The organism is Kitasatospora hibisci (genome assembly GCF_043950205.1).
GTDB lineage: Bacteria > Actinomycetota > Actinomycetes > Streptomycetales > Streptomycetaceae > Kitasatospora > Kitasatospora hibisci.
On sequence record NZ_CP171642.1, the window covers coordinates 6,262,374 to 6,317,978 of the forward strand.

Annotated in this window: 53 protein-coding genes and 2 pseudogenes (1 of these 55 cut by a window edge); 31 read left to right on the forward strand and 24 right to left on the reverse strand. The window is 73.3% G+C overall.

The genetic code is table 11. The features are described 5' to 3' along the window. A protein-coding gene (locus tag ACF9IK_RS27440) for a cation diffusion facilitator family transporter (protein ID WP_395296767.1) crosses the window boundary here: on the forward strand, positions 1-305 show its end. The gene continues 634 nt to the left of window position 1, outside the view; the window shows 305 of its 939 coding nt (coding positions 635-939); its start codon lies beyond the left edge, outside the window; the stop codon is at positions 303-305. Positions 306-415: 110 nt separating this feature from the next. Here ACF9IK_RS27440 and ACF9IK_RS27445 read toward each other — a convergent pair whose 3' ends face one another. Further along, entirely contained in the window at positions 416-1,102 is a 687-nt protein-coding gene (locus ACF9IK_RS27445) for a TetR/AcrR family transcriptional regulator (protein WP_395296768.1), read from the reverse strand. Positions 1,103-1,144: 42 nt separating this feature from the next. On the opposite strand from ACF9IK_RS27445, the gene ACF9IK_RS27450 reads away from it, so the two are divergent. After that, positions 1,145-1,471, forward strand: a complete 327-nt coding sequence (locus ACF9IK_RS27450; protein WP_395296769.1) for a rhodanese-like domain-containing protein — start codon at positions 1,145-1,147, stop codon at positions 1,469-1,471. 222 nt (positions 1,472-1,693) lie between these two features. On the opposite strand, the gene ACF9IK_RS27455 is transcribed toward ACF9IK_RS27450, so the two are convergent. The 3 genes and pseudogenes from ACF9IK_RS27455 to ACF9IK_RS27465 all read right to left on the reverse strand — a co-directional run bounded on the left by ACF9IK_RS27455 (position 1,694) and on the right by ACF9IK_RS27465 (position 4,846). Next, complete coding sequence (locus tag ACF9IK_RS27455; RefSeq protein WP_395296770.1) at positions 1,694-2,713, reverse strand: LacI family DNA-binding transcriptional regulator; 1,020 nt, start codon at positions 2,711-2,713, stop codon at positions 1,694-1,696. A gap of 240 nt (positions 2,714-2,953) precedes the next feature. Next, positions 2,954-3,364 (reverse strand): annotated as a pseudogene (locus tag ACF9IK_RS27460) (WD40/YVTN/BNR-like repeat-containing protein); the annotation flags it as partial. Between the two features lie 144 nt (positions 3,365-3,508). Beyond that, positions 3,509-4,846, reverse strand: a complete 1,338-nt coding sequence (locus ACF9IK_RS27465; RefSeq protein WP_395296771.1) for an XRE family transcriptional regulator — start codon at positions 4,844-4,846, stop codon at positions 3,509-3,511. 155 nt (positions 4,847-5,001) lie between these two features. On the opposite strand from ACF9IK_RS27465, the gene ACF9IK_RS27470 reads away from it, so the two are divergent. Genes ACF9IK_RS27470 through ACF9IK_RS27480 form a run of 3 tightly spaced genes read left to right on the forward strand, consistent with a single transcriptional unit; the run spans position 5,002 to position 7,675 of the window. Beyond that, positions 5,002-5,994 carry a Gfo/Idh/MocA family protein gene (locus tag ACF9IK_RS27470; RefSeq protein ID WP_395296772.1) on the forward strand — a complete coding sequence of 331 codons (993 nt, stop codon included), beginning with the start codon at positions 5,002-5,004 and terminating at the stop codon, positions 5,992-5,994. Continuing rightward, on the forward strand, positions 5,991-7,244 hold the full coding sequence (locus ACF9IK_RS27475) for a DegT/DnrJ/EryC1/StrS family aminotransferase (RefSeq protein ID WP_395296773.1): 1,254 nt from the start codon (positions 5,991-5,993) through the stop codon (positions 7,242-7,244). The genes ACF9IK_RS27470 and ACF9IK_RS27475 overlap by 4 nt, the downstream gene beginning before the upstream one ends. Further along, positions 7,241-7,675, forward strand: coding sequence for an NUDIX hydrolase (locus ACF9IK_RS27480; RefSeq protein WP_395296774.1), 435 nt, complete (start codon positions 7,241-7,243; stop codon positions 7,673-7,675). The genes ACF9IK_RS27475 and ACF9IK_RS27480 overlap by 4 nt, the downstream gene beginning before the upstream one ends. A 140-nt stretch (positions 7,676-7,815) precedes the next feature. Here the strand turns inward: ACF9IK_RS27480 and ACF9IK_RS27485 are convergent, their stop codons facing one another. From ACF9IK_RS27485 to ACF9IK_RS27520, 8 genes and pseudogenes are all read right to left on the reverse strand, one after another. Then, positions 7,816-8,232, reverse strand: a complete 417-nt coding sequence (locus ACF9IK_RS27485; protein ID WP_395296775.1) for a hypothetical protein — start codon at positions 8,230-8,232, stop codon at positions 7,816-7,818. Next, on the reverse strand, positions 8,222-10,387 hold the full coding sequence (locus tag ACF9IK_RS27490; RefSeq protein ID WP_395296776.1) for an integrase: 2,166 nt from the start codon (positions 10,385-10,387) through the stop codon (positions 8,222-8,224). The genes ACF9IK_RS27485 and ACF9IK_RS27490 overlap by 11 nt, the downstream gene beginning before the upstream one ends. Then, the gene (locus tag ACF9IK_RS27495; RefSeq protein ID WP_395296777.1) at positions 10,384-11,832 is read right to left on the reverse strand and encodes a hypothetical protein; all 1,449 of its coding nucleotides are present in this window, start codon (positions 11,830-11,832) and stop codon (positions 10,384-10,386) included. Before ACF9IK_RS27495 ends, ACF9IK_RS27490 begins: the two co-directional genes overlap by 4 nt. A 200-nt stretch (positions 11,833-12,032) precedes the next feature. Beyond that, on the reverse strand, positions 12,033-13,463 hold the full coding sequence (locus ACF9IK_RS27500) for a tyrosine-type recombinase/integrase (RefSeq protein WP_395296778.1): 1,431 nt from the start codon (positions 13,461-13,463) through the stop codon (positions 12,033-12,035). Between the two features lie 98 nt (positions 13,464-13,561). Further along, a pseudogene (locus tag ACF9IK_RS27505) lies at positions 13,562-14,251 on the reverse strand (WD40/YVTN/BNR-like repeat-containing protein); the annotation flags it as partial. A 173-nt stretch (positions 14,252-14,424) separates the two neighbouring features. Beyond that, positions 14,425-15,864, reverse strand: a complete 1,440-nt coding sequence (locus tag ACF9IK_RS27510) for a dihydrolipoyl dehydrogenase family protein (protein ID WP_395296779.1) — start codon at positions 15,862-15,864, stop codon at positions 14,425-14,427. Further along, on the reverse strand, positions 15,861-16,472 hold the full coding sequence (locus tag ACF9IK_RS27515; RefSeq protein WP_395296780.1) for an OsmC family protein: 612 nt from the start codon (positions 16,470-16,472) through the stop codon (positions 15,861-15,863). The genes ACF9IK_RS27510 and ACF9IK_RS27515 overlap by 4 nt, the downstream gene beginning before the upstream one ends. Positions 16,473-16,497: 25 nt before the next feature. Then, complete coding sequence (locus ACF9IK_RS27520) at positions 16,498-17,247, reverse strand: alpha/beta fold hydrolase (RefSeq protein ID WP_395296781.1); 750 nt, start codon at positions 17,245-17,247, stop codon at positions 16,498-16,500. A 122-nt stretch (positions 17,248-17,369) separates the two neighbouring features. Between ACF9IK_RS27520 and ACF9IK_RS27525 the strand changes: the two genes are divergently transcribed. Further along, positions 17,370-18,332, forward strand: a complete 963-nt coding sequence (locus tag ACF9IK_RS27525; protein ID WP_395296782.1) for a helix-turn-helix transcriptional regulator — start codon at positions 17,370-17,372, stop codon at positions 18,330-18,332. Between the two features lie 109 nt (positions 18,333-18,441). Here ACF9IK_RS27525 and ACF9IK_RS27530 read toward each other — a convergent pair whose 3' ends face one another. Continuing rightward, positions 18,442-18,882 (reverse strand): tautomerase family protein, encoded by a 441-nt coding sequence (locus ACF9IK_RS27530; protein ID WP_395296783.1) that lies wholly within the window; start codon positions 18,880-18,882, stop codon positions 18,442-18,444. Between the two features lie 110 nt (positions 18,883-18,992). Here ACF9IK_RS27530 and ACF9IK_RS27535 point away from each other — a divergent pair, with 110 nt between their 5' ends. Next, on the forward strand, positions 18,993-19,553 hold the full coding sequence (locus tag ACF9IK_RS27535) for a TetR/AcrR family transcriptional regulator (protein ID WP_395296784.1): 561 nt from the start codon (positions 18,993-18,995) through the stop codon (positions 19,551-19,553). Between the two features lie 300 nt (positions 19,554-19,853). Here ACF9IK_RS27535 and ACF9IK_RS27540 read toward each other — a convergent pair whose 3' ends face one another. Then, positions 19,854-21,431: an APC family permease gene (locus tag ACF9IK_RS27540; RefSeq protein WP_395296785.1), complete on the reverse strand. Its 1,578-nt coding sequence runs from the start codon at positions 21,429-21,431 to the stop codon at positions 19,854-19,856. A gap of 166 nt (positions 21,432-21,597) precedes the next feature. Here ACF9IK_RS27540 and ACF9IK_RS27545 point away from each other — a divergent pair, with 166 nt between their 5' ends. After that, positions 21,598-22,275, forward strand: coding sequence for a TetR/AcrR family transcriptional regulator (locus ACF9IK_RS27545; RefSeq protein ID WP_395296786.1), 678 nt, complete (start codon positions 21,598-21,600; stop codon positions 22,273-22,275). A 163-nt stretch (positions 22,276-22,438) separates the two neighbouring features. Here ACF9IK_RS27545 and trxA read toward each other — a convergent pair whose 3' ends face one another. Then, positions 22,439-22,828, reverse strand: a complete 390-nt coding sequence (gene trxA / locus ACF9IK_RS27550; protein ID WP_395296787.1) for a thioredoxin — start codon at positions 22,826-22,828, stop codon at positions 22,439-22,441. A gap of 213 nt (positions 22,829-23,041) precedes the next feature. On the opposite strand from trxA, the gene ACF9IK_RS27555 reads away from it, so the two are divergent. The 4 genes from ACF9IK_RS27555 to ACF9IK_RS27570 all read left to right on the forward strand — a co-directional run bounded on the left by ACF9IK_RS27555 (position 23,042) and on the right by ACF9IK_RS27570 (position 25,636). Next, positions 23,042-23,695 carry a hypothetical protein gene (locus ACF9IK_RS27555; RefSeq protein WP_395296788.1) on the forward strand — a complete coding sequence of 218 codons (654 nt, stop codon included), beginning with the start codon at positions 23,042-23,044 and terminating at the stop codon, positions 23,693-23,695. Positions 23,696-23,766: 71 nt separating this feature from the next. Continuing rightward, positions 23,767-24,321, forward strand: a complete 555-nt coding sequence (locus ACF9IK_RS27560) for a sigma-70 family RNA polymerase sigma factor (RefSeq protein WP_395296789.1) — start codon at positions 23,767-23,769, stop codon at positions 24,319-24,321. After that, positions 24,318-25,124 carry a zf-HC2 domain-containing protein gene (locus ACF9IK_RS27565; protein WP_395296790.1) on the forward strand — a complete coding sequence of 269 codons (807 nt, stop codon included), beginning with the start codon at positions 24,318-24,320 and terminating at the stop codon, positions 25,122-25,124. Before ACF9IK_RS27560 ends, ACF9IK_RS27565 begins: the two co-directional genes overlap by 4 nt. A gap of 242 nt (positions 25,125-25,366) precedes the next feature. Beyond that, a complete protein-coding gene (locus ACF9IK_RS27570) occupies positions 25,367-25,636 on the forward strand; it encodes a DUF1876 domain-containing protein (RefSeq protein ID WP_313763083.1) in 270 nt (89 codons plus the stop codon). Between the two features lie 326 nt (positions 25,637-25,962). On the opposite strand, the gene ACF9IK_RS27575 is transcribed toward ACF9IK_RS27570, so the two are convergent. The 4 genes from ACF9IK_RS27575 to ACF9IK_RS27590 all read right to left on the reverse strand — a co-directional run bounded on the left by ACF9IK_RS27575 (position 25,963) and on the right by ACF9IK_RS27590 (position 29,795). Beyond that, on the reverse strand, positions 25,963-26,403 hold the full coding sequence (locus ACF9IK_RS27575) for a PPOX class F420-dependent oxidoreductase (RefSeq protein WP_395296791.1): 441 nt from the start codon (positions 26,401-26,403) through the stop codon (positions 25,963-25,965). A gap of 273 nt (positions 26,404-26,676) precedes the next feature. Beyond that, complete coding sequence (locus tag ACF9IK_RS27580; RefSeq protein ID WP_395296792.1) at positions 26,677-28,203, reverse strand: MFS transporter; 1,527 nt, start codon at positions 28,201-28,203, stop codon at positions 26,677-26,679. Positions 28,204-28,324: 121 nt separating this feature from the next. Beyond that, positions 28,325-28,993: a TetR/AcrR family transcriptional regulator gene (locus ACF9IK_RS27585; protein ID WP_395296793.1), complete on the reverse strand. Its 669-nt coding sequence runs from the start codon at positions 28,991-28,993 to the stop codon at positions 28,325-28,327. A 136-nt stretch (positions 28,994-29,129) separates the two neighbouring features. Continuing rightward, positions 29,130-29,795, reverse strand: coding sequence for a GNAT family N-acetyltransferase (locus ACF9IK_RS27590; RefSeq protein WP_395296794.1), 666 nt, complete (start codon positions 29,793-29,795; stop codon positions 29,130-29,132). A 175-nt stretch (positions 29,796-29,970) separates the two neighbouring features. Between ACF9IK_RS27590 and ACF9IK_RS27595 the strand changes: the two genes are divergently transcribed. The 7 genes from ACF9IK_RS27595 (at position 29,971) to ACF9IK_RS27625 (ending at position 37,720) form a co-directional block, all read left to right on the forward strand. Further along, positions 29,971-31,329: an ATP-grasp domain-containing protein gene (locus ACF9IK_RS27595; protein WP_395296795.1), complete on the forward strand. Its 1,359-nt coding sequence runs from the start codon at positions 29,971-29,973 to the stop codon at positions 31,327-31,329. Continuing rightward, a complete protein-coding gene (locus tag ACF9IK_RS27600; protein ID WP_395296796.1) occupies positions 31,326-32,276 on the forward strand; it encodes a Rossmann-like domain-containing protein in 951 nt (316 codons plus the stop codon). The genes ACF9IK_RS27595 and ACF9IK_RS27600 overlap by 4 nt, the downstream gene beginning before the upstream one ends. Then, complete coding sequence (locus tag ACF9IK_RS27605; protein ID WP_395296797.1) at positions 32,273-33,442, forward strand: PLP-dependent cysteine synthase family protein; 1,170 nt, start codon at positions 32,273-32,275, stop codon at positions 33,440-33,442. Before ACF9IK_RS27600 ends, ACF9IK_RS27605 begins: the two co-directional genes overlap by 4 nt. Next, entirely contained in the window at positions 33,439-34,527 is a 1,089-nt protein-coding gene (locus ACF9IK_RS27610; protein WP_395296798.1) for a dipeptide epimerase, read from the forward strand. The genes ACF9IK_RS27605 and ACF9IK_RS27610 overlap by 4 nt, the downstream gene beginning before the upstream one ends. Continuing rightward, complete coding sequence (locus ACF9IK_RS27615; protein ID WP_395296799.1) at positions 34,524-35,729, forward strand: MFS transporter; 1,206 nt, start codon at positions 34,524-34,526, stop codon at positions 35,727-35,729. The genes ACF9IK_RS27610 and ACF9IK_RS27615 overlap by 4 nt, the downstream gene beginning before the upstream one ends. Next, positions 35,726-36,592: a class I SAM-dependent methyltransferase gene (locus tag ACF9IK_RS27620; RefSeq protein ID WP_395296800.1), complete on the forward strand. Its 867-nt coding sequence runs from the start codon at positions 35,726-35,728 to the stop codon at positions 36,590-36,592. The genes ACF9IK_RS27615 and ACF9IK_RS27620 overlap by 4 nt, the downstream gene beginning before the upstream one ends. 339 nt (positions 36,593-36,931) lie before the next feature. Further along, positions 36,932-37,720, forward strand: coding sequence for a VOC family protein (locus ACF9IK_RS27625; RefSeq protein ID WP_395296801.1), 789 nt, complete (start codon positions 36,932-36,934; stop codon positions 37,718-37,720). 20 nt (positions 37,721-37,740) lie between these two features. Here the strand turns inward: ACF9IK_RS27625 and ACF9IK_RS27630 are convergent, their stop codons facing one another. After that, positions 37,741-38,238: a hemerythrin domain-containing protein gene (locus ACF9IK_RS27630; protein ID WP_395296802.1), complete on the reverse strand. Its 498-nt coding sequence runs from the start codon at positions 38,236-38,238 to the stop codon at positions 37,741-37,743. 180 nt (positions 38,239-38,418) lie between these two features. After that, complete coding sequence (locus tag ACF9IK_RS27635; protein ID WP_395296803.1) at positions 38,419-39,015, reverse strand: TIGR03086 family metal-binding protein; 597 nt, start codon at positions 39,013-39,015, stop codon at positions 38,419-38,421. A 216-nt stretch (positions 39,016-39,231) separates the two neighbouring features. On the opposite strand from ACF9IK_RS27635, the gene ACF9IK_RS27640 reads away from it, so the two are divergent. Then, positions 39,232-39,804 (forward strand): DoxX family membrane protein, encoded by a 573-nt coding sequence (locus ACF9IK_RS27640; RefSeq protein WP_395296804.1) that lies wholly within the window; start codon positions 39,232-39,234, stop codon positions 39,802-39,804. Between the two features lie 15 nt (positions 39,805-39,819). Here ACF9IK_RS27640 and ACF9IK_RS27645 read toward each other — a convergent pair whose 3' ends face one another. After that, positions 39,820-41,034, reverse strand: coding sequence for an RNA-guided endonuclease InsQ/TnpB family protein (locus tag ACF9IK_RS27645; RefSeq protein ID WP_395298430.1), 1,215 nt, complete (start codon positions 41,032-41,034; stop codon positions 39,820-39,822). A gap of 25 nt (positions 41,035-41,059) precedes the next feature. Here ACF9IK_RS27645 and tnpA point away from each other — a divergent pair, with 25 nt between their 5' ends. Both tnpA and ACF9IK_RS27655 read left to right on the forward strand, forming a co-directional pair. Next, positions 41,060-41,476: an IS200/IS605 family transposase gene (tnpA, locus tag ACF9IK_RS27650; RefSeq protein ID WP_395292292.1), complete on the forward strand. Its 417-nt coding sequence runs from the start codon at positions 41,060-41,062 to the stop codon at positions 41,474-41,476. 539 nt (positions 41,477-42,015) lie between these two features. After that, positions 42,016-44,505 carry a collagenase gene (locus ACF9IK_RS27655; RefSeq protein ID WP_395298700.1) on the forward strand — a complete coding sequence of 830 codons (2,490 nt, stop codon included), beginning with the start codon at positions 42,016-42,018 and terminating at the stop codon, positions 44,503-44,505. Positions 44,506-44,599: 94 nt separating this feature from the next. Here ACF9IK_RS27655 and ACF9IK_RS27660 read toward each other — a convergent pair whose 3' ends face one another. Continuing rightward, on the reverse strand, positions 44,600-45,361 hold the full coding sequence (locus ACF9IK_RS27660) for a PP2C family protein-serine/threonine phosphatase (protein ID WP_395296805.1): 762 nt from the start codon (positions 45,359-45,361) through the stop codon (positions 44,600-44,602). 304 nt (positions 45,362-45,665) lie between these two features. On the opposite strand from ACF9IK_RS27660, the gene ACF9IK_RS27665 reads away from it, so the two are divergent. From ACF9IK_RS27665 to ACF9IK_RS27695, 7 genes are all read left to right on the forward strand, one after another. After that, entirely contained in the window at positions 45,666-46,787 is a 1,122-nt protein-coding gene (locus tag ACF9IK_RS27665; RefSeq protein ID WP_395296806.1) for a VanZ family protein, read from the forward strand. Positions 46,788-46,941: 154 nt separating this feature from the next. After that, positions 46,942-48,042, forward strand: a complete 1,101-nt coding sequence (locus ACF9IK_RS27670) for an LLM class flavin-dependent oxidoreductase (protein ID WP_395296807.1) — start codon at positions 46,942-46,944, stop codon at positions 48,040-48,042. Continuing rightward, on the forward strand, positions 48,039-48,653 hold the full coding sequence (locus tag ACF9IK_RS27675; RefSeq protein ID WP_395296808.1) for an FMN reductase: 615 nt from the start codon (positions 48,039-48,041) through the stop codon (positions 48,651-48,653). Before ACF9IK_RS27670 ends, ACF9IK_RS27675 begins: the two co-directional genes overlap by 4 nt. A 255-nt stretch (positions 48,654-48,908) precedes the next feature. Beyond that, a complete protein-coding gene (locus tag ACF9IK_RS27680; RefSeq protein WP_395298701.1) occupies positions 48,909-49,997 on the forward strand; it encodes a Dyp-type peroxidase in 1,089 nt (362 codons plus the stop codon). Beyond that, positions 49,994-50,794: a family 1 encapsulin nanocompartment shell protein gene (locus ACF9IK_RS27685; protein WP_395296809.1), complete on the forward strand. Its 801-nt coding sequence runs from the start codon at positions 49,994-49,996 to the stop codon at positions 50,792-50,794. The genes ACF9IK_RS27680 and ACF9IK_RS27685 overlap by 4 nt, the downstream gene beginning before the upstream one ends. 218 nt (positions 50,795-51,012) lie before the next feature. Next, complete coding sequence (locus ACF9IK_RS27690) at positions 51,013-51,798, forward strand: electron transfer flavoprotein subunit beta/FixA family protein (protein ID WP_395293296.1); 786 nt, start codon at positions 51,013-51,015, stop codon at positions 51,796-51,798. A gap of 75 nt (positions 51,799-51,873) precedes the next feature. Beyond that, positions 51,874-52,818 carry an electron transfer flavoprotein subunit alpha/FixB family protein gene (locus ACF9IK_RS27695; protein ID WP_395298702.1) on the forward strand — a complete coding sequence of 315 codons (945 nt, stop codon included), beginning with the start codon at positions 51,874-51,876 and terminating at the stop codon, positions 52,816-52,818. A gap of 96 nt (positions 52,819-52,914) precedes the next feature. Here ACF9IK_RS27695 and ACF9IK_RS27700 read toward each other — a convergent pair whose 3' ends face one another. Beyond that, positions 52,915-53,349 (reverse strand): hypothetical protein, encoded by a 435-nt coding sequence (locus ACF9IK_RS27700; RefSeq protein WP_395296810.1) that lies wholly within the window; start codon positions 53,347-53,349, stop codon positions 52,915-52,917. A gap of 147 nt (positions 53,350-53,496) precedes the next feature. On the opposite strand from ACF9IK_RS27700, the gene ACF9IK_RS27705 reads away from it, so the two are divergent. Both ACF9IK_RS27705 and ACF9IK_RS27710 read left to right on the forward strand, forming a co-directional pair. Next, positions 53,497-54,648 (forward strand): acyl-CoA dehydrogenase family protein, encoded by a 1,152-nt coding sequence (locus ACF9IK_RS27705; protein ID WP_395296811.1) that lies wholly within the window; start codon positions 53,497-53,499, stop codon positions 54,646-54,648. A gap of 52 nt (positions 54,649-54,700) precedes the next feature. Continuing rightward, on the forward strand, positions 54,701-55,480 hold the full coding sequence (locus ACF9IK_RS27710; RefSeq protein ID WP_395296812.1) for a TetR family transcriptional regulator: 780 nt from the start codon (positions 54,701-54,703) through the stop codon (positions 55,478-55,480). Positions 55,481-55,605: the final 125 nt, after the last annotated feature.

Here is a 55,605-nt window from a genome sequence, read left to right on the forward strand (position 1 = left end):
TGGAGGCCGCTCCCGAGGGCGTCGACCTCGCCGAACTGCGGAGTCACCTCGTCGCCGAGGGCGGCGTCCGCGACGTCCACGACCTGCACGCCTGGACGATCACTTCCGGTATGCCCGTCCTCACCGCCCATGTGGTCGCGGACGGAGATCCGGCCGGCCTGCTCGCCCGCCTCCGCGGCTGCGCCGCCGACCACTTCGGCATCGCGCACGCGACGTTCCAGCTGGAGCCGGCTGTGGAACCGGCCGCGGCGTCCGGCCTGGAGCCGCCCGGCGGGGTCCGGTGCGTGCGGCCGGTGCACGCCTGACGGGCCGGCACCGTCCCTGCTGCGGCCCCGGGAGCGCGACTCCCGGGGCCGGCGTGCTACGCGGGCCGGGCCGCTCCCCGGCCTGTGCAGTACGCGCGGCCCGACGGGCCCTACCGTGCGAGCCGGCCGGCGAGCGCGATCGCCCCCGCCCGGATCCGCTCCTCGCCCAGCTCCGGCAGCAGGGCCGCCACGTGCTCGGCCGCGAGCGCCGCCAGCAGTGCGTGGGCGTCGTGATCGGGGTCGGCCGCGCCGGCCGCGGCGAGCAGGATCGCCGTGTGTCGGTGCCAGAACCGGTACGCGCCCACCCGGTAGCGCGCACCCCGGCTGGCCGTCTCGGACATCCGCACCAGGTCCAGGTGCTCCAGCAGGTAGTCCAGGTAGGCGTTCACGAACGCGGCCAGCCGCTCGGGCGGCGTGGCCCGGTCCGCCGGCCGGCCCGCCGCACCGCTCGCGTCCCCACCCGGCCCGAGAGGGGCGGGCCCGCGCAGGACCGCCTCCTGGAGCGTGCGCTCGCGGGCGTCGAGCAGCGCCACGCCCAGGCCCGCCTTGTCGCCGAAGCGGCGGAAGAGCGTGCCCTTGCCGACTCCGGCCGCGGCCGCCACCTGGTCCATCGAGACCGCCTCCACCCCGTGCTCGGCGAACAGTCGGGCGGCGGCCTCCAGCACGGCCGCCCGGTTGCGCGCGGCATCCGCCCGTTCGCTGGGCGGCGGGGTGCGCAGCAGTTCCAGCGGCACCGCCTCGCCGCCCGCCGGGGGGATTGCATAAGCGGACCGCGGTCCGTTATTGTCCTGAGCCATAACCGGACTATAGTCCGAATCAATGCCTCAGGAGGCAGCGTCATGACCACGCTCATCACCCGGGACGAACTGGCGGCGGCGATCGAGGCGGGTTCCGTGACCGTCGTCGACGCGCTCGGGGGCGAGTACTACGCCCAGCAGCACCTGCCCGGCGCCGTCGCGCTGGTGCGGGCCGACGTCGACCGGCTGGCACCCGCCCTGCTCCCGGACCGCGACGCCGCGATCGTCACCTACTGCTCCAACCCGGCCTGCCCCAACAGCGGCCAGGTCGCCGACCGGCTCGTCGCGCTCGGCTACACCGATGTCCGCAAGTACCGCGAGGGCATCGAGGACTGGACCGGCGCCGGACTGCCCGTCGAGACCGCCTGACCCGCACCCCGCCGGGCGGGCGGGGGCTCGCCCGCCGGTGGCCCCCGGCCGCTCGGGGCACGACAACCTCCTGATGGATCTCCTCGCCGACGAACTCCGCTGACCGGGCGGCCGGTAGGGGGGCGTCGAGGCCGCCCCCCGGGCGGCGGCCGGGGGCCGAGGGCGGCGTCCAGGCCGTCGGACGGTGCCGAGGTGCGTCGTCGGCCGCAGCCGCAGGAGTCGTCAGCCGCAGCCGCAGGAACGGCGGACCACGAGGTGGGCGGGGAAGGTGCGGGCGCCCACCGGTACGGGGCCCTCCTCGTCCCTGGCCTTGAGGACCAGGTCGACGGCGGCCCGGGCCATCTCGACCTGCGCAGTGGCGACGGTGGTCAGCGGCGGCCCGGCGATGACGGCCTCCGCGATGTCGTCGAACGCGGCCACCGCGAGGTCCTGCGGGACGCGGATCCCGAGGTCGTCGGCGGCCCGGAGCAGGCCGATCGCCTGGTCGTCCGTCGCGCAGAACACGGCCGACGGCCGGTCCGGGCGGGCCAGCAGCCTGAGCGCCTCGGCGTGGGCGTGGACACGGTCGAAGGGCGCGTGCGTCAGCCGGCCCTCGGTGGGGATGCCGGCGTCGGCGAGGGCGGCGGCCCACCCCGCCGTGCGGCCGGTGACCGGGTCGTTGGGGCTGAGCGCGGCGGTGCCGCCGAAGCAGTGCACCTCGGCGTGCCCGTGCTCCAGCAGGTGGCGCACGGCCTCGCGCGCCCCGCCCTCGTCGTCCGCGACGACGGCCACCCCCGACTCGGTCTCCGCCCGGTGGTGCAGCAGGACGACGGGCGTGCCGTCCGCGGCCTCGACGCCGGCCACCCCGGGGACGGACGGGTCCTGGGTGACCAGGATCAGGCCGTCCACCTGCATGCCGAGGAACGCCCGGATGTAGTGCGCCTCCCGTTCGTCGGCGTAGTCGGAGTTGCCGATCAGGAGCAGCCGCCCGCGTTCGGCGGCCGCCTGCTCGACCATGTGCGCCAGGCCGGCGAAGAACGGCTGTCGCGCGTCCGGCACGACCATGCCGATCAGGTTGGTGCGGCGGCGCGCCATCGCCTGGGCGACCCGGTTCGGGCGGTAGCCGAGCTCCTCGACCGCGGCCAGGACGCGTGCCCGCGTGGCGGCCGCGACCGGGCGCGGCCCGTTGTTGATCACATAGCTCACCACGGCGGTCGACGTCCCCGCCGCCCGTGCCACGTCGTCCCGCGTCACCCTCACCATGTCAGCGAGCCTACACACCGGCTCTGACCAGCCGGTCCGCTTTCCCGGGAAGGGGTCGCGGCGCGGGACCGGAGCGCCGGCGCCGACCGCCCCGCTCCCGGGCCCGCGCCGCCTCCGCGCCCCGGTCGCCGGCAGCGTGGCCGGCGGTGGTCTCCCGGGCCGAGGACGAGGCCCTGCCCGCCGGCGACGAGGGCCGGCCCGACCGGCAGCCGCCCGGTCAGGAGGAGGTGCAGCGTACCGTCAGGCGATCACCGCGGCCCGGACGCAGAGGACGTCCGGCAGGTGGGAGGCCAGCAGCGACCAGCTCTCGCCCTCGTCCGGACTGCCGTAGACCTCGCCGTTGCGGTTGCCGAAGTAGATGCCGGCCGGGGCGGCGTCGTCGGTGCGCAGGGCGTCGCGCAGCACCACGCCGTAGTGGTCCCCGCCGGGGAGCCCCTTGGCGAGCGGGGTCCAGCTCCCGCCGCCGTCCTCGGTGCGGTAGATCCGGCAGCGGCGGTCCGGCGGGATCCTGTCGCCGGCGCCGCCGAGCGGGAAGAGGTAGGCGGTGTCGGCCTGCCGCGGGTGGGTGGCCACGGCGAAACCGAAGTCGGCGGGCAGGCCGTCGGCGACGAACTGCCAGCTCGCGCCGGCGTCGTCGCTGCGGTAGACGCCGCAAAGGCTTGCGTGAGACATGTCTGTGATGTCGGATCGGGTGATCACCACAACCCCCATGCCAACCCGGAACCGGTATCTCGGCACGTTCGTGTCTCATTCGTCCTTCAGCCTGATCCGCTGAAGGACGAGCGGATCGAAGGGCTACGGGGGGAGTGGAGTGGTCCTGAGGCGGTCCATGAGGTCGGCGACGCCGTCGATCTGCCGGTAGGGCTTGAACGCTGGGGCGAGTTCGCGGACCAGGGTGATGCACCGTTCGGCGCCGATCCGGGTGGCGAGGTCGAGGGACTGGTTCGTGACAGCGAGGGCCTGTTCGACCTCACGGGCCTGCAGAAGGCTGCGGGCCTCGTAGGTCAGGAAGATCCCGCGGGTCTTGTCGCGGGAGCGCGGCAGCAGGCTCATGCCCTCGTCGATCCGGGCGTGGGCTTCGTCGGTGCGGCCGAGATCGAGCATGCACTGGCCGGAGTCGACGGCCAGGTCCGCCGTACTCATCCACCGGCACCAGGCCGGTGCCGGACCGGGGGTGTCGGTCAGTAGGGCGGTCTCGGCGGCGGCGAGGTCCCGGTGACAGTCAGCCGCGGCGCCGAGGGCGGCGTGTGCGCGGGCCCGGCGGAGGTGGAGCAGGGACCTGGCGGTGGGGTGCCGGGTGTGGATAAGGGCCTGGCTAAGTGGTTCGACGGCGGCGTCGGGGTGGGTAAGCCAGATCGACTGGTAGGCGAAGTCGGAGAGAATGCCAGCGCCGAGGTCGCGGTCGCGGGCGGCGTGCGCGTTGGCAAGGGCCGCGCTCCAGAGCTTGCCCGCCGCGAAGTGGTGGCCCTGGTCGAAGCGGCGCCAGCCGCAGGCGCTGGCCAGGGAGGCGGCCAGCAGGTGGAGCCGCCGGCCGACGGCTTCGGTGTAGCGGCCGTGCTCCAGCAGGTCGGTCACCGTGTCCAGCTGGGTGTCCATCAGCTTCGCGGTGTGCTGGAGCTGGTCTGTGGGCAGAGCGCTCAGCCTGGCGCTGGTGTCCTCCAGCCAGTCGACCAGGTCGGCGTCGACGCGCTTGCCGTTCAGGGCGGTGGTGAGCCGGTCGGGTTCGAGGGTGGCCCACTGGACGGAGAGCCCGGCCAGCGCGAGCGCGCTGAAGGTCATGAAGGTGCGGCGGCGCTGGTCCATGGCGGCTCTCTGTGCATCTCGAAGTGCTTGAACGGTGAATGTCGATCCAAGTTGCACCGGCTGTTCCTGGCCGGGAAGCCAGTGTGGCCACTCGCATGCCTCCAGGTCGGCGATCGGTATGCCGAAGGCATCGGCGATCAGCAGTTGGGACTCGAAGCTCGGTGTCTTCTTCCAGTTCTCCCACTTGCTGACGGCGGCCTTGTCGGTGCCGGAGCGAAGGCCCTCAGGGCGGTGCCGGGCGGCGTGGTGGATGCGTGCCACCAGGTCGTTCTGCGACCAGCCGCGAAGCGCGCGGGCGTACGCGAGGGGGTGCCGGATCTGGTCGTCCACGGGGCCAATCCCATCATCGACGGTGACGGTGAGCCTACTGCCCGCGATGGCGGGACAACCCCGGGACTACAGACAACGCCTGGCTGGTGACCGTGAGTTGGGCTCTACTCGTCGTGCACCGACAAGTTCCTTCGCGAAGCGGAAGGAGTCCGCGCATGAAACGACGTGCTGCGATCATCGGCCTCGGACACCAGGCGGTTGAGGACCACCTGCCCGGTCTGCTCGGCTCCAGCAGGGCCGAGCTCGTCGCGATCTGCGACAGCAACCCCGACACCCTGCGGCAGCGGCAGGAACAGCTCCAGGTCCCGGGATTCACCCGCGCCGGTGAGCTGCTGGACGCCGTGGCCCCGGACTTCGTGGTCGTCGCCGTCCCGCACCACGCCGGCCGGGAGGTCGTCCAGGAGTGCGCCACCCGGGGCGTCCACGTCCTCAAGGAGAAGCCGTTCGCCACCTCCGTGTGGGAGGCCCGGGATCTCGCCCAGGTCTGCCAGGCCGGGCAGGTCGAGCTGATGGTCACCCTCCAGCGGCGCTTCAACCCGATCCACGCGAGCGTCGCCGGGCTGCTGGATCAGATCGGCACCCCGTTCCTGATCGACGGCCAGTACACCTTCCACACCGACGACCCCGGCGGCGGCTGGCGTGGGGACATCCGGCAGGCCGGCGGCGGCTGCATCATCGACATGGGCTACCACCTCATCGACCTGCTGCTGTGGTACTTCGGCCTGCCCAGCCGGGTCATCGCCGAGTTCTCCACCACCGCCGTCCCCGGCGGCGGCTACGACGCGGAGGACACCGCCGTCATCCAGCTCGGCTACGACAGCGACCTGTACGGCTCGGTGCTGCTGTCGAGGTGGGTGGCTCCGAAGACCGAGCGCCTGCACGTGGTCGGCACCCGCGGCTCGGTGCTGCTGACCAAGGGCACGGTCCAGCGCCTCGACCTGCGCGGCGTCGTGGTGGAGGAGCTGACTCGCCCCCACGCCCCGGCCTCGGCGGCGACCGCGCAGATCGACTACTTCTGCCGGGTCCTGGATGGCGAGCGGCCCAACACCTCCGGGCCCGACCAGCACCTCGCGCACGCCGCGTTCATCGCCTCCTGCTACCAGTCCAAGGCAGCGGGGCGCTACATCGACCCGAAGGAGATGCTGTGACCAGCACGCTCGCCCTGCTCGGCGGCAAGCCCGCCGTCACCGCCGCTGGCCCGCACTTCAGCTGGCCGCCGATCGACGACACCACCCGCGCCAAGGTCGCCGCCCAGCTGGAGAAGTCCATCTCCATCCCCGGCCGGTCCGGCATCGTCGCCGAGCTGGAGGACGGCCTGCAGGACTACTTCGGCGTCCGGCGCGCGATCACCACCAGCTCCGGCACCGCCGCCCTGCACGCCACCTACTGGGCCGCGCGGATCAAGCCCGGCGACGAGGTCATCGTCCCGGCCTGGACCTTCCACGCCACCGCCTCCCCGCTGTTCCACCTCCGCGCCGTGCCGGTGCTGTGCGAGACCAGGCCGGACGGCAACATCGACCCGAACCGGATCAAGGAGCTGATCACCCCCCGCACCCGGGCGGTCATGGTCACCCACCTGTGGGGTAAGCCCGCCGACATGGCCGACCTCGTCGCTGTGGCGAACGCCCACGACCTGGCGGTGCTGGAGGACGGCTCCCACGCCCACGGCGCCAGCATCGCCGGGCGGAAGGTCGGGACGTTCGGCCTCGCCTCGGCCTTCTCCCTCAACGGCCCCAAGCCGCTGTCCGGCGGCGAGGGCGGCTTCGTCCTCACGGACGACGACGACATCTACCACCGGGTCATCACACTCGCGCACTACAACAAGCGGGCCAAGACCGAGATCCCGGAAGGCCATCCGCTCGCGCGGTACGCGGTCACCGGGGCCGGCCTCAAGCTCCGCATCCACCCCCTCGCCGCCGCCATCGCCCACGACCAGCTCGCCCGCCTCGACAGCTACCTCGCCGGCAGGGCGGAGATCGCCCGGTACCTCACCGGCCAGCTGGCGCGGATACCCGGCCTGGAGGTCACCGAGATGCCCGATGGGGTGATCCCGTCCTGGTACGGGTTGACGGTCACCTACCGGCCGGACGAGATCGGCGGCCTGCCGATCGAGCGGTTCCACCAGGCGCTGATCGCGGAGGGCGCCACCGAGTTCGACCGTCCCGGCTCCACCTGCCCCATGAACCAGCTGCCGCTGTATCAGCAGCCCAGCATGCTGTTCCCCGGCCACCCACACTCCCACCGCCGGTACAGGCCGGGGGACTTCCCCGTCGCCGAACACGCACACGCCCACACGATCAAGCTCCCGGTCTGGCATCGTGAGCAGGATCTGGAAGTGTCCGAGCAGTACGTCCGCGCGGCCACCAAGATCAGCGACCATCACAAGGAGCTGCTGTGACCATCACCTCCCCCGAGTTCGTGGCCGGCCTGGCGGCCGACGCCGAAGCCGCCGGCATCACCGGCTTCGTCGCCGCCGCCGTGATCAACCACGATGGCCGCACCCTGTTCGTCCGCCGCAACCCGGATGACTACATGGGTGGCCTCTGGGAGATCCCCTCCGGCACCGTCGAGGCCGGCGAGAGCATCCTCGACGCCGTGTACCGCGAGACCGCCGAGGAGACCGGACTCACCATCAGCGAGATCACCGGCTACATCGGCCACTTCGACTACCAGAACAGCCGCGGTACCACCACTCGGCAGTTCAACTTCTCCGCGACCGTGGAGAAGGCGGAGCCGGTGATCCTCACCGAGCACGACGCCCACCAGTGGGCAGCGGCTGACGAGCTGCCCGAAGTGACCGACTCCGTAAGGAAGTTGATTACCACCTGAACGGCTCTCCGCCAGGCTCTGCGGCGCGGCTCGTCTCTTGCAGACCGAGAGACGAGCCGTCGCCGTTTTTGGAGTCGGGCGGAAAGGGGCACCGCCCCGTCCTCCGGCCTGTCGATGGTGGCTCGGCCTAACTGCATCAGCTACCGCACCGGCCTCAGCAGCGGGACAGTGCTGGCATCGGCCCGGTGTTGTTGGAGGGCGTCGTAGAGAGCGGCGATCTGGGACAGCGCGGCGGTCTTGAACTCGGCGTGCTCGGCAACCTGCTGCCGGAGGCTGCTGTTCTGCGTCTTCAGCCGGATCTGCTCAGCCTTGAGCCGTTCGATGCGGGCCTCGCGCGGGTCGGGCTCCCCGGTGGTCTCGCGGGTCCTGGCCAGTCGCTGCTCAAACTCCTCCTTGACGTGGGGGTACGTCCGGTACAGCGTCGGTCGCGGCACCCCGGACAGGAGGGCGAGGGACTTCACGTCGCATTTCAATCCGTCGGGAACGTCCCCGGCCAGGAGACGGTCCATTGCTTCCCGCAGGGCCTTCTCGGCCTTCGCAACACGGTCACTGGTCACTGGTGGTCTCCTGGGCGCTGTCGATGGCCTGGACGATGCGCATGGCGCGGTCGTGGATCTCCTGGGCACGGGCGCGTTCGATCGGGGAGATACGGGGGTTGCCGAGGAACACCGCCCGGGTCTGTTCGACGTGGTCGGCCCACATCGCCCGGTGGTGGGGGTGGTGGGTGGCCTGTCCGCAGCGAGCGGAGTCGCACATGCCGATCAGCGGCTCTCGCGCGTCGGGGGTTCCGGCCATGGACAGGCACAGGGCTTTGGCGGGGTCGGTGAACCAGCAGTAGTTCGCGACGCCGATGTGGAGGGTCTTCGCGCGGGCCTTGAGCAGGGCTTCCACTCGGCGGTCGTCGATCACGCGGGCGTCCCCGGGGCGGTGGCCGTCCAACGCCGCGTCGGCGTGCTGGAACACCGCGAGGAGTTCTCTGGCCCCGTTGCCGGACGGCCTGACACCGCGCCGGTAGTCCTCGTACGCGGCCGCGGTGAGCCGAAGGTGCTCGGTTTCCTCCTCCGCCCGGACCTCGGTCAGGAAGCGTGCCTGGTGGCCGCCGGGGCGGGCAGCGTAGCCCTCGGTGGTCGTCACGGAGACGTGCTTGAGGTGCCACTTGCCGGCGAGGAGCCCATGGGGGCGCTGGGCGATGGCCCGGGACAGTGTGCGCCGGAGAGCTGTGGCGTGGAGTGGGCCATCGGGGACGGGCTCCAGACCGAGGCGCTGACCGGCGGGGCCGTTCATCCAACGGCGAATGTCGGTTTCATCGCCGCTGGTGAAGTGGGCTCCTGTGAAGAGAAGTTGGCCGAGCTTAGCCCCCGCGACCTGTTCGGCGATGCCGAGGGCACGGTAGACGTCCTCGATGACGACCCAGGATTCCGGGACTCCGCCCAGGTCCCGGTGCTTGATCAGGCGAGAGTTGACCCGGTACCGGACGAGGGAGGCCGTGGGCTCCTCCCGGACGCGGCTCCCGGCGGCGATCTCCACCAACTCACTGTGCCGCATCCCGGACAAGGCGGAGGTCAGGACGTAGGCGGCCCCGATGACGACCCGGATCATGGTTTTCAGGGCGAAGATCCCCACCGGCTCCGACCACGGGATTCGGCCCTCGCCGGTCATACACGGCACCAGGGGCGAATCACGGCACCAGGGCTTCTCGATGCCGCACTCCCGGACCCAGTCCTCCAGAAGCGGGCGGAGCTGGTCGCGCTGGGCCGGGGAAAGGTTCCGTTTCAGCCCTGCGTTGACAAGGACCTGGATCAGGGAGACGTGCAACAGCAGGTCGTCCTCGCTCCAGCCCTGATTCCGGCGGCGGTTGACGGAGGTGAGGTATGCCTCCGGTGCGGGCTGGCCGCCAGCCCGGCGATCCTCGATATCGGCGACGAGGTGCCGCAGCTGGGCCTGGTTGAGGTGATATCCCCCGGCGAGCTTGATGCTTCCCTTGGCTGCGCGGGCCTTGGTCGCCTCGGTTGCCAGGTGGGGGCCGATGGTGTCGATCAGATAGAGGCAGTTCGCGAGGAGCGGCCGCAACATCTCGTCCGGGACGACCGGTGTGCTGTTGGCATCGGGTTTGCGGTAGCCGGCGATACTGGTGGCGGACTGCTGCCCCCAGGGCTGGAAGCCTTTCGGGTAGGCGTCGGGCAGGATCGCGGAGTACGGGACGAGGGCCTGAGCGGCGGCGACGTTGGCGGTGACGGTCAGCAAGTGGACCGGTGTTCCGGGGCTGAGCCGACTGGTGGAGACCTCGCTCAGGAACGTGTCGCAGTGGTGCTGGTGGACCTGGGTCAGGCTGGTGACACCCTGGTCGGTGAGGTAGTTCAACCAGCGGATGACGTAGCCAAGGGCCGTGCTGATCGACTTCACCGACAGCGGCGTGCGGTAGGCGTGCGGGAGAGTGGCGACGGAGGGGTGACGTGGCAGCAGCCGGGCAGCCAGGTAGGTGCGGGCGACTGTCCGCCACAGAGGATTGGTGATGGGCCGGAAGTCGGCGATCTTGTCGCCCGGCGTCATGTAGGCGGGGGCGTCGATCATGCCGGAGAAGTCCCACACGTCCTGGTCGAACCTGGGCCGGGCTGAGCCTGAAGCCATCCGTAGACCGAGGGCTTCGGCCAGGTCCAAGCCGATGAACGGGCTGGTGGCTGGTCCGCTGGTGCCGACGGCCAGGGTGGTCACTGGGACTCCTCGATGGTCATGGGCGTGGTCGCGAGGAGCCGGCCGGCGGCGTCGATCAGGCGGACGTCGAATTTCGGCAGAACGTCGTTGTCCAGCCGATCAGCGTATGGTCCGAAGACGGTGATGAATTGCTGCATCGTCATTTGAGCCGCCTGCCGGGAGAAGAATTCCTTGAGCCGAAGAAGCGCGGTGAGGTGGCGCGGGGTGAACGTGGCGAGCGGACACAGCAGACACACCCACGGGCGGGCCGGGCACAGCGTTCCCGCTGGCGCGTAAGGGCTGTTCAGAGGGGATGCGCAGGCGGCGACGAAGACGTCCTGTTCACCGGTCAGGATGCGCCTGATGACATCAACGTTCAGCTCGGCTTCCTGGGCGAGGCGCGGGAATTCCGCCGCGAATTGCTTTGCATCATCGTGCGTGACGATGACGGGCGGTTCGGCCTTGCGCCGGATGTCGCTCTGGGCATCGAGGATGACTGTCTCCAGGGCCGCCTGTTCCGCTGGAGTGTGATGGGACAGGTAGTGGTCGCCTTCGATGCGGGCGCTGTGGTTGGGGTCGATGGTCGCCCGTCCCGTCCAGGCGGAGCGGTCTCGCCGGTTGTGGTAGGTGGCCCGGATGCGCCGGAAGTCCACCGTCAGGGGCGTGCCGTCGTCGGCCCGTAGGTCATGAAGGTTCGCCCAGCGCGTGCGCTGGTGGCCGTTGAGGCTGGTGGTTCGGATTCCCTCCTGTTGAGAGGCGTAGATCCACATGCTCTCGGTCAGGGTGCCGGCGTGCTCCCGCAGGGGCCGGGAATGCTCCAACCACTGATCGAGCACCCGGACCGCGGCACGGGGCAGGTTCAGAGCTTCTTCGGCGGTGCGGCCCTTGTAGTACCGCAGCATGGCCGTATGAGGGCCGGTGCGGGTGTAGTTGCCGACGGTGAGGGTCTTGATGCCGTCCGAGACGATGCCGCTCCGCAGAGCCAGAAGCATGGTGTAGGCGAACACAACGTCGTTGTCCGGGTAGAGCGCGGACCTGATGGCCGTCAGGCGTGGCCCTTCGCGCCAGATTCCGCTGATGTTCTCCTGTATGACGCGGTTGCTGGCCGGGCCGTTGTCCAGGAGCCAGGACGCGATGGGCGCCTGGCCCTGAGTGGCGGCCTCCAGTGTCTCCCGATGGGTCTTCCGTGCTGCGGCGATAGTGGTGGTGCAGGAGCGGACGAGCTGCCGCCACTCTTGGTCGCTGTAGGGCCGCAGGCTGTTGGACTGGCGAGGCTTCTGGTTGACGTTCCGGCCGTCGAGGTGATCAACGATGGAGGGGTGGAGATGCCCGCCGGACTCCCGCCAGCCGTTGAGGATGATCCGGGAGTACCGCTCGGTGTAGTAGTCGCTGGACAGCCAGAACTGGAGGACGGCGGCCGGGGGCAGAGCGGCTACCTCCTCGTGGTCGGCGAGGTCGCGTGCCATCCGACGCAGCACGGTAGAGGCTGCCCGAGCGGTGTCCTTCGTGGCGATAGGCCCTACGGGGTGTGTTGCCGCAACGAGTGCTTGAGCCAGGTCCGTTGCCAGTCGTGGCCTGGGGAGACCGGACAGGTCGGCAGTGAATGTCTGGCCCCGCGGAAGAGTGAAGTGCACCGCCAGCGGAGCGGTGTCCAGATGAGCGGGCATCAGTCGGTGTCATCCTCGAACTCAGCGGCGGCGGCCCGGTGGACGGCCGGATCGGGGGTGGCGTTCTCGTACGCCTCGTGGAAGACCCGAAGGGTGTCGATCATGTGCAGGTACACCTGAGTGACCGCGACGCTGGCGTGGCCCAACAGGTCGCGTAGGACCAGCAGAGGATCGGCCTTGGTCAGGTACAGGGCCATGGCATCGTCGGAGTTGGTGTCGATGACCAGCCGTGCGGCCTGCTGGTAGTAGCCCCTGACGAGCCGTTCGAGGGTCGCCATGGCAAAGGTATGCCTGGTCATGTGGGGATGGACGTGCGGAAACGCCGGCTCCCAGCTCTCCCGGATGCGCTCGGACGCTCGGCGTAGGACTGTTGCCCAGTCGAGGAAGGGGCTGCCGTCCTGCTGGACGGCGAACAGTGCGCATCCACCTTCGGGCGCGACGAGGCGGAGCCGTTCAGCCGGGGTGAGGAGGTGCCAGCGGCGGAACCTCCCGTTGATGTGCGCGCCGACATGGTTGGGGTTCTCCACCCACAGCGGCTCCTCGGGCCTCCATCGCGATCCGTCGGTGTACGCGGCCCGTTCCAGTTCGATGTAGTCCCGAACCGCCACCAGGTCGTCGTAGTCGATCCAGGTCTGGCGCCCCCGACCGCCCTTGGTGGTGGGTGGTGCGAGCGGCACCGGGACGGGAACTCGTGTCGGCCGCTTCGGCAGCGCGGGGATCTCCCACACCGTCAGGTACCGCCATTCCTTGCGGCGAAGCCCCGTCGAGAGGGCGAGTCGGACGCCGGCGGCGTTGCGGCCGGTCTGGCGGCCCCGGTACCGGGTGTCCACCTCTCCGTCCGGGGTGAGGCCGGCGAGGGCGTTCACCAGGAGCTCCCGGTAGTCCGTCTCCAGGTACTTGCGGGAGGCGTGCGGAAGTGCCCCGCGCACAGTGGCGAGGTTGCGATGGGCCTCCATCAACGTCCCGTCCGGGCGCAGCACGGTGCGGGCTGCGTAGTTGAACGGGATCGCGTCGCAATGCCCGTTAGCAGCAGCCCAGTTGTAGAACGCGGCGACCGTCTTGACGTGCAAGTTCCAGCTTCCGGGAGCGAGTCGGGCGTCGAGGGGGCCCGATAGCCGGTGCTGGGCGTACAGGGCAAGGCCGTCCTTGAGCGAGTCACGGTCGGCGAACAGACGGATGCCCAGCGCCGTGAGGTGTTCGGCCCATGCCTTGACCATGGAGGCGTAGTTGTTCCAGGTCTCGGGGCTGTGCGCGCCGTTGCTGGGAAGGTCGCGGAGCCACCGGTTGATGACGGTGGTGGGGCGGGGGCCGTTGGCGTCCTCGAAGTGGAGGTCTTCATCAATGAGGACCGGCATACCTTCGGGGATGTGGGGTGGTGAGGGCAGACCCCAGGACTCCCAGCCGCGGCGGGAGAAAGAGAAGAGGAGCACTCCCTGACCCTAGCTGAGACAAGGTCAGGTGCACTTCCTTATGGATAGATTGGCTGGATCAGATGCGAGACAGCAAGACATAAGAAAACCGCACCACTTACGCCGCCGTGGTTCTGCAGGTAGAGCCGGTCGAGGTTGACGGCGTCACGGGCGATCTTGTGCACGCACTGGCCGAACTCGGGGTACTGGCCCTCCTCGGGGAGGAACTCCGCCCGCAGTCCTCGGTTGGATGGCTCCCAGCTGGCCCCGCCGTCCTTGCTGCGGTAGACGCCGCCGCTGGAGACCGCGACCACCAGCCGCTCGGGATCGCGGACGTCGGTGAGGACGGTGTGCAGGCCCTGGCCGCCGTAGCCGGCACCCCACTCCGAGCGCTGCGGGTGGTTCCAGAGGGATTCGACCAGCTCGAAGGTCTCGCCGCCGTCCGTCGAGCGGAAGAGCGCGGCCGGCTCAGTGCCGGCGTAGACCACACCGGGAGCCTCGGGCCCGGCGGGCTGCAGCTGCCAGACCCGGGTGAGCGAGGCGCCGGTGTGCTCCGGGAAGCGGACGGCCGGCTCGGGCGGCTCGAACCAGGTCGCCCCGAGGTCGTCGGAGCGCCATACCGACGGCCCCCAGTGGCTGCTGTCCGCGCCGACCAGCAGCCGGACCCTGCCCTCCCGGCGGTCGACGGAAAGGGAGTAGATCGCGTTCATCGGGAAGTGCGGCCCGCTGAACTCCCAGCTCAGTCGGTCGCGACTGCGGCCGAGAAAGAGGCCCTTCTCGGTTCCGACGGCCAACAGCACCTCGGTCATGCGACACACCACCTGGTCGGCGAAGACGGCCCCCCGGGACACCCCCCTCCACCGGACAGTCTCCCGCCGTCCCACGGAGGGCACATCTCGCCGCGCCGGTGTCCGCGGGACCGGCCGCCGGGCCGGCTACGGCGGATTGTCTCCGCGCCACGTGCCCGGCCCGGCCCGCCCGCTCAGCCCCGGCAGCCCTCCAGCAGCCGCAGCCAGACCTCGCTGATCGTCGGGTAGGCGGGCACCGCGTGCCAGAGGCGGTCGATCGGCACCTCGCCGACCACCGCGACGGTGGCGGAGTGCAGCAGTTCGGCGACCCCGGGGCCGACGAACGATGCGCCGACCAGCACCTGCCGGTCCAGGTCGAGGACCACCCGGGCCTTCCCCCGGTAGTCGTCGCCGTAGAGCGAGGCACCGGCGACGGCGCCCAGGTCGTGGTCGACCGCCCTGACCCGCAGCCCGGCCCGCTCGGCGGCGTCCAGCGTCAGGCCGACGGCCGCCACCTCCGGCTCGGTGAAGACCACCTGCGGTGCCCCGGCGCTGTCGGCGGACGCGGCGTGCGCGCCCCAGCGCGCGGTGTCCAGCAGGCGCCGCTGGGCGCGCGCCACGATCGCGGCGCCGGTGATCCGAGCCTGGTACTTCCCCTGGTGGGTGAGCAGCGCCCGGTGGTTGACGTCCCCGGCGGCGTACAGCCACTCGCCGTCGACGCCGAGCACGGTGCAGCTGTCGTCCACGTCCAGCCAGCCGCCGGGCTTCAGCCCGACCTGCTCCAGCCCGACGTCCGCGGTGCGCGGGGCCCGGCCGGTCGCGTACAGCACCTCGTCGGCGGCCAGCCGCTCGCCGTCCGCCAGCACCAGGGTGACTTCACCGCCGCCGTCCACCCGCTCGACCGCGGTGACCGCGACGCCGAACCGCACGTCCACGCCGGCCGCCCGCAGCCCCTCGGTCACCAGCTCGCCCGCGAACGGCTCCATCCGGGGGAGCAGGCCCTCGCCGCGCACCAGCAGCACGACCTCGCTGCCGAGCGCCCGCCAGGCGGTGGCCATCTCGACCCCGACCACCCCGCCGCCGACGACGGCCAGCCGGCCGGGGACGGCGGGCGAGCCGGTCGCCTCCCGGTTGGTCCACGGGCGGGCCTCGGCGAGGCCGGGCACGTCCGGCGGCAGCACCGGGCGGCTGCCGGTGCAGACCGCGACCGCGTACCGGGCGGTGAGCAGCCGCTCGCCGCCGTCCTCGCCCTCGACCGTGACCTTCCGCTCGCCCGCCAGCCGGCCGTGGCCGCGGACCAGTTCGATGCCGGTGTCGCGCAGCCACTTCACCTGGCCGTCGTCCCGCCAGTGCGAGGTGAAGGAGTCGCGCCGGGCCAGCACGGCGGCCGGGTCGAGGGCGCCGCCGACGGCCTCACGGGAGCCGGCCACCCCGCGGGCACCGGCGAGTGCGGCCGCCGGGCGGAGCAGCGCCTTGCTCGGCATGCAGGCCCAGTACGAGCACTCGCCGCCGACCAGTTCGCTCTCCACGATCACCGTCCGCAGCCCTGCGGCGGCGGTCCGGTCGGCCACGTTCTCCCCGGTGGGCCCGGCGCCCACCACGATGACGTCGTACTCCTCGGGCGCGGTCGTCATGCGCGGTCCTCCGTCGTGTCGATGGCCACCCCGGCACGCAGCGCGAGGGTGACGGGCGTGCGTTCGCAGATGTCGAGCAGCCGGGCGCGCTGGCCGTCGTCGAGCACACCGGTGAGGGCGACCCGGCGGGCGATGCGGCCGTTGCGTCCGTCCGACTCGTAGCCGAGCCTGACCCGGACGGATTCCAGCGGCCACTCCTTGCGCTCCGCGTACATCCGCAGGGTGATCGCCGTGCAGGAGCCGAGCGAGGCGAACAGCAGCGCGAACGGTTCCGGTCCGCCGTCCGAACCGCCGCGCCGCACCGGTTCGTCGGCGGTCAGCGGGTGGGTGCCCGCCTTCACCTCCACGTGGTACGGGGCGTCGGCGCAACTGCCGGTCACGACAGCGGTGGTGACCCGTCGGAACGCCGGCGCAGCCGCGGCTCCGGTGGGCGCCTCGTCGGCGTCCGGGCCGGTCGGGGTCTGGCTCATGGCGGACTCGCCCTCGCAGTCGGTCGGGATCGGCACGGGTTCGGCGCCGCCGGGGAGGCCGGCCGGCGCCGTGCCCATCCTGCGCCGTCCGTGCCCGTCCGCGCAGCCGAACACGCGGACGAGTGCACGGACGGTCAACCGCCGGAGCACGGACGGAACGGCCTCACCGCTGCGGCAGCTCCCCGATCTCCGCCAGCACCGCCGCGGTGTCGCCCGGTCGGGAGAACATCGGCCAGTGCCCGGTGGCCAGCTCGCGCAGCTCCCACTCCGGGCCGCCCAGCGCGGCGAAGTACGGGTGCCCGGCGGCGATCATGGCCCGCACCTGCTCCAGCGGGAAGGAGCACGAGACCAGGGCCTTCGGCAGCGTCTGCCCGGCGCCGGTCAGCCGCAGCGGTTCGGTCACGGCCGCCAGCGGGTGCGCGGTCGCCCGCTCGCGGAACCGGGCCCGTGCGGCCCCGTCCATGCCGTCGATGCTGGTGCCGGCTGCGACGAAGTCCTCGAACGAGGGCAGCGGCAGCCTGTGGCCGTCCACCACCGACGCCTCCATCTGCGCCCGGTACCCGGGCTCCCAGAGGTCGGCCAGCGCGACGCCGTCGGGGATCGGGCCGCTGTCGACGTAGACGACGCGCCGGATCCGCTCGGGCATCCGGTCGGCGGCGCCGGTCACCGGGACGGCCCCGCCGCTGTGCGCGACCAGGACGACGTCCCAGAGGTCCTCGCGGGTCATCAGGTCGGTCAGATCGGTGATGTGCCGTTCCACGCCGACCTCGGGCCCGGCCTCGCCGGACCGCTCCGCGACGCCGGTGAGGCTCACGGCGTGGACGGTGTGCCCGGCGGCGCGCAGCGGCTCGGCGACCTCGTCCCAGGCCCATGCGCCGAGCCAGAGTCCGGGGACCAGTACGAACGTGCTCATGGCGGGTAGCTCCTTCTCCGGGCAGCCCTCACCCCGGGCCGCCCACCGGGGACGGTGGTGCTGACGTCTCCGACCCTAGAATCGGATCCGGACAGATGCCGCCCGGATTAGCTGGGGGAACCTTGGACCACCCGGTCAGCCGCGTCCTCGCCCTGCTGGAGCTGCTCCAGGCCCGGCCCGGTCTCACCGGCGCCGAGCTCGCCGACCGGTTGGGGGTCGACGAGCGGACCGTCCGCCGCTACGTCGCCCGGCTGGTGGACCTGGGCATCCCGGTCCGGGCCGGCCGCGGCCGCTACGGCGGGTACCGGCTGCTGCCCGGGTTCCGACTGCCGCCGCTGATGCTCACCGGGGACGAGGCCGCCTCGGTCGTGCTCGGGCTGCTGGCCGGGCGGCGGTCCGGCCTGGCGGTGGGGGAGCAGGCCGCGGAGTCGGCACTCGCCAAGATCCAGCGGGTACTGCCACGTCAACTGCGCGAGCAGGTCGAGGCGGTGGAGCAGACCCTCGGCCTGACCTCGGCGCCGGCGACCGGTCCGCCCCCGGCGGCGGCTGCGCTGTTCACGCTCGCCGAGGCCGCCCGTCGTCGGCGCCGCGTCCGCCTCGCCTACCGGGACCGGCACGGCGTGCCGACCGAGCGCGAGTTCGACCCGTACGGGCTGGTCTTCCACTCGGGCCGCTGGTACGCCACCGGGCTGGACCACCGCAGCGGCGAGCAGCGCACGTTCCGGCTGGACCGGATCGGGTCGGCCGAGCTGCGCGAGGCGGCGTTCGAGCCGCCGGAGGACTTCGACCCGGTCCAGCGGGTGGTGGAGTCGCTGGCCTCGGTGCCTTGGACGCACGAGGTGGAGGTCGTGCTCACCACGACGCTGGCCGAGGCCCGCCACCGCATCCCGCCCGCGGCGGGGCGGCTCACCGCGACCGGCGACGGCCGCGTCCTGCTCCGGGCCCGGGCACAGAACCTCGACGGGGTGGCGATGATGCTGGCCGGCCTCGGCCATCCGTTCACCGTGCTCCGGCCGGACGCCCTGCGCGACGAGGTGCGCGCCCTCGCCGCCCGGCTCACCGCGTGGAGCACGGAGGGTCACTAGGCCGCGTGAAGCGCGCGCGGGCCGCGGCCGACCAGCCCGGCGGCGACCAGGGCGGCGACCCGAGGCGCCGCGGGCGGACGTCCCGGGTCGCCGGGGTGCTGCCGGTGGGTCACGCGTGCGCCGCGGTCCCGGCGGCCGCCCGGGTGATGGCTTCACCCAGACGCTCCCCGGTGTAGGCGTGGCCGCCCATGCCCCAGCCTCCGTCCGGGGCGTTGACGATGTTGATCCGGATGTCGTCGCGATCGTGGCCGGGAGTCATGAGCCCGTACGCGATGTCGGTGGCCCTCTCGATGAAAGCCGCTCGTGCCTCGACGGACGCCAGACCGATGTCGGGCAGCTTGAGTTCGATCAGCACGAGGGAGCGGTTGGCCCCGCCCGCGTACACGTGCTGAGGGTCGAGCAGGTGCAGTACGCCGGCGACCATCGGCGTGAAGAAGGTGTTGCCGGTCAGACCGCTCACGTCGATGAGAGCCCCGCTGAGCTGCGGAATGATCTCCCGCTCTCCGGCCGGGGTGAGGGCGCCGGTGGATGCGATGACGGCGATGGGCATGAGTGTGCTCCTCGAATGCAAGTGACTAGTACGCACGTCCTAGCGAGATCCACCCTGGAGTAGGATGGGCGTCCTAGTCAAGCGGGAAGCGACAGGAAGGGTGGGACGGGATGGCCAGGGAGACCCGGAGCCGGATGGTGGACGCCGCGGTGGACGCGTTGCGCGAACGCGGCCTGCAGGGCATGTCGTTCACCGACGTGCTCGCGCAGAGCGGGGCGGCCCGGGGCGCCATCTACCACCACTTCCCCCGCGGCAAGAACCAGCTCGCCGCGGAGGCCGCCCTGCAGCACGGCCGCGAGGTGCGCGACCGGCTCGCGGAGCTCCGCGCCGCCGACCCGAAGGGCGTCGCCCTGGCCTTCGTCGACTTCGCGCGGCCGGTCGCCCTGGCCGCGGCCCGCGGCGCGGGATGCGCCGTGGCCGCCGTGACCGTCCCCGCGAACGAGGACGGCGGCGACCTGTGCCGGGCCGCCGCCGAGACCTTCGCCTCGTGGACCGAACAGCTCGCCCGGAACCTGCGCGAGGCGGGACTCCCGGCGGCCGACGCGGAGGATAAGGCCGCTCTGCTGATCGCCCTCCTCGAAGGCGCCCAGGTCCTGTGTCGGGCGAGCGGCAACACGGAGCCCTTCGAGCGGGCCGTCCGGACCGCGATGACGCTCTTCGCGGCAGCCTGACGCGCGACGCACTCACCCGACCGCCGCCGGACCCGCTCCGATCGTTGAACGCGGGGCCGCCGGTGCCCAGATCGTTACGACGCGCGTCCCCGACGGCAGGAGCGGTGGCGGCGCGAGCCGGGGCGTCCCGGCGCTCTCCTTCCGGCTGCGCCGCCTCGGCCGTCGTGGCCGAAGCCCGGGCGGTCGCCCGCAGCCGACGGGCGAAGACGCCCGCCAGCGGCCCCGTGAGCAGGAGGATCGGCAACGCCTCCAGCGCGGCCGGCTCGGGTCGGGCCACTCCTCCGCCGCGCTCCGCCCGCGTCAGTGCACCGCCGGCGTCGGCTCGTCCGACCCCGCCGGCCGCTCACCGAAGGCGTCGTCGCGCATCATCCGCTGCGGCCGCCGGACCAGCAGGTAGCCGAGGCCCGCCAGGGTCACCAGCCCGGTGCCGAGCAGCGCCGCCCACACCTGGTACCACGGTGCGCCGGGAGGCGCGAGGACGGTGCGCGGCCAGCAGATGTTGACCACCTCCAGGCCGGTCCACGCCACCGCCAGCGCGTTGACCACCGTCCCGACCCGCCCGTAGGAGACCGGGCCGCAGGGGCGCCAGCCGGTGCGCAGCCGGGCGAGCAGGGCGGCCAGGCAGAGCAGGAAGAACGGCAGGAAGGTGGCGGCCGTGCCGAAGGTGATCAGGCTGCCCATCGCGGTGGACTCCAGGCCGAGCGGCAGCGCCGCCGCGCTGACCAGGGTGGCCGCGACCAGCCCGCCGATCGGCGCCTGGTGCCGGTTGACCTTGCGGACCTGGGCGGCGAACGGGAAGACGCCGTCGCGGGCGAGCGAGTACAGGCCGCGGGCGGCGCCACCCTGCGAGGCCATCAGGCAAGCGGTGAAGGAGATCAGGACGACCACCACGAACGGCTTGGCGGCCCAGTCGCCGAAGCCGGCGGTGACGGCGGTGGTGACCGGGTCGAGGTCCTCCCCGCGGACCACGGCGGCCGGGTCCGGGTGGGCCAGCTCGACGGCGACCGCGTTCAGCACGACCACCGCACCCACGCTGAGCAGCGCCCACCACATGGCGCGGGGCACCTGGCGGCCGGCGTCCTTGGTCTCCTCGGCGGTGGAGACGCAGGCGTCGAAGCCGATGAAGGCCCAGCCGCCGACGGCGACCACGGCCAGGAAGGCGCCGCCGGTCGAGACCCCGGCGGCGGCGGGCGCGTCCAGCAGGTCGGTGAGCAGGCCGAAGCCGTGTGCACGGAAGAAGAGCAGCAGCGCGAAGCCGACCAGGACCGAGGCCACCGCCTCGGCGGCGATGCCCAGCGAGACGAACCACCGCAGCAGGTTGATCCCGTAGGCGTTGACCAGCGCGCAGAACAGCATGAACACCGCCGAGACCAGCACCAGCCGCCCCGGCGTGGGCGTCAGGCCGAACAGGGCGAAGAACCAGGGCGAGGCCAGGTAGGCCACGGTGGTGTTGGCGAACATCACCGCGAACTGCCACATCCAGCCGGTCAGCCAGGCGAAGGCCGGCCCGGCCAGGCGCCGGCTCCACTGGTAGGCGCCGCCGGCCAGCGGCCACTGGGAGGCGAGCTCGGAGTAGACGGCCACCACCAGCAGCTGGCCGAGCAGGCAGACCGGGAGCGCCCAGACCCAGGCGCCGCCCGCCACGCCGAGGCCGACCTGGCTCACGGCGTAGAGGCCGACGACGGGGGAGACGACGGCGAAGCCCATCGAGATGTTGCCGAGGACGCCGAGGCTCCGGCGCAGCTCCTGGCGGTAGCCGAGGGCGGCCAGCCGGTCGGCGTCCGCGGCCGCCGCGGGGAGAGCGGCCGGGGAGGCCGGGGAGGCCGGGGGAGCCGGGGGAGCCGGGGAGATCCGGGCTCTGGAGGGGTTCTCGGTCACGGGGCGTCCACCTTGCCGTCGTCCGGGCGAGCCCGAACCGGGCCCGACGTGGAAAACTAACTTTGTTAGTCCGGGACGGTAGCCCGTCGGCCCGGGGCATCGGAAGGGCCGAAACCGGTCTGTAATAACGTGGGGCGACCGCAGCCGGCAGGGAGGGGCGAACAGCATGGGACGACCGAGCAGGCCGCTGCTGAGCAGGGAGAGCATCGCCCGGGCCGCTCTCGACGCGGTCGACGAGCAGGGGGCGGACGGCCTGACCATGCGGGCCGTCGCGGACCGGCTGGGGGTGAAGGCGGCCTCGCTCTACAACCACGTGAGCGGCAAGGACGAGCTGATCGACGCCCTGGCCGAGCTCGTCAACGCGGAGATCGACCTGGGCCCGCTCGCGCCCGCGGCCGATCCGGCCGGCGGTGCGGCGGACCGGGGGAACGACTGGCGGGCCGGCGTCGCCGCCTACGCCCGCGGCTACCGCGCCGCGTTCCTGCGCCACCCGCACACCATCGCGCTGCTCGCCCGCCGCCGGGTCGGGGCCGAGCGTCAGCTGCTCGGTTACGACACGCTGCTCGCCGCGCTCGGCCGGGCCGGTCTCACCCCCGGCGACGCCGCCGAGGCGGCCGCGGCGCTCGACTACCTGGTGCTCGGATCGGCGCTGGAGACCTTCACCGCCGGCTTCGCCCGGCCCGCCGCCGAATACCGCCCCGGCTACCCGGCCCTGGCCGGTGCCCTGGAGGCATCCGCCGAGCGCAGCGGGGGGCCGGGCGGGGACGCGCCCGGGCTGGACGAGCGCGGCTTCGAGCTCGCCCTGCGGCTCCTCCTCGACGGCCTGGCCGCCCGTCCGTCCTGAGGCCCACCGGTGCGGGAGCGCCGCGTCCGGCCCGTCCCACCCGGCCCGGCCTCCCGGGCCCGCCGCCGGACCGCCGCCGAACCCCGCCCGACGGACGGGTCCGGGCGTGCCGACGGGCCCGGACGCGCTGTGCGTCCGGGCCTACCGCCGTCTCAGAGTGCCGTCAGGCCTGCGGAGCACCCTTCTGCTCCGCCTCGACCTTGCGCTTCACCTCGGCCATGTCCAGCTTCCGCGCCTGGCCGATCAGGTCCTCGAACGTGGCCTCCGGCAGGGCGCCGGGCTGCGAGAAGACGAGCACGCCCTCGCGGATGATCGCCAGCGTGGGGATCGACTGGATGCCGAACGCCGCGGCCAGCTCCTGCTGCGCCTCGGTGTCCACCTTGGCGAAGACGAGGTCGGGGTGGCGCTCCGCAGCCTTCTCGAACACCGGGGCGAACTGCCGGCACGGGCCGCACCACGCCGCCCAGAAGTCGATGAAGACGAAGTCCTTCCCGTCGGGGCCGGGGACGATCTCGTCGAAGTTCTCCTTGGTCAGCTCGACCGTGTTGCTCATCTCGCGATTCCTGCCCTTCCGGAGGCGGCGGTCCAGGCCATGTGCCCGCGACAACCGCCGCCGCCCGCGGGCTATTCCGAAGCCTTCCGGCGCCCGGTTGAGCACTCCGCCGATCCCGTCCGTACAGGTGGGTGTCCGTACCCCGCGCGGCCTCCGGAGGCGAGTCCGCCGGGGGCCCTGCCCGCCGGGGCCCTGTCCGACGGGGAGCACACCATGCACAGCACCGGCAGTACCAGCAGAACCAGCCGTACGCATCGCACCGCCCGGATCGGCCGCCCCGGCCGGATCGCCGTCGTCGCCGCGGCCGGGATCGCCGCGGGCGCCCTGGCCGCCGGCTGCGGGTCGTCCGGCTACTCGTCGCCGTCCGGCTCCGGTTCGGGGGCGGCCGCCACCGCCCCCGCCGCGCCGAGCGGCCCCGGCGACCCGGGCGCCCGGAGCGGCACCGGCACCGTCGCCCTGCAGGCCGCCACCGACCCCGAGCTCGGCGCCGTGGTCACCGACGGCGCGGGCTTCACCGTCTACCGCTTCGACCGGGACACCGCCGACCCGTCGATGTCCGACTGCAACGGCACCTGCGCCTCGACCTGGCCGCCCGTCCCGGCCTCCGGCGGGGCCACGGTCAAGGGCATCGACAGCAAGCTGGTCGGCACCGTCACCCGGGCCGACGGCAGCAAGCAGCTCACCCTGAACGGCTGGCCGGTCTACCGCTACGCCCCGGACACCAAGCCCGGCGACACCAAGGGCCAGGGCGTCCAGGGCACCTGGTTCGTGCTGACCCCGGCCGGCGCCAAGGCGGGTGCGCCCGCGAGCTCCCCGTCGGGCGGCTCGATGTCCAGCACCCCGGGCGGCGGCTACGGCGCGCACTGAGGGGCCCGGCGGTGGTCCGGACCGGACGCGGAGATCTCGACCCGGAGGTACGGGTGCGCGAGGATGGCGTCGTGACCGAGGAGCACCCGCACGGCGGTGCGGCCGCAGGAGGCGGCGGTGCCCCGGACGAGGACCTCATGCGCGCCCTCTACCGGGACCACGCAGGGCCGCTCTTCGGCTTCGTGCTGCACCTGGTCGCGGGGGACCGCCAGCGGGCCGAGGACGTCGTGCAGGAGACGTTGGTCCGCGCCTGGCGCAACATCCACCGACTCGACCCGGAGGCGCGCTCGCTGCGGCCCTGGCTGGTGACGGTGGCCCGGCGGATCGTCATCGACGGCCACCGCAGCCGCCTGGCCAGACCGGACGAGGTGGACCCGGCGCCGCTGGAGATGCTGCCGGCCGAGGACGAACTCGACCGTGCCCTGAAGCTGATGACGATCTCCGAGGCGCTCGGCGACCTCTCGGAGGCGCATCGGCAGGTGATCGTCGAGACCTATCTGATGGGCCGCACGGCCAACGAGGCGGCGGCCGAACTCGGCATCCCGGCCGGTACCGTCCGGTCGCGGGTGTTCTACGCGTTGCGCTCGCTCAGGCTGGCGCTGGAGGAACGGGGAGTGACATCGTGACAGCGTCCGAGCCCGGTCCCGGCGGCCCCGAGCGGAAGCCCGGCGGCCCGGCGCGGGCCGAGGGCTCCGGGTTCCCCGACCAACCCGCAGGCCACGGCGTCGGCCACGTGGATGCCGGCGCCTACGTCCTCGGCCTGCTCGAACCGGAGGAGCGGGCCGCGTTCGCCGCCCACCTGGGGAGCTGCCCCGAGTGCACCGCGCAGGTCGCCGAACTCGGCCCCGTCGAGCCGCTGCTGGCCGAGTACGCGGCATCCGCCGAGGCCGCCGGGCTCGACCTCGCCGACCCCGCGCCGCAGCCTGACCCGCTGCTGCTGGACCGGCTGGTCGCCGAGGTCACGGTCGTCCGCCGGCGGGGCCGGGTCCGCCGGCTGGTGCTGGTCGCGGCGGCGGCGGTCATGGTGGTGGCCGGACCTGCCGTCACCGCCGTCGTGGTCGGCGCGGATTCCACGCCCGGAGTGGTCGCCGTCGCCGAGCAGAGGTTCAGCGCCACCGACCCGACCACCGGCGCCAGCGCCACGGTCGGGCTCGACGGCGCGGCGTGGGGGAGTCAGGTCAGTCTCGAACTCTCCCATGTGCCAGGCCCGTTGAGCTGTGAACTGGTGGCCGTCTCGGACACCGGCGCGCGCCAGACCGTCACCACCTGGAGCGTCCCGGCCGCCGGCTACGGCACCGCGGCCGCCCCGGGCGCCGTGCTTCACACCACCGGCGGCACCGGTCTGCAGCCGGGCGAGATCGACCGCTTCGAGGTCCGCACCCTGGACGGCGCCACCGTGCTGGTCACCGTCCCCGCGCACCGGGCCTGACCGGGCGGTCTGACGCTGCGGCCCCGCCGGCCTCACCCGATCGGCGGCGCCTTGCGGCCCAGCCGCCTGCGCGGGCCGGAAGGGCCGGCGGCGACGCGCCCGGACCGGGCCGGATTCACGGCCGGCAGGCGCCGTCCCGTCGACCGGACGAGCCCTCCGGGCCGCCGCCCCCGGGGCTCTGCTCTGGTGTTCCCGCGGGGTGCGGCGCACCCTGGAGGAGTAACCGCTGGAGGTGATCCGCCATGCAGACTCTTGTCGGTTGGCACATCGAGATGGAGTTCCGGGAGGAGGGGGCGCGGACAGCCGCCGCCGCCCTGCTCCGGCTGGGTGACGGGACGGAGCTGCGCGCCCACGGGTACACCAGCCGCCACCCGTCCGACCCGGAACAGCTGCGGGTCGGCGAGGAGATCGCGGCGGCCCGGGCGCTCAACGACCTCGCCTCGCAACTGCTCACCAAGGCCCACGGTGAGATCCAGGAGGTCAGCCCGATCCCGACCCACCCGCTGACGTGACGGCGGCGGAACGCGGCGGCGCCACGAGCTCCGGGCCGCTCGGACCACCCGACCCGCAGCCCCGGAAGTCGCGGGCGCCGCTGCTCTGCCCGCGCTGCGGGCACGAGCAGCGGGTGGTGCCGGGCGGTCCGGATCGCGCGGTGCGAGTGGTGCACGTCGGCACCGGCCGGGAGGCGTGCGAGCCGGGCGACCTCGCCAGGGCCCCGGAGGACGGAACCTGACGCGGGGCGGGGCACCGGTCAACCGGTCCGCCCCGCCGCGGGCCCGCGGCCACACGGCGCACGGGCCCGGTTCGGTCGCAGGGCCGTGTCCGGGCGGTACGCCGTTCAGTTCGGGTAGTACGTCGTCGGCAGCGGCCACTCCGGTCCGATCGGCCGCGGTTCCGGCTCGTTGATCGTGATCCGGATGCCGACGGTCCCCGCCAGGCCGAGCCGCAGCCGGCTGCGGGCCAGCGCGATCAGCGCCGACATGCCGTACTTGTTGAGCAGCGAGATGCGGTAGCGCGCGGTCGCGTCCGCGTCGCAGACCGCTGCGCGGGCCGGGAACCGGCGGCCGGTCGGGCGCCCGTGGGAGTCGCAGGGGCCGACCAGGACCCGGGGGTGGCGCCGGATGCGCTCGGCCTCGTCGGAGTGGGTCCTGGTCCAGATGCCGAGGGCCGCGCCGTCGGCGACCACCCAGCTCTGCGACTCCGCCCGGCTGCCGTCGTCGCCGAAGGTGGTGAGCAGGAGGTATCTGCTGTCGGCGAGATCGTCGGTGCGGTGGTGCACGATTGTCCTCCCGTTCCACGTCGGGGCGGTCGCGGTGCGGCCGCCAGCCGCCGTCGCAGTGCACCGCAGTGCACGCGGGACGGCGTCGCCCGGGTGCCCGTGAGTGCACCGGCCGGGTGGGTCACTCCATTCTCGTCCAGCTGGGCCGCCGGTTCGAGGGGGATGCGGCTGCCCGTGGGACGTGGGGCCGGTCCCGCGCCGGGAAACGGCGAGCGGCCCGTCCGGTGTCGGAACACCGGACGGGCCGCTTCGCACCCGAGTGGACCCCCGCCGTCAGTGCACCAGCACCGGGATGTCGTTGCTCTCCGTGGCGCCGTCGCCGGAGGCGGCCACGGTGCTGCCCGGGCGACCGGCGTTGACCAGGACGAAGGCGATCGCCGAGGCCGTCACCAGGATGCCGAACGACCACCAGATCGCGGTCGAGAAGCCGTGCACCATGCCCTGGAACTGCACCGCCTTGGCGGCGGCCGGGCTGGTCGCAGCGCCCGCGTGGGCGGCCAGCCAGGTGGTGGTGGCGCTGGCGGCGATGGTGTTCAGCAGCGCGGTGCCGATGGCGCCGCCGACCTGCTGGGAGGTGTTGACCATGGCGGACGCCACGCCCGCGTCACGCGGCTGGACGCCGTGCGTGGCCAGGCTCATCGCCGGCATGAACGCGGTACCCATGCCGAGGCCCATCAGGACCAGGCCGGGCAGGATCAGCGCGGGGTACGAGGTGTCCAGGCCGATCTGGGTGAGCAGCAGCATGCCGATCGAGGCGACCAGGAACCCGGGGGCCATCAGGAACCGCGCGGGAACGCGGGTCATCAGCCGGGCGCCGATCTGGGTGGAGCCGGTGATCATGCCGGCCACCATGGGCAGGAAGGCGACTCCGGTCAGCACCGGGCTGTAGCCGAGCACGATCTGCAGGTAGTAGGTCAGGAACAGGAAGAGACCGAACATGCCGATCACGGCCAGACCCAGCGACAGGTAGACCCCGCCGCGGTTGCGGTCCAGGACGACGCGCAGCGGCAGCAGCGGCGCCTTGACCTTCCGCTCGACCAGGACGAACGCGGCCAGCAGCACCGCGGCGGCGACGAACAGGCCGATCGTGATGCCGGCGGACCAGCCGTCGGACTCGGCGCGGGTGAAGCCGTAGACCAGGGCGACCAGGCCGGTGGTGACCAGCAGCACGCCGGGGACGTCCAGACGGTTGCGGTTGCGGCCCTCGGCGGGCTCGCGGATCACCAGCACGGCACCGACCGCGGCGGCGACGGCGAACGGGATGTTGACGAAGAAGGTCCAGCGCCAGTTCATGTACTCGGTCAGCAGGCCGCCGAGGATCAGGCCGATCGCACCGCCACCGCCGGCGATGGCGCCGTAGATGCCGAACGCCTTGGCGCGCTCCTTGGCCTCGGTGAACATCACGGCCAGCAGCGAGAGCGCGGCCGGCGCGAGCAGGGCGCCGAAGACGCCCTGGAGGGCGCGGGCGCCGAGCAGCATGGCGGTGTTGGCGGCGGCGCCGCCCAGCGCGGAGGCCAGCGCGAAGCCGGTCAGTCCGACCACGAAGGTCCGCTTGCGGCCCCAGAGGTCCGCCACCCGGCCGCCGAACAGCAGCAGACCGCCGAAGGCCAGGGCGTAGGCGGTGATCACCCACTGGCGGTTGCCGTCGGTGATGCCGAGATCCTTCTGGGCCGAGGGCAGCGCGATGTTCACGATGGTGGCGTCGAGGACGACCATCAGCTGCGCGAGGCCGATGAATATCAGTGCCTTCCAGCGCCGCGGATCAGGCTGCGTGGCGGACAGGGCGTCGGTTTTTGGCATGGGGGTACTCACTTCACGGTGCGGTGCGTGCGCGGTAGGGGCAGTCGGTGTGCGGAGGACCGGCCGCGCGGTGCGCGGCGGCGGTCGGGTCATCGGGGCCGGTCGCCGGAGCGGCCGGAGGTCAGTGGTCGGAGTGGAAGTCCTCGAAGGTCGCGGCCCGGCCGGGCAGGACCGAGGGTGCCGGTGCCCGCAGTCCGTCCAGGAACAGCTGCAGGTGGCGGTGGACGAACTCGTCCAGGAGCTGGCAGGAGGTGCCCGGAAGGGGGCGGGTGAGCTGGCTGATCGCGATGAACAGGTCGCCGTGGTCGACGTCCGCGCGGAGCTCGCCGGCCGCCTTGGCGCGGTCCATCAGTTCCACCACCGCGGTCGTCATCCGCTCGCGGATGCCGACCAGGTCCGGATCGTGCACGTCGACCCGGCTGGTGAGGACCGGGCACAGGGCGCCGACCTTCTCCTCGACCGTCGCGTGCACGAACCGCTGGAGGGCGTCGAACGGGCTGCCGCCCTCGGCCTGCGCCGCCTCGGCGCCGGCCAGCACGCGGTTCTTGACGAGCAGCGCCACCTCGCGGATCAGTGCGGTGCGGTCCGGGAAGTTCCGGTACAGCGTCGCGTTGCCGACCCCGGCCCGCCTGGCGATCTCGTCCAGCGGCGCGTCCGCGCCGTGCTCGACGAAAGCGTCCCGCGCCGCCATGATGATCCGCTCGCGGTTGCGGGTCGCGTCCGCGCGCAGCTTGGGCGTGCGGGCGGGCTCCGCGGTGCGGACCGGCGTGGTCGCGGCGGTGCTGCTCACTGCGTACTCCTTCCAGCATACCGGGGAGATTCTCCCCGTTTACCAGCGTACCGGGGACGCCGTCCCCGCTTAGGTCTTCGATAAGGGCAAACGGGGAATCCGTCCCCGGAAATTTCGACCGAGGATGTGACCTGCATCACATTCTCGGGAGGGTCGGGAATGCGCCCTGCCTCAGAGCCGGAGCCGGAGCCGGAGCCAGGGCCGGGGCCGGGGCTCTGGTGCCGGGCGTCGGCGGCCCGGCCGGTCGCAGGTCGGCCGGGTGTCGCAGCGGGATCTCGAAGTGGACGGTCGCGACACCGGGCCCGTGTTCTCCGGTCGGGCGGGCGTCGTGGACCTCCTCCGCGAGGCTGCGCCAGAACGCCTCGGCGCCCGGAATGGCGGTGTTGGTGTGCAGGTAGAGCCGCCGGTAGCCGCCCTCGGCGGCGGCGAAGTCGCGGGCCCGGTGCACCAGCTCGCGGGCCAGCCCGTTCCGTCGGTGCCCGGCCCGGACGTACACCCGGACCAGCTGTGCGGTGGTGCCGGACGGGTAGCGCTCGGTGAGCTCGCGCGGATGCGGCGGGTGGGCCGGCCCGGTCGAGTGCAGTGCGGTGGTGGCGACCACCTCGCCCCCGTGTGCGGCGACGAGCAGGGCGTGGCGGGGGTGGTCGAGGTAGTGGCCCTGGAGGTCGACCACGTCGGCGTGCCAGTCGGGGACGTACCCGTAGCCGAACTCGCGGTAGAACGTGTCCAGGATCAGTCGGCGCGCACCCGGCACGTCGCCGGGCCTTGCGTGCCTGATCTCGTAGAGGGATTGACGGTTCATCGGTGAACTCCCGGGGCGGGGCGCGGGCGGCTGCTCGGCACCCTACATGAAAACGACTTTCATCTGATGCTTCGTCGGGCGGCTGGTCGGGGCGCGTTGAAAATGAAAACGAATGCCGTTACCTTCTCCCTCGGCACGCCGGGCCGGGCTGCCGTAGCCGTCGAGAGGGAGAGCCGTGGCGCATCTGCTGGTGATCGAGAGCTGGGTCGGCTCCATGAGCAGACTGCTGCCGAGGGCGCTCAGGGAGGGCGGCCACCGGTTCACCTTCCTCACCCGCGACCTGCACCACTACCTGCGGTCCGCCCCCGCCGGCGGCCCGCACCCGCTGCTCGCCGCCGAGAACGTCCTGACCGCCGACACCAACGATCCGGACGCCCTGCTCCCGTACGCCGAACGGATGCACACGGTGCTCGGCTTCGACGGCGTGCTCTCCTCGTGCGACTACTACCTGCCGACCGTCGCCCGGGTGGCCCGGCGGCTCGGCCTGCCCGGGCCGGCGCCGGAGGCCGTCACGGCCGCCTGCCGCAAGGACCTCACCCGGCAGGTCCTCGCCGGGGCCGGGGTCCCCGGCCCCGCGTACGCGCTCTGCACCGACCGCGGGCAGGCGGTCGCCGCCGCGCGGGCGATCGGCTTCCCACTGGTGGTCAAGCCGGTCGACCTGTGCGCCGGGATGCTGGTCCGCGCCGTCGCCGACGAGCGCGAACTGGCCGCCGCGCTCACGGCGCTGGAGGAGTTCCCGGTCAACGCCCGGGGCCAGCGGCGGGCGTCCGCGGCGCTGCTGGAGGAGCTGCTGACCGGGCCGGAGGTCAGCGTCGAGACCGTCTCCGCCGGCGGCTCCGTCCACGTCGTCGGGATCACCGACAAGAGCGTCGGGGGCGCACCCGCCTTCATCGAGACCGGCCACATGTTCCCGGCCGCGCTCGATCCGGTCGACGCGGCGAAGGCGGCCGACACCGCCGTGGCGGCGCTCACGGCGCTCGGCCTCGACCAGGTGGTCGCGCACACCGAGATCAAGCTGACCCCCGCCGGACCCCGGGTGGTCGAGGTCAACCCCCGTCCGGCCGGCAACCGGATCACCGAGCTGGTCCGGCGGGTGACCGGGGTCGACCTCGCCGCCGCCGCGGTCGACGTCGCCCTCGGCCGCCGGCCCGACATCGCCGTCCACGCCACCGGGGTCGCCAGCGCCGCGATCGCCTTCCTCGTCCCGGACGGCGAGGGGGCCGGCCCGCTGGCGGGCTTCGACGGCGAGGCCGCCGTCCGGCGCGATCCCGCGGTGGTCGAGCTGACGCTGGCCGAGCCGGGCCGTGAGGTGCGGCCCGCCACCAGCAACAACGAGTACCTCGGGCACGTGATGACGGCGGACACCTCCGGGGCCGGGGCGCGCCGGGCGGCCGAGCGGCTGCTGGGCGGACTGGCGGCGCGCTTCGAGGCCGCTCCCGGGGGCGACGGCGGATCCGACCCGACTGCCGCGGCCGGTACGGCGGCCGGCCCCGCTGCGGACCGTCCGGACCGGGCCGCGGCGGTGCCCGCATGACCGCGGCCGTTCCGGGGACCTCGGCCCCGTCGGGGGCCGCCGCCGATCCGCGGACCGGGGGAGCGGCCGGGGCTCCGGGCGCTGCCGGGACCGCCGATGCTGCCGGGACCGCGCTGGGCCTGATCGTCGCCCGGGCCCGCGCCGGGGCGTACGGGCCCGATCCGGCCGGGGAGCGGATCGCCGTCGCCTTCAGCACCACCCAGGCCGTCCGGCATCCCGGGCGCGCCCGCGGGTACCGCAACGAGGTGCTCAGCCTGCGCCTCGGCGGAGCGGTCGGCTCCTGCGCCGTCGAGCCCGGCGACCTGTCCGCCGGCACCCTCGCCGACTGCGTCGGTGCGACCGTGACCGAACTGCTCGACCACCCGCTCACCCCCGTCCGGGTCGCCGTCCTGGACGCCTACCTGGCGCACTGCCTGCCGCACGGCTGGGCGCCCGCCGCCCGCCGGGTCACCGTCCCGGCCGGCGGCTCGCTGGAGAAGTCCCGGGCCCGGGCCGGTGCCGTGGTCGGCCTGCTCCCGCTCGCCCGGGTCCGCCGGGTGCTGGTGGTAGGCGTGGTCAACTCGCTCCTGGAGCAGCTCCGTTCGCACGGTGTCGGCTACCTGCCCTGTGACCTCAAGGGCGGCACCACCGAGTGGGGCGAAGCCGTCCACCCGGACGCCCCGGGCCTGCTCGACGCCTGCGACGCGATCCTGGCCTCCGGTATGACGCTCGGCAACGGCACACTCGATCCGCTGCTCGCCCACGCCCGCGCCACCGGCAAGCCGCTGGTGCTGTTCGCCCAGACCGGCAGCGCCGTGCTGCCCCGGCTGCTCGGCCTTGGGGTGAGCGCCGTGAGCGCCGAGCCCTACCCCTTCTTCTGGCTCGACGGCGGCCCCAGCACGATCCACCTGTACGGCGGCGACGGCCACGGCGGCGACGCCGCCCCGGTGGGCGGTGAGGGCCGGTGACCGCACTGCTCGCCTCGGCCACTCTCGGCAACCCCGACCTGCTGTCGCTGCTCGGCCGCACCCCACTGGCGCGGATCACCACCCCGCTGCCGCACCCGCACCCCGGATTCTGGGCCAAGCTGGAGGGGCTCGGTGCCGGCGGCATGAAGGCCCGTTCCGCCGTCGCGATGCTCCGCGGCGCCCGGGCCCGGGGTGAACTACGGCCCGGCGCCACGGTGGTCGAGTCCACCTCGGGCACGCTGGGCATCGGCCTGGCCTTCGCCGGACAGGCCCTCGGCCATCCGGTGGTACTGATCGGGGACCAGGAACTCGAACCGTCCATGCGGCAGTTGCTGCACGCCCACGGCGCCCGGCTGGAGCTGGTCGACCGGCCGGCCGGGCACGGCGGCTGGCAGGCCGCCCGGTTGGCCCGGCTGCGCGCGGTGCTCGACCAACTCCCGGACGCCTACTGGCCCGACCAGTACAACAACCCCGACAACGCGGCCGGCTACCTGGCGATGGCCCAGGAGATCGGCGCCGAACTCGATCACCTGGACGTGCTGGTGTGCAGCGTCGGCACCGGCGGCCACAGCGCCGGGCTCGCCGAGCCGCTGCGGCGGCGGTGGCCGGCCCTGCGGGTCATCGGCGTCGACTCGGTCGGCTCCGCCATCTTCGGCCAGCCCGCGCGGCCCCGGCTGATGCGCGGGCTGGGCAGCTCGATCCACCCGCGCAACGTCGCCCACCAGGCCTTCGACGAGATCCACTGGGTCGGCCCCGCAGAGGCGGTCGACGCCTGCCGGCGGCTGGCCCGCGGGGCGTTCGTCAGCGGTGGCTGGAGCACCGGCGCGGTCGCCCTGGTCGCGGCCTGGGCGGCCCGGGTCCAGCCGGACGCGGCCGTGGCCACGGTCTTCCCGGACGGTCCGCACCGCTACCTGGGCACCGTGTACGACGACGGGTTCTGCCGGCGGCACGGCCTGGAGCCGGACCGGGCCGCGCTGCGGCCGATCGAGATCCCGCACCCGGCCGCGGTCGAGGTCACCGGCTGGGCCCGCTGTCGCACCGGCCGCACCGGCCCGGCGCAGCCCGCGAGCTGCAGCGCCCGTGCGGACCGGACCGAGCGCGCCGGTCGCACCGCGCGTACCGAGCACACCGGCCGGAGCACCGACCGACCCGAGGGGGAGCGATGAGGCTCGACGTGCGCACCGTGCGGCTCCGGCTCGCCGAGCCGCTGCGGATCTCCCGCTCGGTGACCACCGAACGCGACGCCGTCCACCTCGCCGTCCGCCACGGCGGGTTGACCGGCCACGGCGAGGCCGTCGCCAGCGCCTACCTGCGGCTTCCCGCCGACCTGATCCGGCGCGAGGCCGGCGCGCTCCGCCCGGACCTGGCGCGCTACCCGGACCCGGAGACCGCCCTGGCCGAACTCCAGCACGGTGCCGTGCCGTTCGAGGCGCTGCCGGCCGGCGTGCTGGCCGCCGTGGAGGCCGCCCTGCTCGACCTGGTCGGCAAGCGGGCCGGCGCCCCCGTCCACCGACTCCTCGGCCGGATCGCCCCGGTGGTCGCCGCCACCGCCCGCACGATCGGCATCGAGCCGCCCGACCGGGCCGCCGTACTGGCCGCCCGGCTGGCCGCCGCCGGGTTCACCGTGCTCAAGGTCAAGGCCGGTTCGGCCGACCCCGCGGACGACCTCGCCCGGGTGCGGGCCGTCCGGGAGCATGCTCCCGGCGCCCGGCTGCTGCTCGACCCGAACGGCGCCTGGACCGCCGACCAGGCGCACCGGCTGATCCCCGCCTTCGCGGCCGCCGGCGTCGAGGCGGTCGAGCAGCCCATCCCGCCCGGCACCCCCGAAGCGCTCGCCGCCGTCGCCGAGCGCTCCCCGGTCCCGGTGATCGCCGACGAGGACGCCGTCGACCACGAGGACGCCTGCCGGCTCGCCGGTCGGGTCCACGGCGTCAACCTCAAACTGGCCAAGTGCGGTGGCGTGCACCAGGTGCTGCGCATCCACGCCGCCCTCCGGGGCAGCGGCACCGAGTTGATGCTCGGCTGCCTCGCCGCGAGCTCGCTCGGGATCGCCCCGGCCGTCCACCTGGCCGACCGGGCCCGCTGGATCGACCTGGACGGGCACCTGCTGCTCGCCCACGACCCCTGGCAGGGCATCGGTGGCACCGGCGGCACCGTCCGCACACCCGACCGGGCCGGCCTGGGCGTCCTGCCGGTGCCCGATCCGGCCGCCGTGGCCCGCGCCCGGGCCGCGGCGGCGGCCCGCCGGTGAGGACGCTGCACGTCGTACGGAGCTTCCCGCTGCCCGTGCGGCTGCTGCTGGTCAACCAACTCGGCGTCAACACCGGCTTCTACCTGCTCGTCCCGTACCTCGCCGGACACCTCACCGACGACCTCGGGCTCTCCGCCCTCGCCGTGGGCGCCGTGCTCGGTCTGCGCAACCTCAGCCAGCAGGGCCTGTTCATCCTCGGCGGCTCGGCCGCCGACCGGCTCGGTGCCCGCCGGGTCATCATCGCCGGCTGCGCGCTGCGTACCGTCGGCTTCGGGCTGTTCGCGCTCGGCGACTCACTCACCGTGCTGCTCGCCGCCTCGGCGCTCAGCGGACTGGCCGGCGCCCTGTTCAACCCGGCCGTCCGCACCTACGTCGCGCACGAGGCCGCCGACCGCAAGGCCGACGCCTTCGCGCTGTTCGCGGTGTTCGCCACCACCGGGGCGCTGGCCGGCCCGCTGCTCGGCGCCCTCCTGCTGCTGGTCGACTTCCGGACCGCCGCGCTGACCGCCGCCGGCGTGTTCGCCGTGCTGACCGCGGCCCAGGCGCTCGCCCTGCCGGAGCGGGCCGTCCCGCCGCCGCCGCGCGGCGTGTTCGCCGACTGGCGCGAGGCGGCCGCCGACCGCCGGTTCCTGGCCTTCGCGTGCGCCATGGTGGGCCAGTTCGGCATGGAGAGCCAGCTCTACCTGCTGCTGCCCGACGCGGCCCGGCGCGCCACCGGCTGGGCGGGCGCGGTCGGCCTGGTCTTCCTCACCAGCACCCTGGCCAACCTCGCGCTCCAACTGCGCATCACCACCCGGCTCCAGCGGCAGGGCCCGCCCGCCCGGTGGATCGCGCCGGGCCTCGCCGTGGCCGGAACCGGCTTCCTGCTGCCGCTCGCCGCCCCCGGCCTGCCGGGCGTCCTCGGCGGCGTGCTGCTGCTCCAGCTCGGCCTGATGACCGCCCAGCCCTTCGTCCTGGCGCTGATCCCGGCCTTCGCCGGCGGCGGCCTCACCGGCACCTACTACGGCCTGTACTACGCGGTCTCCGGTGTCGCCGCCGCCCTCGGCAACACGGCGGTCGGCCGCGCCATGGACGGCACCGCCGCCGCGCCCTGGCTGCTCTGCGCGGCCCTCGGTCTCGGCTCCGCCACCGCCGTCGCCCGGCTGCACCGCACCGGGCGGCTCCCCACCCCCGCCGGCCCACTCCCCAGCGAGGCCCGATGAACGGCCGCAACCTGCTCACCGACACCCCCGAGCTGTACGAACTGCGTTTCCCCGACCCCGGGTTCACCGCCGCTCGGTGGGCCGAGTCGGTGCTCGTCGAGCACCGTGCCGGGCCCACCGTGCTCGACCTCGGCTGCGGCACCGGCCGGGACGCCGGCTGGCTGCACCGCGTCGCCGGGCGGAGCGTCACCGGCCTGGACAGCTCCCCGGCGATGATCGCCCACGCCCGCGCCCACCACCCCGGGCCGGACTACCACGTCGGCGACATGCGGGACTTCCACCTCCCCGGCCGCTTCGACGCCGCCCTCTGTCTGGACAGCGCGTTGCTCCACTGCCACACCAACGACGACCTCGACGCCGTGCTCGGCCGGCTCCGCCGCCACCTGCGCCCCGGTGGCCTGCTGGTCGCCGAGATGCGCAACGGCGCCTTCTTCCTGGGCCGCACCGAACTCCTCGACGCCCCGCGCACCGACACCGTGACCCGCGACGGCACCACCTTCACCTCGCACACCACCCTCCGGATCGACCATGCCGCCCAGCTCCTGCGCCGCATCCGGACCTGGACCACCGGCGACGGCGCCCCGCCGGTCGAACAGCACTCCGCCTGGCGGCTGCTCTTCCCGCAGGAGCTGCGCCACCTGCTCGCCGCCAACGGCTTCACCGTCCTCGCCCTCTACGACCGGCCCGGCCCGCGGACCGAGCCGCCGTGGACCGACGGCGCCGAGCCCGCCGACACCGCCGAGGACGACCGCCTCCACCTGGTCGCACGGCTCGGCACCGCCGCCGGGCCCACCCGCACCGGCCGGTCCACGGTGCCCGTCACCGCGCCGCTCGCCGCCGGGGCGGTGGACGAGGAGGCCTGACCGGACGCCCGTCACCGTGCGCGCCGGCCTCTCCTCCCGACCGTCCGGCGGGGACACCCACCCCGGAGCACCTCGTAGGCCGACACGCCGGCGCCGGTCACGGCCGGGCGCCCCCGGACGTCCCCCGGCGCAGGCGCGACTGCTTCGAACGGGCACCGACGCTCCGTCGGAGCGGAGGCGGCATCGGGGTGCCCCCGGTCGAGGGCCGGTGGAGTGCGGGCCGCGGCGGCGCGGCCCCGGGCCGTTCCCCAGGACAGGGCCTACGCTGAACTCGCCCGGGCGGCCGGTCGGCCGCGGGAGTCGGGAGGGGCCCGGCGGCCGGGTTCGAGGAGGTGCGCGATGGGCAGCGGCGAGGGTGCCACGGTGCGCTGTGTGGCGGCCGTTCCGTGCTGGGTGAGCCTGATGGCGCACGATCTCGACGCCGCGAAGGCGTTCTACGGCCCGCTGCTGGGCTGGGAGTTCGAGCCGGGGCCGGACCGGTTCGGCCCCTACGTGCACGCGGTGGTCGGCGGCGAGGCCGTGGCCGGGCTGGGCGTGGCCGGCAGCGGCTGGGCCATGCCGGTCGCGTGGACCAGCTACTTCGGCACCGAGAGCGCCGACGCCGCCGCCGACGCCGTCCGCGAGCGCGGCGCGACCCTCGCCGTGGGCCCGCTCGCCTTCGACGCCGGCCGGGTGGCGTTCGCCGCGGACCCGGCGGGGGCGGTCTTCGGCATCTGGGAGGGCCCGCTGGGCCGGGCCCGGCGCCTCGACCTGCCGGGCGCGCCGGTCTGGATCGAGCTGCGCACGCCGGACCCGTTCGCGGCGGCGCTCTTCTACGGCGAGGTGTTCCGCTGGGACGGGCGGGACCCGGAGCGGTTCGAGGTGCGCTGGGAGCACGACCGAGTGGTGCTGCGCACCGAGGGTCACAGCGTGGCGGCCCTCGCCCGGGAGCAGTCGGCCGGCCCGGCCGGTATGCCCCCGCACTGGGAGGTGTCGTTCGCGGTGCCGGACACCGATGCGGCCCTGGCGCGGGCGGAGGAGCTCGGCGGGTCGGCGCTCGGACCGGCCTTCGACTCCCCGTACGGCCGGGTGGCGCGCCTCCAGGACCCGGAGGGCGGGCGCTTCGCGGTGATCAGTCCCAAGGGCTGAGTGCCCGGGCCCGGCCCGCCTCAGCCGCCGGCTTCTGTTCCGGCCTCTGTTCCGGCCGGCCGGCCGGCCTCCGGGACAGCCGCCCGCTCGTTCCGCAGGTGCTCGCCGAGCGCCGCCCGGGAGCCGGCCGGCAGCGCCTTGCGCGCGGCCGGGAACAGCCCCTTCTCCTCCACCGCCAGGTGCCGGCGGACGGTGTCGGCCAGGCCCTGGAGGAGGGTGCCGGACGCGGGCTCGTCGGTGCCGAGACTCTGCAGGTCGGAGAGGTACTGGCCGATCGTGAGGTGGTCGTGGATGCACGCGAAGACCAGGGCCCCGCCGTCCGGCACGTCGTGCTGGACCACCGGGAAGAGGTGTTCCTCCTCGGCGGCGCAGTGGCTGAACAGCAGGTCGGTCAGCTGATCGACCAGCTCCTTGCGCTCCTGGCCGTCCGGGGGCACGGCCTCGATCCGGGCGAGCAGCTCCGTCACCGCCCGGTGGTCGGCGGTGAACTCGCCGAGGATGTCCGGCCTGCGGCTCATGGCACGCCCGCCTCTCGTCCGGTGGCCCCCCGACACCTCCAGTATCCGGCGTCACTGCGCCGAACCGGCGGGCGGCGGGGAATCACCCCTGGTCAGGCCCCGTTCCGCGGCACAGCGCGACCGGTCCGCACGTCACGGCCCCGGACGCGGCCGTTACCCCCGGCCCTGCTCCGTGCCTGTTCATGGCCGGTCGCGGCGCCCGGTGAGGGCGAGCAGCCGGGTCTGCGGGCTCGCGTCCGCCGGCACCGGGACGGGCGGGGCGAACAGCCCGCTGCCGGAAAGGTCCCCGTAGCCGGCGTACTCGCCCAGCGCGTACTCCACCAGACCGGCCGGAAGCCGCGTGCGGCGGCGGATCCCCTCGGCGAGGTCCCAGGTGTGCACGACGGCGTCGGCGGTGAGCTGGTCCAGGTAGTACTGGCCGGAGACGTCGGCGAACGAGAGGTGGACGGTCAGCTCGGTCGCGCCGGGCACTTCGAACGCCGTTCGGGAGGCCTCGGCGGCGGCCGTCCAGGCGCCGACCGGGTCGGATCCGAGCACGTCACCGTCGAAGCGGCTGCCGACCTCGGGGATCGTCGCGCCCATGAGCAGTTCGGGCACCCAGAGCTGCTCGGACGTGAGGTGGTTGACCAGGTCCCGGACCGACCAGTCGGCGCACGGCGTGGGTGCGTCCCACTGGTCGGGTGCGACGAGTCGGACGCGTTCGCCGAATGCGCGCAGCGCCTCGGCGTACGGCGTCCCGGGCCGTGCGGACCGTCGGTGTTCCGTGCGGTGAGCCATACCTCCACCCTGCCCCCGACTCCCGGCCCGCCGCGACCGCGGCCCCGGCCGGTGGCCCCACGCCCACCCGGGCGCGTCACCCGGGGACGAAGTTGTTCAAATTCGAACCGGCGGGTACGGTCGAGCTGTGGCCGTTCGAATTTGAACAAAATCCTCCCGGGTGGTTCGCCGCGCCGCCCTCACCCCCTCGACCGACCTCGACCGATGGAGACGCGCATGCCGAGCACCGGCCCGAGCACGACCGCCCCCACCACCGCCGCCGGCCTCCCCGGCCGGGCGGCCCCCGGGCCTGCCGCGACCTCGCCGCACGCCTACGACGCCGGCCTCCTCCTGCTGCGCCTCGTCCTCGGCCTCACCATGGCCGCGCACGGCAGTCAGAAGCTGTTCGGCTGGTTCGGCGGCGGCGGCATCGACGGCACCGGTCAGTTCTTCACCGCGAGCGGCTACCCGGCCGGCGACGCGATGGCCGTCGTGGCCGGCCTCACCGAGACCTTCGGCGGGCTCGCCCTCGCCGCCGGCGCGCTCACCCCGCTGGCCGCCGCCGCCATCCTCGGCACCATGGTCAACGCGCTCGCCGTCACCTGGGGCGGCGGGTTCTTCGCGCCCGAGGGCAGCGAGTACGAGTGGCTGCTGACCGCGGGTGCCGCCGCGCTCGCGCTGACCGGGCCCGGCCGTTACGCGGTGGACCGGTACCTGCCCGTGCTGCGCGCGCACCGGCTCGCGTACGGCGCGGCCGCCGTCGCCGTCGGCCTGGTGGTCGCGGGCGTCGTCCTGCTGCTGCGCAATTGACTTCCGCTCCCCGCCCTAAAGGGCGGGGATTCCTACCACGGTCGTCTGACCGTCTCGGTGGGTTCCTGCTTCTTCGCGCTGTGCGGGGACGGGTCCCCGGCTTACCCGCGCTCGACAGGCTGACACCGCCAGTCCGGCGGCCGTGGCTATGTTGACGGCGGCGTTGACGTCCCGGTCCAGCCAGACGCCGCACGCCTGGCACTGCCAGACGCGGATGTTCAGCGGCTTGGGGCCGTCCTTGACGCCGCAGTGGGAGCACACCTGGGAGGTCGGCTCGAAGCGGCCGATCTTGATCAGGTTCCGGCCGTACTTCGCGGCCTTGTACTCCAGCATGGTGACGAACGCCGACCATCCGGCGTCGTGCACGGACTTGGCGAGCCGTGTGCGGGCGAGTCCCTTGACCGCCAGGTCTTCCACCGCGATTGCTTGGTTCTCGCGAATCAGTCCGGTGGAGACCTGGTGGTGGAACTCGCGCCGGGCGTCGGCCACCCGTGCGTGGTTGCGAGCGACCTTGTGACGGGCCTTCTCGCGGTTCTTGCTGCCCTTGGCCTTACGGGACAGGGCTTGCTGTGCGCGTTTGAGCTTCTTCTCTGCGCGCCGGAGGAACTTCGGGGCGTCGATCTTCCGCCCGTCCGAGAGGACGGCGAAGTGTCCGAGGCCGAGATCGAGACCGGTGACCGGCTCGGTCTCGGGAAGGATCTCGGGGTCCGTCTCGACAACGAAGCCGGCGAAGTACCGGCCTGCGCTGTCCTTGATCACCGTCACCGAGGATGGCACGGACGGCAAGGCGCGGGACCACTTCACCCGCACGTCGCCGATCTTCGGCAGCGATAGGTCGCCGCCCGGTGTGATCTTCCATCGGGCGTTCGCGGTGAAGCGGATCGCCTGCCGGGTGTCCTTGCGGGACTTGAACCGGGGCGGTCCCATCTTCGGGCGCATGCCCTTGAGGCCGTCGAAGAAGTTCCGGTAGGCGGTGTCCAGGTCCCGGAGGGACTGTTGCAGCACCACGGCGGACACCTCGCCGAGCCATGCCCGTTCGGGGGTGTTCTTCGCGGCCGTGAGCTGCTTGGACAGCTCGCCGGACGGGATGAACGGCAGCCCGGCGGCGCGGGCGGTCTCACGTGCCCGGAGGGCATCATTGAAGGCCACCCGTGCACACCCGAACGCCCTGGCCAGCGCGGAACGCTGAGGCCCGTTCGGGTACACGCGGAAGCTGTACCTGAGCTGCACGGTCAGCACCGTACCATTTTGGTTTATGGCTGAGTATCAGAACATCCGCACTGGTCGGCACTGCGCTTTCGCCCTGCATGCGCACTTGGTTTTCGTGACGAAGTACCGTCACAAGGTGTTCGCCGAGCGGCATCTGACCCGGCTCGAAGAGATCATGCGGGACGTGTGCGCCGACTTCGAGGTGGAGTTGGTCGAGTTCAACGGCGAGAACAACCACGTCCACCTGCTGGTGAACTTCCCGCCGAAGGTCGCCCTGTCCAAGCTGGTCAACTCGCTCAAAGGCGTCAGCTCGCGCCGGCTGCGGCAGGAGTACCCCGAGCTGGTCAAGCACTACTGGCGGGCACAGCGTCTGTGGTCCGGTTCGTACTTCGCCGGATCAGTCGGCGGCGCGCCGCTGTCGATAGTCCGGCAGTACATCGAGCAGCAGAACCGTCCGGCTTGACGGTCTGCGGTGGGCACCGTCCACAGTGCGGGAGGGTGCCCACCGCACAGGTCAGAGCAGGGTTCAGAATCGCTTCACCACCGGGCTGAAGCCCGGTGCACTGCGATTAGTCCAGGTAGCGGGCGGATGCCGCGCCCGGCCGTCCCGCCCGTCGGCGGGGTCGGGCCGGCCCGCCGGCACGTCGGAAGTGCACCGCGTGGCGGCTGCGGCGGGGGAGTGCGCCCCTGACGCAGCCGCCACGCGGCTGCCGCCGTGAACACAACGGCCTTTCGCTGCGCGCCCGAAGAGATCTCGGGCGTCTGAGGGCAACTCACGTCCGAGGGCTTCCCGGCGCCGTGTGATGTGTGTAATGGTACATGTCACACTCCCCACCGTGTGCTCGACGGGGCCGCCCCACGGCCTCGGCGCAACGGTCCTCACTCCCCGTACGGCCGCGCCCCCAACGCGGCCGCCAAGGTTCGGAGGCCCCCCACGTGAGAACCGCACGACCCTTTCCGCAACCGGTAGGAACGGTCCGGTTGCTGACGATCGCCGTGGCGATGCTGCTGGCGATCGGCTTGTTCGCGCCCCGCGGCCAGGCCGCCCCCGCCCCGGCGCAGCCGGGTGGCACGGCGTCCGTCGTCCCCGCAGGCCCGGCGCCGCAGCCCGCCATCGGCGCCGCAGCCGAGGACGGCCGCAGGAACCGGCCGGTGCCGGCCAGCGACCGCGCACCGCTCTCGGCCGCCGCGCCGACCGAGGAAGGCGGCCGCACCGCCGTCAAGTCCCTGGGCAGCAGCGCCTCCCCGGCGGGCGGGTCGGCCGCCGTGACCTGCAACGTCGGCGACTTCACCAGCCGCACCGGCTCCGCCCTCGTCCAGCAGATCAAGTCCGCCGAGGTGGGCTGTGTGAACGAGCTCTTCTCGCTCACCGGCACCGACGCGAACAAGGCCTTCCGCGAGGCCCAGATGGTCACCGTGGCCGACGCCCTGCGCGACACGGCCGCGAGCTACCCGGGCGACAACACCACGTCCGCCGAGCAGTTGGTGCTCTACCTGCGCGCCGGCTACTTCGTGCAGTGGTACCACTCGGCCGACGTGGGCCCGTACGGTACCGCGCTGCAGACCTCGATCCGCGCCGCGCTGGACGCCTTCTTCGCCAACCCGCACTCCCGCGACGTCAGTTCGGAGAACGCCGGCACGCTGGGCGAGGCCGTCACCCTGATCGACAGCGCGCAGGAGAACGCCCGCTACCTCTACGTCGTGAAGCGGATGCTGGCCGACTACAACGCCGCCACCCACAACCCGGTCGGCATGGGGAACGCGCTCAACGGCGTCTTCACCGTGCTGTGGCGCGGGCACCAGCTGCCCGCGTTCGTCAGTGCCGTCCAGGCTGACCCGAGCGTGCTCGACTCGCTGTACGGCTTCGCTGCCGCCAACAACGCCCAACTCGGCGGCGACTACACGTTCCTGGTCTACAACGGCGCCCGTGAGCTGGGCCGCTTCCTGCAGTACGCCCCGCTGCAGGCCAAGGCCCGCCCGCTGGTCAAGGGCCTGGCCGACCAGTCCTCGGTGGGTGGCCGCACCGCCTACCAGTGGGCCGCCGCCGCCGAGATGACGAACGAGTACGACGGCGGAAACTGCTCGTACTACGGCACCTGTGACGCCGCGAACCGGCTCAAGGCGGCCAACCTGACCGTCAGTCACACCTGTAGCCCGAGCATCCGGATCATCGCCCAGGCGCTGGACGCCACCCAGCTCAACTCCGCCTGCACCAGCCTGAACGGCCAGGACGCCTACTTCCACACGGTGGCCCGGGACGGCGGCCCGGTCGCCGACGACCGCAACACCACCATCGAGGTGGTGGTCTTCCACGGCCGCTTCGACTACGGCGTGTTCGCCGCGATGATCTACGGCATCGACACCAACAACGGCGGCATGTACCTGGAGGGCAACCCGGCCGCGGCCGGCAACCAGCCGCGCTTCCTCGCCTACGAGGCCGAGTGGGTGCGCCCGGACTTCCAGGTCTGGAACCTCAACCACGAGTACACCCACTACCTCGACGGCCGCTTCGACATGTACGGCGACTTCAACGCCGGCATGGTGACGCCGACCGTCTGGTGGGTCGAGGGCTTCGCCGAGTACGTCTCCTACTCGTACCGCAAGGTGCCGTACGACGCGGCGATGACCGCGGCCGGCCGCCACACCTACACCCTCCGGACCCTGTTCGACACCACCTACGACAACGCCGACTCCGAGCGGATCTACCGCTGGGGCTACCTCGCCGTGCGCTTCATGCTGGAGAAGCACCGCGCGGACATGGACGCGGTGCTCGCCAAGTACCGTGCCGGCGACTGGAACGGTGCCCGCAGCTACCTCACCCAGACCGTCGGCACCCGGTACGACGGCGAGTTCGACGCCTGGCTGACCACGTGCGCCGCCGGCACCTGCTCCGGCACCACCCCGCCCGGCAACCAGGCGCCCACGGCGGCCTTCACCACCGCGGTCGGCGAGCTGGCCGTCACCTTCGTCGACCGGTCCACCGACCCGGACGGCAAGATCGCCTCCCGCGCCTGGGACTTCGGTGACGGCACCACGTCCACCGCCGCCAACCCGACCAAGTGGTACTCCGCGGCCGGCACCTACACCGTCACCCTCACCGTGACCGACGACAAGGGCGCCACCGCCCGCACCAGCCAGTCCGTCACGGTCGCCCGCCTGCCCGAGTGCTCCGGCGCCGACACCCGGCAGCTGGACCGCAACTGCCGGCGCAGCAACGCGGCGGCGACCACCGGCAACTACGCCCACTTCTACCTGTACGTCCCGGCCGGGACGAAGCAGCTCAAGGTCAGCAGCACCGGCGGCACCGGCAACGCCGACCTCTACTACAACTCCGCCGGCTGGGCGTACACCAACGCCTACACCGCCAGGTCCACCAACCTGGCCAACAACACCGAGACCCTCACCGTCACCAACCCGCCCACCGGCTACGTGTACTTCAGCCTCTACGCCCAGCAGGGCTTCAGCGGGGTGGACATCAAGGCCGAGTACTGATCCCCGGCCACCCGCACGCACCCGCGGCCCCGGCGGAGCGCACCCGCGCCCGCCGGGGCCCCGGCGCGCCGGGCAGGCCCCACGAGTCCGGCCGTCAGGCGCCGATCCGCACCAGCGCCAGCGTGATGTTGTCCGGTCCGCCCGCCTCGATCGCCGCCTTCCAGAGCTCGAACGCCGCCCGCCCGTCGCCCCGTTCGACGTCCGTGCGGTGGCGGGCCAGCAACTCGGCCAGCTCCTGCTCCGGCACCGGGTCGGTGAGGCCGTCGCTGCAGACCAGGAACCGGTCGCCGGCCGCCAGCGGGGCGCTGCGCACGTGCGGTTCGACGAAGGTCAGGCCGAACGACCCGCCCAGGGACTGGGTGACCATCGCGGTGGTACGGCGCCCGGGCGACGGGGGCGGGCTGTCGTCCACGCTGACCCGGCGCAGCCCGTCGTCGGTGACCCGGTAGACGCGGCTGTCGCCGACGTTGAAGACCACCGCATGGTCGGCGAGCAGTACGAGGCCGGCCACCGTCGTCCCCATCGCGGCCAGCCCCGGATCGCCGGCCGCCGCCGCGAACACAGCGCGGTTGCAGGACTGCAGGGCGTCCCGGACGGCCTCCTCGCCGTCCATGACCGGTCCGACCGCGGCCAGTTCCCGTGCCACCAGCGCGCTCGCCACCTCGCCGCCAGGGTGTCCGCCGAGGCCGTCCGCCACCGCGACCACGCACGGCACGCCGAGCGGGAACAGCAGGGTCTGCGGATTGGTGGTCACGGTCGCGCAGAGCGTCCACGGCCCGACCGTGAGGCTGTCCTCGTTGCGCTCCCGCACCAGGCCCTCGTGGCTCAGCGCGCTCACCGCGATGTAGGCCGCCATCGCCTCGCCGCCCTTCCGGAGGTCCGGGCCGGCCGTCCTTGCCCTCCCATTGTCGCGCGCCGCAGCCTCGGCGGCGGCCCGCCGTCCGGCCGCCCTCCGCCGGCCGCGGGGAACGTGTCCGGACCCGTTTCCGGCGGCCGGCGCGGGCACCGCCGCAGCGGCCGGCGGGCGGCCCTTCTCCCTTGCGGCGCGCGGACCTTGATGCCGGGCCGGGCCGACCCGTACGCTGGCCGCCGTTCCCGGGGGAGCCGCCGACCGCTCACGCGGGCCGCAGGCGGCGGGCGGCAAGCTTGTGCGCGGAGCCGTGAGCGACGCCCGCCCGTTCCCGCCCCGCCCGGAAGCCGCGCCCCCGATGCTCGAAGCCAGCCTGTCCGCCGTGCCGGACCTGCTCCCGTTCTTCCTCGTGTTCGCCCTGCTGCTCGTGCCGCTCGCCCGGTGGCAGGCCGGCCGCCGGGAGCTCCCGCCCGCGGCCACGGTGCTCTGGGCCCTGGGCGGGGCGGGCGTGCTGGCCGTCACCCTGACCCCGATCGCCGGTGCCCATCCGGCGCCGAGCTGCGCGTACGGCCCGGGTGCCTGGCAGGACGCACTCGGCCCGCAGGGGCTGATGAACGCCGCGCTGTTCGGGGCGCCCGCCTTCTTCGCCGTCCTGGCCCTGCGCCGCCCCTTCGCGGTGGCCGCGGGCGCGGTGGTGACCTCCGCCGCGCTGGAGACCGCGCAGGCCCTGCTCCGCACCGGACGGGCCTGCGACGTGGCCGACCTGCTGGCCAACGCGGCAGGGGCGCTGCTGGGCGCCGTACTGGCGGCCGGCTGGCTGGTGCTGCGCCGGACCCGGCTGCGGGCCCCGCTGCTGCGGGACGCCCTCGGTGGCCTCGGTCTCGGGGCGGCCGGGCTGGCGGCGGTGGCGGCGGTGCTGCAGATCGCCGTGCCGCTCCACCGGGACCTCGGCGTCCGGACCCCCGCCGCCGGTGCGTGGTCGGCGCCGGCCGGGGACGGCGGTCTCGCGCTGGCGAACGCGCTGACCGCCCGGCTGTACGGCCCGCAGGCCCGGGTCCTGACCACGTCCGCGCTCCCGGCGCCGCGCTTCGCGGTCACCACCGACGCGGGCAGCTTCCGGACGGACTGGCCGGCCGGGCGCCTGCTCTCCTTCACGGTCGTGCCCGGGGGCGCCGTCGTCGCCCCCGGGCGCGACGGCGCGGTGCCGGTCGGGCCCGAGGAACAGGCGGCGGCGGGCGCGCGGTTCGCGGCCGAGTGGTTCGCCGACCTGACCGCCTCGGTGGCGCCCACGGTCACCCCGAGCGGGGCCGACGGGGCCTCGCGCACGCTCGGCTACCACCGCACCGGCCCGGACGGCGCGCCGCAGGCCCCGGGGGTGGAGATCACCGTGGACGCGGCCGGGCGGGTCACCGCCGCCACCGCGGTGCGCTGAGCACCGTCCGACTGCGCGCCGGTGCGCCCGTGCACCCAGGGGACAGCGGCTGTGCACGCTCCCGGAATAGCCCCGGACCACCCGGTGCTAATGTGGTTGAAACTTTGACGATCGGATCCTGATCCCGGGATTCACCAGGAGTGTGGTGAGCAGCATGCAGTTCGGAATCTTCACCGTCGGCGACGTGACCCCCGACCCCACCACCGGCCGCACCCCGACCGAGCACGAGCGGATCAAGGCGATGGTGGCCATCGCGCGCAAGGCCGAGGAGGTCGGCCTGGACGTCTTCGCGACCGGCGAGCACCACAACCCGCCGTTCGTGCCGTCCTCGCCGACGACCATGCTCGGCTACATCGCCGCGCGGACCGAGCGCATCATCCTCTCCACCTCGACCACGCTGATCACCACCAACGACCCGGTGAAGATCGCCGAGGACTTCGCGATGCTCCAGCACCTCGCCGAGGGCCGGGTGGACGTCATGATGGGCCGCGGCAACACCGGCCCGGTCTACCCGTGGTTCGGCAAGGACATCCGCCAGGGCATCCCGCTCGCGGTGGAGAACTACGCGCTGCTGCACCAGCTGTGGCGCGAGGAGGTCGTGGACTGGTCGGGCCGCTTCCGGACCCCGCTGCAGTCCTTCACCTCCACCCCGCGTCCGCTGGACGGCGTCCCGCCGTTCGTCTGGCACGGTTCGATCCGCAGCCCGGAGATCGCCGAGCAGGCCGCCTACTACGGTGACGGCTTCTTCGCGAACAACATCTTCTGGCCCAAGGAGCACTTCCAGAAGCTGATCGAGCTCTACCGCGCGCGCTACGCCCACTACGGTCACGGCACGCCCGAGCAGGCGTATGTCGGCCTCGGCGGGCAGGTGTTCATGCGGAAGAACTCGCAGGACGCGGTGCGCGAGTTCCGGCCGTACTTCGACAACGCGCCGGTCTACGGGCACGGGCCGTCGTTGGAGGAGTTCACCGAGCAGACGCCGCTCACCGTCGGCAGCCCGCAGGAGGTCGTCGAGAAGACGCTGACCTTCCGCGAGTCCTTCGGCGACTACCAGCGCCAGCTGTTCCTGATGGACCACGCCGGCCTGCCGCTGAAGACGGTGCTGGAGCAGCTGGACCTGCTCGGCGAGGAGGTCGTGCCGGTGCTGCGCGAGGAGTTCGCCAAGGGGCGGCCGGCCGACGTCCCGGACGGGCCGACGCACGCGGCACGGGTGGCCGCGGCCGAGGGCCAGGAGCTCGTGGAGGTGTCCGAATGAGCGGGTTCAAGCTGGTCGTGGTCAGCGCCGGGCTCGGCAAGCCGTCGTCGACCCGTCTGCTGGCGGACCGGCTCGCCGGCGCGACGGTGCGCCGGCTCGGCGGCGCCGCCGAGGTGACGGTGATCGAGCTGCGCGACCTCGCCACCGACATCGCGCACAACCTCGTGACCGGGTTCCCCGGCGCGGCGCTGCGCAGGGCGGTCGAGGCGGTGACGCACGCGGACGGCGTGATCGCCGTGACACCGATCTTCACCGCCTCGTACAGCGGCCTGTTCAAGTCCTTCTTCGACGTGATCGACCACGACGCGCTCGCGGGCAAACCGGTGCTGATCGCCGCCACCGGAGGCACCCCCCGGCACTCGCTCGCCCTGGAGCACGCCGTCCGGCCGCTCTTCGCCTACCTGCGGTCGGTCGTCGTCCCCACCGCGGTCTACGCGGCCACCGACGACTTCGGCGCGACGGGGGACCGGCACACCGGCGGACTGGCCGGCCGGATCGACCGGGCGGCGGAGGAGCTGGCGGCGCTGCTGGCCGGGCGCGGCCCGGCCGCCGCGGAGCGGCCGGAGGCCGTGGTGCCGTTCGCCGAGCAGCTGGCGGCCCTGCGGGCCTGAGAGCCTGCGGGCGGAACGGGTCGGGGGACCCGCCGCCCGGACGCCCACCACCCGGACGCCCCGGACGGACCGCACTCCGTCCGGGGCGTCCGGTCCGTCCGGGGGGGGGGGGGCGACCCGCGGCCGCTCGGCGCGCCCGGATGTCCGCTCTGCGGTGTAATCGTACGGATGATCAGATCTCCGCTGCTTCGCTGCGCCCTGTCCTCCGGGAGTCCTGAGGTGGAGTCCGAGCCCGTCCTGCCGTCCGCGTCCCCCCTGCCGCCCGAGCTCGCCCCACCGCCCGCCGCGCCCGCCGGGTCCGCGCCCGCACCGCCCCCGCAGCCGCAGGACGTCCTCACCCCGCTCACCGGCGCCGCCGTCTTCCTGGTGCTGACCATCGACCCCGGCGGCGAACAGGCGGTCCGCGACCTGCTCCCCGACCTGGCCGGCCTGCGCCGCTCGGTCGGCTTCCGGGCCCCGGACGGCGGACTGGCCTGCGTCGCCGGGATCGGCTCGGACGCCTGGGACCGGCTCTTCGCCGGCCCCAGGCCCGCCGGGCTGCACCCCTTCCGCGAGCTGGTCGGCCCCCGCCACCGGGCCCCCGCCACCCCCGGCGACCTGCTGATCCACCTCCGGGCCGCCCGGATGGACCTCTGCTTCGAACTGGCCGGCCTGCTCACCGGGCGGCTGGCCGGCGCCGCCACCGTGGTGGACTCGGCCGAGGGCTTCCGCTACTTCGACAACCGCGACCTGCTCGGCTTCGTCGACGGCACCGAGAACCCCGAGGGCCCGGCGGCCGCGGCCGCCGTGACCGTGGGCGCGGAGGATCCGGCCTTCGCCGGCGGCAGCTACGTCATCGTGCAGAAGTACCTGCACGACCTGGACGCCTGGAACGCCCTCACGGTGGAGCAGCAGGAGCTGGCCGTCGGCCGCACCAAGCTGACCGACGTGGAGCTGCCCGACGCGGTGAAGCCGCCGGACTCGCACGTCGCGCTCACCGGCGTGACCGGCCCGGACGGCGAGGAGCTGCAGATCATGCGCTTCAACATGCCGTTCGGCTCCTTCGCCGGGGGAGGCGAGTTCGGGACGTACTTCATCGGCTACGCCGCCACCCCCGCGGTGACCGAGGAGATGCTGCGCAACATGTTCCTCGGCCGCCCGCCGGGCCGGCACGACCGGTTGCTCGACTTCTCCACGGCCGTCACCGGCTCGCTCTTCCACGTGCCGACCGCCGACTTCCTGGCCGACCCTCCGCCGGCACCGCCCGCCGCGGCCGCGCCGACGGGCGCTCCCGTCGAGATCCCCGCCACCGCCCCCGACGGCTCGCTCGGCGTCGGCAGTCTGAAGAGGACCCCCGCACGATGAACAACCTCCACCGCGACCTCGCCCCCGTGTCCGCCGCCGCCTGGGCGGCGATCGAGGACGAGGCCCGGCAGACCTTCACCCTCCACGTCGCGGGCCGTCGGGTGGTCGACCTGAGCGGCCCCGAGGGCGCCGCCCTCGCCGCCGTCGGCACCGGCCACCTGACCCGGATCGACCCGCCCGCCGCGGGCGTCCTCGCGCACGCCCGCGACGCCCGGCCGGTGGTCGAGCTACGGGTGCCGTTCACCGTGAGCCGCGCGGCCGTCGACGACGTGGAGCGAGGCTCCCGGGACTCCGACTGGCAGCCGGTGAAGGACGCCGCGCGGACGCTCGCCCTCGCCGAGGACCGCGCGATCTTCGAGGGCTACCCGGCCGCCGCCATCGAGGGCATCCGGGCCGGCGCGAGCAACCCGCCGATCCCGCTGCCCGACGACGTCCGCGCCTACCCGACCGCGGTCAGCCAGGCCCTCACCGCGCTGCGCCTGGCCGGCGTCGGCGGCCCGTACTCGCTGCTGCTGGGTGCCGACACCTTCACCGCGGTCAGCGAGACCAGTGACCACGGCTATCCCGTCGCCGCCCACATCGCCCGCCTACTCGACGGCGAGATCATCTGGGCCCCGGCGATCGAGGGCGCCTACCTGCTCTCCGCCCGGGGCGGCGACTTCGAGCTCCTCCTCGGCCAGGACGTCTCGGTCGGCTACCTCTCGCACGACGCCGAGTCGGTCTCCCTGTACCTCCAGGAGTCGCTGACCTTCCGCCTCTGCACCGCCGAGGCCGCCGTCGCGCTCGGTGATCGGTGAGCGAACGACCGAAGGGTACTGAGTTCCTTTACGCGGGGTACTGAGTGCCGTATTGTCTCCGGTAGGCCTCTGACGCCAGTCGAAGAGCGCCGACACGGCATGCCGGTCCAGGTGGCGCCCCGGGCGCGCGGGCAGCGACCGGACCGGGTTTGGCACTCAGTACCCTCGGCATGACCCGAGGCCCATGGACCAGCGCACCCGTATCAGGAGAACCGCTCATGAGCTTGAGGATCGTTGTCTGTGTGAAGTACGTGCCGGACGCGACGGGTGACCGTCGGTTCGCGGACGACCACACCACCGACCGGGAGGGCGTGGACGGCCTTCTGTCGGAGCTGGACGAGTACGGCGTGGAGCAGGCGCTGCGGATCGCGGAGGCGCACGGCGACGCCGAGGTGACGGTGCTGACGGTCGGGCCGGACGACGCGAAGGACGCGCTGCGCAAGGCGCTGTCGATGGGTGCGGACAAGGCCGTGCACGTGAACGACGACGACATCCACGGCACGGACGTGATCGGGACGTCGGCGATCGTGGCGAAGGCGCTGGAGAAGACCGGGTTCGACCTGGTGGTCGGTGGTATGGCGTCGACGGACGGGTCGATGGGTGTGCTGCCGGCGCTGCTGGCGGAGCGGCTGGGCGTGCCGCAGGTGACGCTGCTGTCGGAGGTGTCGGTCGAGGGCGGTGTGGTCAGGGGCCGTCGCGACGGTGACGCGGCGACGGAGCTGGTGGAGGCGGCGCTGCCGGCGGTGGTCTCGGTGACGGACCAGTCGGGCGAGGCCCGTTACCCGTCGTTCAAGGGGATCATGGCGGCGAAGAAGAAGCCGGTGCAGTCCCTGGACCTGGACGACCTGGGCATCGAGGCGGACGAGGTCGGTCTGGCGGGTGCGTGGACGGCGGTGGAGTCGGTGGCGGCGCGTCCGGCGCGCACCGCGGGCACGGTCGTCAAGGACGAGGGCGAGGGCGGCAGGCAGCTCGCCGCGTTCCTCGCCGACCAGAAGTTCATCTGAGCCGCTCGCCCCGAGCCCCCCACCCCCAGCCCACAGCGAAGTACGGAGACATTGAGCAATGGCTGAGATTCTGTCCTGGTGGACCACGCCGACGGCGCGGTCCGCAAGCCGGCCCTGGAGCTGCTGACCCTGGCCCGCCGGATCGGCGAGCCGTCGGCCGTCGTCCTGGGCGCCGGTGCGGCCGCCGCGGACATCGCCGCCAAGGCCGCCGAGTTCGGCGCCGCGAAGGTGTACGTCGCCGACGGCGCCGAGTTCGCCGACCAGCTGGTCGTCCCCAAGGTCGACGCGCTGGCCCAGATCGCGAAGGCCGCCGAGGCGGCCGCGGTGCTGGTCACCTCCTCCGGCGAGGGCAAGGAGGTCGCCGCCCGCGTCGCCCTGCGCCTCGGCTCCGGCATCATCACCGACGCCGTCGACGTCCGCGCTGGCGACCAGGGCCCGGTCGCCACCCAGTCGGTGTTCGCCGCCTCCTACACCGTCGACTCGCGCGTCAGCAACGGCGTGCCGGTGATCACGGTCAAGCCGAACGCCGTGGCCCCCGAGGCCGCCCCGGCGGCGGGCGCGGTCGAGAACGTCACCGTCGCGTTCACCGGCAACGCCGCCAAGGTCACCTCGCGCACCCCGCGCGTCTCCACCGGCCGCCCCGAGCTGACCGAGGCCGCCATCGTGGTCTCCGGCGGCCGCGGCGTCGGCGAGGCGGCCGGCTTCGGCGTGGTCGAGGAACTCGCGGACGCGCTCGGCGCGGCCGTCGGTGCCTCGCGTGCCGCCGTTGACGCCGGCTGGTACCCGCACACCAACCAGGTCGGCCAGACCGGCAAGCAGGTCTCCCCGCAGCTGTACGTGGCAAACGGCATCTCCGGCGCCATCCAGCACCGGGCCGGCATGCAGACCTCGAAGACCATCGTGGCCGTCAACAAGGACCCCGAGGCCCCGATCTTCGAGCTGGCCGACTACGGGGTGGTCGGCGACCTCTTCGAGGTCCTGCCGCAGCTGACCACCGAGGTGAAGGCCCGCAAGGCCTGATCCCCACGCGCGCGCGGTCCCCGCGGGGACGAACGCCGGAGGGCGTGGCACCGGGTACCCGGTGCCACGCCCTCCGGCGTTCCCGCGGCCCGGGGCCTACTCGGCGAAGGCCGCCAGGTGCTGGGTGAAGCCGCCCTGGTTCGGCGGCAGCGGGCGGGGCTCGGAAGGCTGGACCTGCTCCGGCTCGTCCTGCGGCAGCAGCGTCAGCTCGGGCTGGTCGGTGTCGGCGGAGGGCGTGAGCCGGACCCTGGTGCCCACCGGAACGGTGCTGCGCAGCCCGTTGACGATGCACCAGACGTCGAACCCCTCGGCCATCCGGATCAGCGACTTCTGCCGCGCCAGCGGCGTGCGGGCCTGCTCCACGGCGCACCGGCGCACCACGCCGGTGCCCTCGCTGCGCTCCAGGCGCAGGTCGGTGGAGCCGCAGGTGGGGCAGAGCAGCCGCTGGAAGGTCGGGTTGCTGCACCAGGCGCAGCGCTGGAAGTACAGCGGAGTGCCCTCGGTGGCGGCGTCGATGGCTGAGTGGACCACGGTGTCATCTCCCTGCGCTCGGACCGGCTTCGGCAGAAAGAGGATAGGGAACTCAGTGCCGTCATGTGAAGGCACTGAGTTCCCTTTTTGCTCTACCCATGCATAATGAAGGGTACTGAGTACCGTCGTGAAACAGGAGTGCCGATCATGAGCCAGGACTTCGATCTCTTCCGGATCTCCGAGGAGCACGAGATGCTCCGTGAGGCGGTGCGTTCGCTGGCCGAGGCGAAGATCGCTCCGTTCGCGGCGGAGGTGGACGAGCAGGGCCGGTTCCCGCAGGAGGCGTTGGACGCGCTGCAGGGCAATGATCTGCACGCGGTGCACGTGCCGGAGGAGTTCGGTGGTGCGGGGGCGGACGCGCTGGCGACGGTGATCGTGATCGAGGAGGTGGCGCGGGTGTGCGCCTCGTCGTCGCTGATCCCGGCGGTGAACAAGCTGGGGTCGTTGCCGGTGCAGTTGTCGGGGTCGGAGGAGTTGAAGGCGAAGTACCTGGGGGCGTTGGCCCGGGGTGAGGGGATGTTCTCGTACTGCCTGTCGGAGCCGGAGGCGGGTTCGGACGCGGCGGGGATGAAGACCCGGGCGGTGCGGGACGGGGACTTCTGGGTGCTGAACGGGGTGAAGCGCTGGATCACCAACGCCGGGGTCTCGGAGTTCTACACGGTGATGGCGGTGACGGATCCGCAGGCCCGGTCGCGGGGGATCTCGGCGTTCGTGGTGGAGAAGGGCGATGCGGGGGTGTCGTTCGGGGCGCCGGAGAAGAAGCTGGGGATCAAGGGGTCGCCGACGCGTGAGGTGTACTTCGACAATGTGCGGATTCCGGCGGACCGGATGATCGGTGCGGAGGGGACGGGGTTCGCGACGGCGATGCGGACGCTGGACCACACGCGGGTGACGATCGCGGCGCAGGCGCTGGGGATCGCGCAGGGGGCGCTGGACTACGCGAAGGGCTATGTGCGGGAGCGCAAGCAGTTCGGGAAGCCGATCGGGGACTTCCAGGGGGTTCAGTTCATGCTGGCGGACATGGCGATGAAGCTGGAGGCGGCGCGGCAGCTGACGTACGCGGCGGCGGCGAAGTCGCAGCGTTCGGACGGGGACCTGACGTTCTTCGGGGCGGCGGCGAAGTGCTTCGCGTCGGACGCGGCGATGGAGATCACGACGGACGCGGTGCAGTTGCTGGGTGGGTACGGGTACACCCGGGACTACCCGCTGGAGCGGATGATGCGGGACGCGAAGATCACGCAGATCTACGAGGGCACCAACCAGATCCAGCGCATCGTCATGGCCCGCAACCTGCCGTAGGGCGGTACCGCACGCCAGTCCGGCTGTTCGAGGCCGGTGCTATGTTCCGGGAATGAGCGAGAAGGAAGAGCAGGACCAGCCCATGAACGACGGGCCGCCGAAGCCGGCGATGCGTGAGGCGCTGGTCGCCGCAGCCTTCGAGCTCTTCCTGGAACGCGGCTTCGAACAGACCACCGTCGACGACATCGTCTCCCTGGCCGGGGTAGGTCGGCGCTCCTTCTTCCGGTACTTCCCGGCGAAGGAGGACGTGGTCTTCCCCGACCACGAGCGCAGCCTGGCCGAGATGACGGAGTTCCTGGAGTCCGGCAGCGGCGAGGAGGACCCGGTGCGGCACGCCTGCGGTGCCGCCCGGCTCGTCCTGCGGATGTACGCCGAGCAGCCGTCCTTCTCGGTGCAGCGCTACCGCCTCACCCGCAAGGTGCCCGGCCTGCGCGCTTACGAGCTGTCGGTGGTCTGGCGCTACGAGCACACGCTCGCGCACTACCTGCGCGGCCGGTTCGCCGACCGGCCGGACGGCGCGCTGCGCGCCGACGTGATCGCCGCCGCGGTGGTCTCCGCGCACAACCACGCGCTGCGAACCTGGCTGCGCTCGGGCGGCGAGAGCGACTGGGTCGCCGAGGTGGACACCGCGATGGCCTTCGTCACCGGAACCTGGAGCGACCGGCCCGCCGAGGCCGCGCCGGAGACCGGTGAGGCGGACGACGTCGTGGTGCTGGTCGCCAGTCGGCGGGCCCCGCTCTGGCGGATGGTGCAGGGCATCGAGAGCGCCCTGGGCGACGCCCACCGGCTGCCCGAGGCGACGCAGGGCGCCCAGCACCCCCCGCAGGGCTGACGCCCCGTCCGTCACCCGGGTGCACGGGGCCCGCTCACCCGTGCGGCGCAACCCGGTCCGCTCCGCACCGGGTGGAGGGCGCGGGCCGCCGTGCGGGGCGGCGTGCCCCGGGTGAGACTCGGTCG

Bases quoted from the DNA above. Each gene is read 5' to 3' on its own strand.
- ACF9IK_RS27450 (WP_395296769.1), top strand. From the start codon at position 1,145: ATGACCACGCTCATCACCCGGGACGAACTGGCGGCGGCGATCGAGGCG.
- ACF9IK_RS27555 (WP_395296788.1), top strand. From the start codon at position 23,042: ATGCACAGCACCGGCAGTACCAGCAGAACCAGCCGTACGCATCGCACC.
- ACF9IK_RS27635 (WP_395296803.1), bottom strand. From the start codon at position 39,015: ATGGCTCACCGCACGGAACACCGACGGTCCGCACGGCCCGGGACGCCG.
- ACF9IK_RS27675 (WP_395296808.1), top strand. From the start codon at position 48,039: ATGAGCGGGTTCAAGCTGGTCGTGGTCAGCGCCGGGCTCGGCAAGCCG.
- ACF9IK_RS27520 (WP_395296781.1), bottom strand. From the start codon at position 17,247: ATGAGCACGTTCGTACTGGTCCCCGGACTCTGGCTCGGCGCATGGGCC.
- ACF9IK_RS27470 (WP_395296772.1), top strand. From the start codon at position 5,002: ATGAAACGACGTGCTGCGATCATCGGCCTCGGACACCAGGCGGTTGAG.
- tnpA (WP_395292292.1), top strand. From the start codon at position 41,060: ATGGCTGAGTATCAGAACATCCGCACTGGTCGGCACTGCGCTTTCGCC.
- ACF9IK_RS27660 (WP_395296805.1), bottom strand. From the start codon at position 45,361: ATGGCGGCCTACATCGCGGTGAGCGCGCTGAGCCACGAGGGCCTGGTG.
- ACF9IK_RS27535 (WP_395296784.1), top strand. From the start codon at position 18,993: ATGGCCAGGGAGACCCGGAGCCGGATGGTGGACGCCGCGGTGGACGCG.
- ACF9IK_RS27690 (WP_395293296.1), top strand. From the start codon at position 51,013: ATGAGCTTGAGGATCGTTGTCTGTGTGAAGTACGTGCCGGACGCGACG.
- ACF9IK_RS27640 (WP_395296804.1), top strand. From the start codon at position 39,232: ATGCCGAGCACCGGCCCGAGCACGACCGCCCCCACCACCGCCGCCGGC.
- ACF9IK_RS27610 (WP_395296798.1), top strand. From the start codon at position 33,439: ATGAGGCTCGACGTGCGCACCGTGCGGCTCCGGCTCGCCGAGCCGCTG.
- ACF9IK_RS27655 (WP_395298700.1), top strand. From the start codon at position 42,016: ATGCTGCTGGCGATCGGCTTGTTCGCGCCCCGCGGCCAGGCCGCCCCC.
- ACF9IK_RS27625 (WP_395296801.1), top strand. From the start codon at position 36,932: ATGGGCAGCGGCGAGGGTGCCACGGTGCGCTGTGTGGCGGCCGTTCCG.
- ACF9IK_RS27620 (WP_395296800.1), top strand. From the start codon at position 35,726: ATGAACGGCCGCAACCTGCTCACCGACACCCCCGAGCTGTACGAACTG.
- ACF9IK_RS27670 (WP_395296807.1), top strand. From the start codon at position 46,942: ATGCAGTTCGGAATCTTCACCGTCGGCGACGTGACCCCCGACCCCACC.
- trxA (WP_395296787.1), bottom strand. From the start codon at position 22,828: ATGAGCAACACGGTCGAGCTGACCAAGGAGAACTTCGACGAGATCGTC.
- ACF9IK_RS27570 (WP_313763083.1), top strand. From the start codon at position 25,367: ATGCAGACTCTTGTCGGTTGGCACATCGAGATGGAGTTCCGGGAGGAG.
- ACF9IK_RS27445 (WP_395296768.1), bottom strand. From the start codon at position 1,102: ATGGCTCAGGACAATAACGGACCGCGGTCCGCTTATGCAATCCCCCCG.
- ACF9IK_RS27510 (WP_395296779.1), bottom strand. From the start codon at position 15,864: ATGACGACCGCGCCCGAGGAGTACGACGTCATCGTGGTGGGCGCCGGG.
- ACF9IK_RS27455 (WP_395296770.1), bottom strand. From the start codon at position 2,713: ATGGTGAGGGTGACGCGGGACGACGTGGCACGGGCGGCGGGGACGTCG.
- ACF9IK_RS27710 (WP_395296812.1), top strand. From the start codon at position 54,701: ATGAGCGAGAAGGAAGAGCAGGACCAGCCCATGAACGACGGGCCGCCG.
- ACF9IK_RS27685 (WP_395296809.1), top strand. From the start codon at position 49,994: ATGAACAACCTCCACCGCGACCTCGCCCCCGTGTCCGCCGCCGCCTGG.
- ACF9IK_RS27705 (WP_395296811.1), top strand. From the start codon at position 53,497: ATGAGCCAGGACTTCGATCTCTTCCGGATCTCCGAGGAGCACGAGATG.
- ACF9IK_RS27600 (WP_395296796.1), top strand. From the start codon at position 31,326: ATGACCGCGGCCGTTCCGGGGACCTCGGCCCCGTCGGGGGCCGCCGCC.
- ACF9IK_RS27580 (WP_395296792.1), bottom strand. From the start codon at position 28,203: ATGCCAAAAACCGACGCCCTGTCCGCCACGCAGCCTGATCCGCGGCGC.
- ACF9IK_RS27630 (WP_395296802.1), bottom strand. From the start codon at position 38,238: ATGAGCCGCAGGCCGGACATCCTCGGCGAGTTCACCGCCGACCACCGG.
- ACF9IK_RS27590 (WP_395296794.1), bottom strand. From the start codon at position 29,795: ATGAACCGTCAATCCCTCTACGAGATCAGGCACGCAAGGCCCGGCGAC.
- ACF9IK_RS27545 (WP_395296786.1), top strand. From the start codon at position 21,598: ATGGGACGACCGAGCAGGCCGCTGCTGAGCAGGGAGAGCATCGCCCGG.
- ACF9IK_RS27530 (WP_395296783.1), bottom strand. From the start codon at position 18,882: ATGCCCATCGCCGTCATCGCATCCACCGGCGCCCTCACCCCGGCCGGA.
- ACF9IK_RS27495 (WP_395296777.1), bottom strand. From the start codon at position 11,832: ATGGCACGCGACCTCGCCGACCACGAGGAGGTAGCCGCTCTGCCCCCG.